Consider the following 55318-nt stretch of genomic DNA (forward strand, 5'->3'; position numbering starts at 1 on the left):
ATGGAGATGACCAGCACTCCGTGCGATTCCGGCCGTGCTCCTTGGCCTGGTAGAGCGCCGCATCGGCGGCCTTCATCAGGGCATCAATCCCGGGCATGCTTGTGAGGGCCTCGGCAACGCCGATGCTCACCGTGAGTGACACCGGCCGATCATCCGCGCCCACCGTCAACGCTTCCGCCCTCTTGCGGATGCGCTCGGCGACGGTTCGGGCGCGCGACAAAGTGGTCTCCGGCAGCAGGACCGCGAACTCCTCGCCTCCGACGCGGCCGACGACGTCGGACTTGCGCTTGCCCCGAATGCATATCCCGGCGACAGCCTTGATGGCTTCGTCGCCGACCGCATGTCCGAAGCGGTCATTGATGCTCTTGAAGTGATCGATATCGACCATCAGCACGGATACCGAACGATAGTAGCGCTGGAACCGGCTCCACTCCGCATCCAGCGTCGTCAGGAAGTGCCTGCGGTTGAACAATCCGGTGAGCGGATCGGTGGTCGCAAGCACCTCCAGCTGCCGTGCGTTGCGTACGAGATCGGTCACGTCGACGAAGGTCAGCATGCGACCGCCGTTTGCCATCGTCGAGCAATGGATCCTGATATGGCGGCCGTCCGGCGTCTGCACGTCGCGCTTGTGGTCGCCCGCCTTGATCTCGGCGATCCGCTTCGCGGGAAAGGCCCTGACTTGCTCCGGGGTCGCGTCCGCCGGAACGGCGCGGCGGTTGCGCGTGAGCAGCGTGATGTATGCCGGATGCCGCGCGACCTCCTCCTCGCTCACCTCCCAGAATTCCCGCATTCGCCGATTGAGGAAGATCGCATTGAGATCGCGGTCGAGCAGGACGACGCCGTCCTCCACGTTCTCGAGCGCACCGGTCAGCAGCTTCAGCTTGTCCAATGCGCGCACGATGTCGGTCACGGGCGTGTAGCTCACCATCCGGCCGCCGTCGGGCAGCGGCGTGCACTGACATCGAACCACATCACCATTGCTGCGCCTGAGATCGATCGGGTTTGGGTCCCCGACGCTCACGAGGCGGACGCGCTCGGCAAGGTAGGCATGAAGCTGCTCAGCCGGCAGCTCATAGGCCATGGTCTTGCAGCCGTGCTGCATCAGATCGGCGAAGGTGGGGTTGCGGTCGGCCACCGCGTCCGGAAGCGCCCACATGCTCCGAAACGCACGATTGATGAACAGGGCTTTCAGCTCTGCGTCCAACAGCAGGATGCCGACGGGGATCTGATCGAGCGCTGCGCGCAGCGCCAGCATGTGCCCGCGCAGAATATCGCCGCTGCGCCGCTCCGGAATGGCGGCCGGCGCGGGAGCGGCAGGCGCGGGCGCCGCAGCGTTGGCCTGCTGCTCTTCAAAAACCAGGCCAAGCTGGCGGTCCGATTGCCACAGCCGTTTGCATGGCTTCACCTGATTGCTGCCGACGAGCAACAGTTGAATGTGATCGGGAATGCCAACGACACTTTCGAGTTCCACGGTGGCGCTCGTCTCCGTGAGCTGGCGGACCGTGCAGTCGAAGGCCGACCGGCCGAAGTTGAAGACGATTTTTCCGGCCAGAAACGTTCGGCCGCGGGAAGCTGACACCTGTCCGGACATGGCGAGAATCCACCTGGAGCAATTGCGAGCCCCCTCACCTCAGCACGTTTGAGTCACCAAGCCATGAACGCTTTCGGGAGGGTTTAATCGGGCGCCGCGCCGATGACGGCGGCTGTGTGCGCCGCAAAACTGCCGGGAAGAATTTAGTTCTACCCTATAATTATGCTGCGCTAGACGCAGTCGGAGTAGTAGCGTCGCAACTCCCTCAGTAACAGTCAGGGAAATTCCCGCCATGTCTGCTCTTCAAGCGAAGCTGGAACGATTTGAGATCCTCGCCGACGAATGCGAGCTGATCGCTAGCAGGACGCTGGATGGGAGCAACCGCGAACTGTACCAGCGGCTGGGCGGGCACTATCGCGAGCTGGCGACCGATATGAGGGCCGTGATCGCGACGATCAACGCTCCGGCAGCGTAAGAAAAAGGGCCGCTCGAAACAACAAGCGGCCCAAGTCTAGGGAGGAAACGCCCTCAAGGAGGGCGGCGATAGCGCAAGGCGCTGTCGCACCATACGCATATGGGTTGAGAGTCCAGCTTCGGGAGCCCAGACTGCGCAAGCCGGGGGTGCGACTATGTGCCTTGAATCTGCGCTTCGCAGCGCATAAGTCCGAGCGCGACCGCCGAAGATTGAGGCGGCTACAATCCCAAATCGCTCCAAGCATCCCACAATTTACGATTTGGGGAGCCGCTTGCGCTTCGCGTTGAGCGCGGACGCAACACGGCTGACCGGCGGACGGCCGAGCAATCCGGCGACCTCGTTCGTCGTGGCCAGCAGCCTGTCCATGTCGATCCCTGTCTTCACGCCCATGCCTTCGAGCATGTAGACGACGTCCTCCGTCGCCACATTGCCGGTGGCGCCGGGGGCGTAGGGGCAGCCGCCGAGACCGCCCGCGGCGGCATCGATGACGCGGACGCCCTCTTCCATGCCGGCATAGAGATTGGCGAGCGCCTGGCCATAGGTGTCGTGGAAGTGCATCGCGAGGTTGCCGACCGGCAACTCAGAACCGACCGCACGCAGCATCTGCTTGGCCTTCAGCGGCGTGCCGACGCCGATGGTGTCGCCGAGCGAGATCTCGTAGCAGCCGAGATCCCACAACGTCACCGCGAGGTCGGCGACCGCCTTCGGCTCGATCTCGCCGTCGAACGGACAACCGAGCACGCAGGAGATATAGCCGCGCACCTTGACGCCGTCGGCCTTGGCGCGGGCCAGCACCGGCTTGAAGCGCTCGATCGATTCCGCGACCGAGCAGTTGATGTTGGCGCGGGAGAAGCCTTCGGAGGCCGCGGCGAACACCGAGACCACCTGGGCGCCCGCCGCGCGCGCGGCGTCATAGCCCTTTTCGTTCGGCACCAACACATGGAATTCGGCGTCCTTGACCTTATCCTTGATTTGGCTGACGCCGCGCAGCACCTGGTCGGAGCTTGCCATCTGCGGGATCGCCTTCGGCGATACGAAGGCGCCGACCTCGACCGTATTGAGCCCGGCCGCCACCAGCGCCTCGACGAAGGCGATGCGCGCCTCGACGCTGACCGGCGTCTTTTCGTTCTGCAGGCCGTCGCGGGGCCCCATCTCGATGATCTTGATCTGATCGCTCATGACGCGGCCGCAGGTTCGACTTCGGCAAGCTCGACGCCCTCGCCGACGATGTCGCCGACCTTGCATTTGAGCTTCTTCAGCACGCCGGCATAGGGCGCGCGCAGGGTCTGCTCCATCTTCATCACCTCCAGGGTGAGGATCGGCGCGCCCTTCTCCAAGGTCGCGCCCTCTTCGGCCAGCAGCGCGACCACGGTGCCCGGCAAGGGAGCCACGATCTTGTCCTCGCCGACCTGCTCCTCGCTCTCGCCGCCGAACGGATCGACCCAATGCAGGTCGAAGCGGCCGTTGCGGGTGCGCAAGTAAAGCTCGTGGCCTTCGACGACCGAAGCAATGCGCGACTTGAGGCCGTTGAGCGTCAGGTCGAAGCCGTCATCGCCGGCTGACGAGATCGCAAAGACGAGTTCGCGGCCGCCGACGGAGAGCGTCGACGGTCCATTGCCATAGTGCAGCGTGATGGTCTGGGCCGGCTCATGGCCCTGCCGGAACGAAAACACCCGCTGACGGCGGCCGACCGGCATCCAGCCGAAGGCCTGCCAGGGCGAGTTGGCCTCGCGCCGCGCCGCCTTCTGCTCGTCGTTGACGATCGCGGCCACCGCCGCGCACAGCTCGAACTCGCCGGCCGTGCCCGTGCCCGATGTCAGGTTCTTCAGCTCGCGCTCGATGAAGCCGGTATCGATCGCATTGGCTCGCGTATCCTTGTGCGTCACCAATGCCGACAGGAACGGGATATTGGTGACGATGCCGCGGACATCGGTTTCCTCAAGCCCGCGATTGAGCTTCTCGATCGCGCCCTCGCGCGTCGGCGCCCAGGCGATCACCTTGGCGAGCATCGCGTCATAGTACGGCGAGACGTTATCGCCGCTGCGATAGCCGGCATCGATGCGCAGGCCGTCGCCTTCCTGTGGCGTGCGCCAGGTCTTGATGCGGCCGACCGAGGGCATGAAGTTCTTCTGGGGATTTTCGGCGTAAACGCGTGCCTCGATGGCATGCCCGTTCAGCTTGATCTCGTCCTGCTTCAGCGGCAGCGCCTCGCCGAAGGCGACGCGCAGCTGCCATTCGACGAGATCGACGCCGGTGATCAGCTCGGTGACGGGATGCTCGACCTGCAGGCGGGTGTTCATCTCGATGAAGAACACGTCCTTGCCGTCGGAGACGAACTCGATGGTGCCGGCGCCGATATAGTTGACCGCGCCGGCGGCCTTGCGGGCGGCCTCGCAAACCGTCTCGCGTTGCGCGGCGTTCAGCGTCGGCGACGGCGCCTCCTCGATCACCTTCTGGTGGCGGCGCTGCAGCGTGCATTCGCGCTCCCACAGCGAGAGCAGATTGCCGTGGCTGTCGCCGATGATCTGCACCTCGATGTGGCGCGGGTTCTGCACGTATTTCTCGATCAGCATGCGGTCGTCGCCGAACGCCGCCTTGGCCTCGCGCTTGGCGCTGGTGATCGCGGCCGTGAGCTCAGCCGCCGAATTGACCACGCGCATGCCGCGGCCGCCGCCGCCGGCGGACGCCTTCACCAGCACGGGGAAGCCGATCCGGTTGGCGGCCTCCGCCAGCGTCGCCTCGTCCTGGGCCTCGCCGTGATAGCCGGGCACCAAGGGCACGCCGGCCTTCTCCATCAGCGCCTTCGAGCCCGACTTCGAGCCCATCGCCGTCATCATCTCGGCGGTCGGGCCGACGAACACCAAACCTGCTTCAAGACAGGCCTGCGCGAACTCCGCATTTTCAGACAGGAAGCCGTAGCCGGGATGCACGGCCTCGGCGCCGGTCTCCTTGGCGGCGGCGATGACGCGCTCGATGTTGAGATAGCTGTCGCGGGCCCGGGCCGGACCGAGCAGCACGGCCTCGTCGGCAAGCGCGACATGCATCGCGTCGCGGTCGGCCTCGGAATAGACAGCGACGGTGCGCAGCCCCATGGCGCGCGCCGAGCGGATGACGCGGCAGGCGATCTCGCCGCGGTTGGCGATCAGAAGCGTGCGGAAACGCCGGGTGAGTTTTGAGCGGTCCATGGTCAGTTCCTGGGTCACATCCTGAACAGGCCGAACTTCGTCGGCTCGATCGGCGCGTTGGCCGCCGCCGACAGGCCGAGCCCGAGCACGAGGCGGGTGTCGGCGGGATCGATCACGCCGTCATCCCACAGCCGCGCCGTCGCGTAGTAGGGATTGCCCTGCTTCTCGTATTGGGCGCGGATCGGCTCGCGGAACTTGTCTTCCTCTTCCGCCGACCAGCTCTCGCCCTTGGCCTCGATGCCGTCGCGGCGCACTTGACTGAGCACCATCGACGCCTGCTCGCCGCCCATCACCGAGATGCGCGCGTTGGGCCACAGCCAGAGGAAGCGCGGGCTGTAGGCGCGGCCGCACATCCCGTAATTGCCGGCGCCGTAGGAGCCGCCGATCACGACGGTGAATTTCGGCACGCCGGCGGTGGCAACCGCCGTCACCAGCTTGGCGCCGTCGCGCGCGATGCCGCCGGCCTCGTATTTCTTGCCGACCATGAAGCCAGTGATGTTCTGCAGGAACACCAGGGGAATGCCGCGCTGGCAGCACAGCTCGATGAAATGCGCGCCCTTCAGCGAGCTCTCGCTGAACAGGATGCCGTTATTGGCGATGATGCCGACCGGATAGCCAAAGATATGGGCGAAGCCGCAGATCAGCGTGGTGCCGTAGAGCTTTTTGAACTCGTCGAATTCGGAGCCGTCGACGATCCGCGCGATGATGTCGTGCACGTCGAACGGTTTTCTGCCGTCGGCGGAGACCACGCCATAGATCTCCTCGGCCGGAAACAGCGGCTCCTGCGCAGGGCGCATGTTGAGCTGTGCCTTCGCCGGCTGCTTCAGCGTGCCGACGATGCGGCGCGCGATCCCGATCGCGTGAGCGTCGTTCTGCGCGTAATGATCGGTGACGCCCGACTGCCGGGAGTGGACATCGGCGCCGCCGAGCTCTTCGGCGGTGACGACCTCGCCGGTCGCGGCCTTCACCAGCGGCGGACCACCGAGGAAGATCGTGCCCTGATTGCGCACGATGATGCTCTCGTCGGACATCGCCGGCACATAGGCGCCGCCCGCGGTGCAGGAGCCCATCACGATCGCGATTTGCGGGATGCCCTGCGACGACATCTGGGCCTGGTTGTAGAAGATGCGGCCGAAGTGCCGCTCGTCGGGAAATATCTCGTCCTGCAGCGGCAGGAAGGCGCCGCCGGAATCCACCATGTAGACGCAGGGCAGATTGTTCTGCCGCGCGATGTCCTGGGCGCGCAGATGCTTCTTCACCGTCATCGGGTAATAGGTGCCGCCCTTGATGGTGGCGTCGTTGGCGACGATGATGCACTCGCGCCCTGCGATGCGCCCGACGCCGGTGATGACGCTGGCGGAATGCACGTCACCGCTATAAAGCCCGTTGGCGGCGAGCGGCGACAGCTCGAGGAACGCCGTACCGGGGTCGACCAAAAGATCGACGCGATCGCGCGCCAGCATCTTGCCGCGCGAGGTGTGCCGCTTGCGCGAGGTCTCGCCGCCGCCGCCGGCCACCTGGTTGAGCTTTCCGCGGAGCTCCGCGACCAGGCCGCGCATCACCTCGGCGTTGCGGGCGAATTCAGAAGATGTGGGATCGATCGTCGAATGAAGCGGCATCGGTGTTGCACGTTTCGTTGGAGTATCGGTGGGGTTCAAGGTCAATCATCGTGCCGGGGTGAGCACAACTGCCACCGTCGATGCGGTGACAGCCCACCCCGCCCCTCTCCCCGCAAGCGCGGGACGAGGGAGAAGACATCAGGCCGTCTTGGCGAACAGCTCGCGGCCGATCAGCATGCGGCGGATCTCGCTCGTGCCGGCGCCGATCTCGTAGAGCTTTGCGTCGCGCAGCAAGCGGCCGGTCGGATAGTCGTTGATGTAGCCGTTGCCGCCGAGCAGCTGGATCGCATCCAGCGCGCACTGGGTGGCCTTCTCGGCGGCATAGAGGATGGCGCCGGCGGCATCCTCGCGCGTGGTCTCGCCGCGGTCGCAGGCTTTCGCCACGGCGTAAACATAGGCGCGCGAGGCGTTCATCGTGGTGTACATGTCGGCGACCTTGCCCTGCACCAGCTGGAACGAGCCGATCGGCTCGCCGAACTGCTTGCGCTCGTGGACGTAAGGCAGCACCACGTCCATGCAGGCCTGCATGATGCCGATCGGCCCCGCCGCCAGCACCGCGCGCTCATAGTCGAGACCACTCATCAGCACATTGACGCCGCGGCCGACCTCGGAGAGCACGTTCTCCTCCGGCACCTCGCAATCCTCGAACACCAACTCGCAGGTGTCGGAGCCGCGCATGCCGAGCTTGTCGAGCTTCTGCGCGGTCGAAAATCCCTTCATGCCCTTTTCGATGATGAAGGCGGTGATGCCGCGCGGGCCGGCGTTCGGATCGGTCTTGGCGTAGACCACCAGCGTATCGGCGACCGGACCGTTGGTGATCCACATCTTGTTGCCGTTCAGCACGAAGCGGTCGCCCTTCCTGTCGGCGCGGGTCTTCATCGAAACCACGTCCGAGCCCGCCGACGGCTCCGACATCGCGAGCGAGCCGACATGCTCGCCCGAGATCAGCTTCGGCAGATATTTGCGCTTCTGCGCCTCGTTGCCGTTGCGGCGGATCTGGTTGACGCAGAGGTTGGAATGCGCGCCGTAGGACAGGCCGACCGCGGCCGACGCCCGCGAGATCTCCTCGACCGCGATGCAGTGCTCGAGATAGCCGAGGCCCGAGCCGCCATACTCCTCCTCGACGGTGATGCCGTGCAGGCCGAGCGCGCCGATCCTCGGCCAGAGGTCGCGCGGAAACTGGTTGCTGCGGTCGATCTCGGCGGCGCGCGGCGCGATCTCGTTGGTCGAGAAATCATGCACCGTCTCGCGGATCGCATCCGCGGTCTCGCCAAGGTCGAAATTGAAGATTGCCGCCTGGTTCGAGGCCATGATCCCTCCCGTGAGATTCATCTTGCAATTAAACGATCATACGTTTTTTTCTTGGCTTCGCAAGCAATCGTGCTATGGTTTGGGCATGAAATCGGCAGTTCATTGAATTCACTGGGATTTCATGCGATATACATACGGTCGTTCGCTTGTTTCCTGGCTCTCCCTAGCAAGCCAACACCCTCCGAGGCCCCGATGGCACGCACGATCGGCTCACACGGTCCCACCACGCTGGAGGCGATCCGCAAGGCCGGCGTGCGCCTGATCTTCGAGCACGGTTACGAGGCCATGAGCCTGCGCCAGCTTGCCGCCGAGGTCGGCATCCAGGCCGGCTCACTCTACAACCATATCGCAACCAAGCAGGACCTGCTGTTCGATCTGGTGCAGGACCATATCAACGATTTGCTGCGCGAGCTTGATCTTGCGCTCGAGGGCAAGGCCGATCCGGTCGAGAAGCTGCGCGCCTTTGTCGCGTTCCACGTCACCTATCACATGACCCGCAAGCGCGAGGTCTTCATCGCCAATTCCGAGCTGCGCAGCCTCGATGCGAAGAACTACGACGCCGTTGTGGCGCTGCGCGGCGCCTATGAGCAGCGGCTGGCGCAGATCCTCACCGACGGGGCGTCGGACGGCGTGTTCGAGGTCGTCGACATCCAGGTCGCGACCTTCGCGATCCTGGCGCTGCTCACCGGGCTCTGCACCTGGTACCGCCCCGGCGGCCGTCTGACCCGCGACGCCATCATCGCGGCGCATGAGAAGCTGGTGCTGTCGGGCGTCGCGCCGCAGGCCGCGATCGGCCAAGCGAGCCACGGCAGCGACAGCTGGCGCGCCGCCGTGGCGGGCTCGTGACCGTGACCGAGCGCCCACAGCTCGATAACATCGATCTGCGGATCCTGTCCGAGTTGCAGCGGGACGGCCGGATCAGGATCAACGAGCTCGCCGAGCGGGTCGGCATCACTGCCCCGCCTTGCCTGCGCCGGGTTCGCGCCCTGCGCAGCCGCGGCGTGATCCAGGCGATCCGCGCGACGCTGGACGAACGGCTGCTCGGCTATGAGGTGACGACCTTCGTGCTGATCCAGCTCGACAGCCAGACCCTGAGCGCGATCGAGGCGTTCGAGGCTGATGTGGCGGCCGTGCCGCGCTTCCTGCAATGCTGGCGGATCTCGGGCGATGCCGACTTCATGCTCCGATGCGTCGCGCCCAGCGTCGACGACATGCGCCAGCAGCTGCTGCAATTCGCCGGCCTGCCCAATGTGCGCAAGATCAGAAGCTTTCCGGTGCTCGGCGTCTCCAAGGATGCGCCGCTGCCGATCCCGGGCGCCCTCGCCGCGCCCGTGGCGACATAATCGCCGTCTCTCACCCTGAGAGTCTGTGAATTGATAGAACAGCCGTCATTGCGAGGAGCGATAGCGACGAAGCAATCCATGTTTCCGCTTGCGGCGCGATGGATTGCTTCGCTGAAGCTCGCAATGACGTGGATAGGACAACGTACCTAGCCTTGTCACCGTAATCCCTGAGAGGCCCGCGCAGCGGGCGACTCCAGGATGAGGGGATGCGAATTCCGCCCGGCTCTAATGCGTCCACGGCTCCCAGCGGCGGAACGCGAAATTGTCGGCATAGGCGATCTGGCGGTGCGCCGAATCCTTCGGCTCGATCACCTGGTAGGCGATGCCCTTGCGCTCGCAATAGGCGACCGCCTCTTCCTTGGTCTCGAACTGCAGCGTCAGCTGCTGCTTCATGTCGGTGGACGAGGTCCAGCCCATCAAGGGCTCCACGGAGCGCGGCTGCTCCGGCTCGTAGTCCAGTTGCCACTCTTTGGTCTTGGCACGTCCCGATTGCATCGCGTTTTTGGCGGGCTTAAAAATGCGTGCGGTCATGGATGGTCGGCCCCGTGGGATGTGCGACATGGAAGCGATTTGAAGGAAACCGCCGGGATAGTATAGAGACACCTATCAACGATCTGATCGGTGATTCCTCGGATCTCGGAGGCAGCCTTCGCCGGACCGGTATAGTCATTCTACCGCGCTGTGACAATCTGGCCCCGGGAGGCTTCCCTTAGCAGTCCCTGGGCCCGCGGCGCGATCTTCTCGACAAGCATCACCTCGAGGAAGCGGCGCCCCATGGAAATCCACGCTACCCTGCCCGAAAAAGGACGTGACCTCCGGCTCGACCTGTTCCGCGGGGTCGCGAACTGGGCGATCTATCTCGATCACATCCCCGACAATGTCGTGAACTGGATCACGACGCGGAATTACGGCTTCAGCGACGCCGCGGACCTGTTCGTCTTCATCTCCGGCTACACCGCCTCCTTCGTCTACGCCCGCATGATGCTGGAACGCGGCTTCATCGTCGGCGCCACCCGGCTGACCAAGCGGGTCTGGCAGCTCTACGTCGCCCACATCATCCTGTTCGTGATCTACATCGCCTCGATCAGCTATCTGGCGCTGCGCTTCGGCGATTCCGAGATCATCAACGAGTTCAACGTCGCCGGCCTCGTCGACAACGCCACCGAGACGCTGCGCCAGGGCCTGTTCCTGAAATTCAAGCCGGTCAATCTCGACGTGCTGCCGCTCTATATCGTGCTGATGGGCCTGTTCCCGCCGGTGCTGTGGTTCATGCTGCGGCGGCCGAACTGGACCATGGCGGCCTCGCTCGTGCTGTGGCTGGTGTCGCGCCACCAGGGCTGGAACCTGCCGGCCTACCCGGCCGGCAGCTGGTACTTCAATCCGTTCGCCTGGCAGGTGCTGTTCGTGTTCGGCTCGTGGTGCGCGATGGGCGGCGCGCGCAACAACATGGGCATCATCAACTCGCGCTACACGTTGTGGTTCTGCATCGCCTATATGATTTTCGCGCTGATCATGACGATGGCCGGACGCTTCCCGGACTTCGGCGCCATGTTCCCGGACTGGCTCTATTCGGCCTTCAACCCGAACGACAAGACCAACCTTGCACCGTATCGCTTCCTGCACTTCGTGGTGATCACGGTGCTGGTGATCCGCTTCATCCCGAAGGACTGGGCGGCGCTGGAGTGGAAGGTGTTCGATCCCTTGATCGTCTGCGGCCAGCAGTCACTGGCGGTGTTCTGCGTCGGCGTGTTCCTGTCCTTTGTCGGACATTTCGAGCTCTCGATGAGCTCGGGCTCGCTGTTCGCGCAGATCTTCGTCAGCATCTCCGGCATCGCGATCATGACGATCGTGGCCTATTACATCTCGTGGTCGAAGCGGCAGGACAAGCCGGTCAAGCCGCCGGCGGCAAAGCCCGCGGCACCGGCGACACCCGCGTAAATAAGTTTCAGCCGCCGCCGCGACTGGGGTCCTGCGTGGTCGAGGAGACGATGGTGGCGACGTCGCCGAACGTCGTCATGACAGGCGTGACCACCTTGTGCATGGCGGTCTTCGACACCAAGGTGTCGTGCATCACGAGGTGGTCGATCCCGGTGGTGAGGAAGCAGCTGACCGCGTCCTGCGGCGTCTCGATGATCGGCTCGCCCTTGACGTTGAACGAGGTATTGATCAGGACCGGCACGCCGGTCAGCGCCTCGAACTCCTTCAGCAGGCGGTAGAGCATCGGGTTGTTCTCTTCCCGCACGCTCTGCACCCGCGCCGAACCGTCGACATGCACGATCGCCGGAATCCTGTCGCGCCATTCCGGCCGCACCGGCTTTGCGATCAGCATGTAGGGCGAGTCCTCCTCGCCTTCGAAGATCTCCTTCATGCGCTCGGCCAGCACGATCGGCGCAAACGGCCGGAAGGCCTGGCGGTGCTTGACCCGGCTGTTGAGGATGTCCTTCATCTCGGCCTTGCGCGGATCGGCGATCAGGCTGCGGTTGCCGAGCGCGCGCGGACCGAATTCGGAACGGTCCTGAAACCAGCCGATCACGCGCTGGTCGGCGAGCAGCTTAGCGGTGTCGCGGCAGATATTGTCGCTGCGCTTCGCGTCGATCTGGATGCGCACCAGGAAGCTTTGCAGCGCGGCGGCCACCTCGGCGTCGCTGTAGCGCCGCCCGACATAGGCGTGGTCCATCACGAACGAGCGGCGCTGCTTGAGCACTTCGAGCCAGCCGTAATAAGCGCAGCCGATCGCGATGCCGTCGTCGCCGGCGGCGGGCTGGATCCAGATGTTTTCGAAACCTGACTCGCGCGCGATGCGCCCGTTGGCCACGCAGTTCAGCGCAACGCCGCCGGCGATGCAGAGATTTTTCGCTCCCGTGGTCTCGCGCAGCCAGCGCGCCCGCGCCAGCAGCACGTTCTCGGTGTCGTCCTGCACCCGCCAGGCGATGTCCTCCCAGTGCCGCATCGCCGGGCTCTTGTCCCAACTGCCGCTGTCGAGCACGAAGGGCTGCTGGTTCTCGGCGCCCCAGAATGGCACGTGCAGCTTGCCGTCCTTCATCTCGAGCAGATGGCCGACCTGCTCATGGCGGCCATAGGGCGCAAGCCCCATCAGTTCGCCGCACTTGTTCCAGTCGCCGAACACATAGGTCGAGACCCGGCTGTACAGCGCCCCCAGCCCCGGCATGTTGTAGAACTCGTCCGACAACAGCCCGCGCGCCGGCTCCATCCAGACCTTCTTCAGGCATTCGAGCCTGGTGTCGTCGAACCTGTAGTAGCTCTCGGACTCGCGGGCCAGCGGCGACGCCTCATCCTCGGAGTAGGACTCCATCGCGTCGGCCCGATAATTGCCGACGCCGTCGACGATCATCACGACGCCGTCCTTGAATGGGGACACCGCGAACGCGCTGTAGGCATGCGCGAGGTGGTGCGAGATCGACACCACCTTGTCGGATTTGGAACGAAACAGCGGGTGCTTGATTGCCTCGTTGCGTTCGGCGATCGGCAGGAAGCCCGGCATATCCTGGTGGAGCATCCGCTCCTCCATCTCGAGCACCGGCAGGATGTAGCTGTTGTGCACCACGAGATCGACGTCGTCGAGGGTGATGCCCTCGGCCGACAGGCAGTAGTCGACGACTTCCTTGTAGAAGCCGGAGGCGTGCTTCTCGCGGGTGATGCGCTCCTTGGAGATCGCGTAGGCGATCGCGCCGTCACGCAGCAGGCAGGCGCTGACGTCATGGTCGTAGACGTTGAGACCAAGGACGTAAGTGTGTTGTTTCGGCATGGGCACTCTTTGGAAGGATACAGCAACGCTGAGAGAACAGGATCGTGTCGACTTCAAGTTCTCGCCGGCATTTTCCGACGTTCTCAAATCTCTGCTTCTGCGATGCACAAATCAAATCGGCGCAACGCAAGATGAACAGAATGAACGGCGGATGAACGACAAGATGAGCGCAGCAACGACAGTATCCTTTGCAGGCGGGACTGTAACTTGACCTTACCTGTTGGTCTCAATAGAGTCGTTAAAGCTCGCAAGAACCTTAGTGAAAATATTGTCTTAGCATGCACGAACCGAATGCCGGTGTCGCGCGTCTAAGCGAGACAGCCAGCATCAGTTCAGATGTTTGGAAGTGGACTGGAGATCTTCAGAATGACTAAACGCTACAATATCCTGACTCGTTGCCTAGCAGCAGTCGCTTTGTTGTTCGTCTATGTCGCAAGCACCTCCGCCATCCTGGTCGGCGTCACCACAGCGCCTGCGCAAGCCTGGCGCGGACGCGGCGGTGGCTGGGGCTATCGCGGCGGCGGCTGGGGTCGCGGTCGCGGGTGGGGCTATGGCCGCGGATATGGATATGGCCGTGGCTATGGCTACGGCGGTTACGCCGGTCCCCGTTGCTGGTGGACCCCGCGTGGTGTTCGCGTTTGCCGGTGGTAACAACCGCCCGGTCGACACAAGCGATATTAAAGACATGAAATCAGGTGCGTCGGTCCCGACGCACCTGATTTGCTTTTGGGGGTTGGTTCACCTGCCGGGCTTGGCTCAGCTGCGGCACGCAAGAAAGAGCCCCGGAGACGCCGGGGCTCTAGTCACGGGAGAGAACGCTTCCGAAATCGGGACGCGAGGACGAGCCGGCGGCCCGATCACCCAATGCATCTACTACGTGCATGAAAGCAGATTCGGCTGCCTCAGGCTGTAGCCGTGCCGCAACAACCCGCCGTAATGCACAGCCTGTCCACCGGTTCCCGAAGCTGGCCGAACACAACCCCGGCGCGCCTAGCCGTCGAGGATGGCGACCGCCCTCGTCCAGCCCGCCGACGCGCGCTCGATCTTCACCGGGAAGCACGACACCATGAACCCGGTCGACGGCAGCGGCTCGAGATTGTGCAGCTTCTCGATGTGGCAGTAACCGATGTGCCGCCCGGCCTTGTGGCCTTCCCAGATCAGGCTGGCGTCCCTGGTCTCGGCGTATCTCTTCGCGGTGAAGACGAACGGCGCGTCCCAGCTCCAGCCGTCGATGCCGGTCAGCCGCACGCCGCGCTCGAGCAGATACATCGTCGCCTCGTAGCCCATGCCGCAGCCCGAATTGACGTAGTCGGGCTGGCCATATTTCGCGCCCGCGCTGGTGTTGACGACGACGATCTCGAGCGGCGACAGCGCGTGGCCGATGCGCTTCAGCTCGGCTTCGACATCCTTGGCGGTCGCGACGTAGCCATCAGGCAGATGCCGAAAGTCGAGCTTCACGCCCGGCTGGAAGCACCACTCCAGCGGCACCTCGTCGATGGTCCAGGACCGCTCGCCGCGGTTCATGGTCGGATGGAAATGCCAGGGCGCGTCGAGATGCGTGCCGTTGTGGGTGGAGAGCGAGACCTGCTCGACGGCCCAGCCCTGCCCGTCGGGCAAATCATCGGCCTTCAGACCATCGAAGAACTGCAGCATGCGCGGCAGCCCCTGCTGGTGATCGATATACTGGATGGTCGGATGATTGCCGGGCGGATCGGCCGGAACGTCGTTCTGCAGGGGAACGGAGATATCGATCAGTCTGCGCGCCATGGTTTTCTCGCGGGATTGGACTTGTCGGGTCGAACCACCCTGCCAGCGCGCGCGCTTTATCGGCAAGCCACATCCGCTCGAGATCGCAGCTCACGATGTCGTGGCTTGGACTGCGGCAAGGCGGCGCAACGTTGAACCTATCCCGCGCCCGTACGACCCATTGGCACTGGGGATTTCAGGGCCCAGTATTTCGACGGCGCCGTCCGGACGAGCATATTCCGTCCAGGCGGCGTTGTTGCCTCAGGCGAGACAATCTCGGCCGAAGCCTGGTTACCCGTGCCAGAACGCTGTTCACGCACAGAGAGCCACAGAAACAATCCGTGTGCTCATGTCGCGCGGATTGCTGGTGGTGTTGCCACGGCGATACAGAGATACCCCCACAACGATGCTAACCAACCTGCATCTGAATCAAGACGGGGTTGCGTCGTGTCGGGATTTGATCACTGGAACGGTGCAAATAGAGCTTACTCGTCCGTAGAAGCGCCGCATCTGCGCGATGAGCAGCAGCAGTTCGACCGCTATCACAAATTCGACGACCCCATCTCGCGACCGCCGGAGAGTGGCTCAAGAACCGTGATCCTGGATCGCTACAACCCGCCGGCTCGTTGACCTGGTCAGCGCCCGGGCGGCTGAAGTTGCGAGCAGTGGAGCGCGGGTCTTCGGTCCCGCGCGTGCTATTTCAGGGTGCCAACTGACCGCGATTTGCGGACTAGGTCAGACACGAATGCCGAGCACGCGCCGATCATTGCGTCCGCCTCATCTACCGACGGAGCGTTCTGTTAAGTCTTTGATTTGGATGGTCGGGGCAGCTGGATTCGAACCAACGACCTGCAGTACCCAAAACTGCCGCGCTACCAGGCTGCGCTATACCCCGACATTTCCGAGAAGCCCCGTGGATACACGCTTCAGCCAGCGCCAGCAAGGCACGGATGGGGGCTTCGTGCGGCGAATCCGGGCACCGCTTTCCGTCCGGAAATCGCGTCAAAACCGGATGCTAACGGCCGCCGAACAGCGGATGGGCAACCCGATCGCCGGGCTGGATGCCGTATTTCTGCGCGGTCCCGGCAATCACCTCGAGCACGCCCTTGGCCAGCCCGCGCGACGGAATGATCCTGGTCGAAAGCGGCTCGGTGTTTTCGGCGATCCGCAGGATGCGCCCGTCGGCGCGGATGAAGATCATGTCGAGCGAGATGTAGGTGTTCTTCATCCACATCGACACTTCCTGCTCCGGCGAGAAGTCGAACAGCATGCCTTTGCCGTCCGCGAGCTCCTTCCGGTACATCAGGCCGGTCTCCTTCTCCTGCTCGGTGGTCGCCATTTCGACCGAGAAGACGTGCACGCCCGATTTGGTGACGATCTCGAGCGGCTGGACGCTTGCAGCCTGCGCGGCCGGGACCAGCAGCGCGCCGAACATGATGATGAGCGAGGCCATCAGCCACGGGCGAAGCCGCTCAACAATGCGAACGAAATTCATCGACAAATACTCACACCGGAGACAATTTTCCGGCGGACCCTAACCCGACGATTGCGGCAAATGCCAGAGCCGGGAGGGCTCGCCGGCGGCTCACGTTTCCGTCAGGGAGTCTGTTCTGGCGCTAATGCGACGACAGCGCCGACGGACCGGTCTCCGGGTGGATCTCGGCGGCCATCATGCCCTTGGAACCGGGCCCAAACCGCACCAGCACATACTGGCCGGGGCGCAGTTCGGTCATGCCGAAGCGGCGCAGCGTCTCCATATGCACGAAGATGTCGGGCGTGCCCTCGCCGCAGGTCACGAAGCCGAAGCCGCGCAGCCGGTTGAACCACTTGACCTGCGCGCGCTCGAGCCCGCTGGTTGCGGTCACCGTGACATGAGTGCGCGGCGGCAGCATCTGCGCCGGATGGATCGCCGTCGATTCGTCCATCGAGACGATGCGGAAAGCCTGGTAGCCCTTCGCGCGCTGCACGCATTCGACGACCAGCCGTGCGCCCTCATAGGCGGTCTGATAGCCGTCGCGCCGCAGTACGGTCACATGCAGAAGGATGTCGGGCCAGCCATTGTCGGGGACGATGAAGCCGTATCCCTTCGAGGCGTCGAACCATTTGATGACGCCGGAAACCTCGACGAGGTTGGCCGCGGTGTCGCCGAGACCGGAGAAGGCATCGATCGCCGGATCGCGCGGCGCGCTTCCATACTCGCCTTGACCAATCCTGCTTTGCCCAACTCCGCCCATCGGCGGTCCGCCGAGCTTCTTGGACTCAAATCCGTCCGACCCCATGACCCCGGACCCCACACATCAAATGCAGATCGCCGTCGTTGCGGCGCACCCTGTACACGCTGCTCTCCATGACCAACTCACTCGGACTGATTTTGGACGCGGCGCGAATCTCTCAACCAAAAGATAACACTCCCGCTTGCGGGGCATAGCTAAAAAACGATTCTTGCGGGAACTATGAACAGGCTTGCACAGCCGCGAATCAATCGGGCATCAATTGCCTACGAAAGGACCAAGCGTGTCGCCGATGTCGTGGCGGATCACCAGATCGGCGATGTCGTCCTGATCGGTCGGCTCGTTGTTGATGATCACGAGCCGCGCGCCGCTCTCCTTCGCCATCATCGGAAAGCCTGCGGCGGGCCACACCACAAGCGATGACCCGATCGCCAGAAACAGGTCGCAGTGCCTGGAGAGTTCCGCCGCGCGGCGCATCGCATCCTCAGGCATCGATTGCCCGAACGAGATCGTCGCGGTCTTCACCGGATCGCCGCAGTCCGCGCAGTCGGGCGCGCTGCCCGTCTTGTCGAACTGCTGCTTCACCCACGACAGCTCGTAGTCCTTGCCGCAGCCGATGCAGCGGCCATAGGTCGTGTTGCCGTGCAGCTCGATCACGTCGTCGGCCTTGAAGCCCGATGCCTGATGCAGGTTGTCGATGTTTTGCGTGATAATGCCGGGAACCTTGCCGGCCCGGTAGAGCGACGCAAGCGCGCGATGGCCGCGACCGGGTTTGGCCGCCGCAAAGGTCTGTTCCATCGCAAAGCGGCGCCGCCAGGACTCGTCGCGCGCGTCCTGGCTGGCGACGAACTCGTCGAACGGAATCGGCCGGTTGCGGGTCCACAGCCCGCCGGGCGAGCGGAAATCGGGAATGCCGCACTCGGTGGAGATGCCCGCCCCGGTGAACGGCACGATGGACGACGCCTCGGCAATCATGTTGCCGAGCTGCTCGACGCCGTTGCGCAAGTCTTTTGCGATCACTGAAAACAATCCGGTTGGCCGCAGCGACTATAGCACGGCCAAACCGATTGCGAGTTCAACCGTTGCGCGAGCGATCGGCTGCCATCGAGATGCCTTGATCGATCGGCTGCGACCAGCCGCCTCGGCGCATCCGCTTCGTCGCTCTTCCACCGCCTCAGCATCATCACATTCCTGCACTGGCCGCTCCGCATTGACGCCCAATTCGCTGACGCCAATGCGCCCGGGACAGGACCACGGCCAGGAGGATGGGCATGACCGATCAGGAAGACCGCGTCGCGCGCGAGCGCGAGGAGATCGTCGCACGTGTCGCCAGCTTCAGGGCGACGCAGCAGAAGTTCGAGCGCGATCGCCAGGAATACTACGACAACACGCTCGGCAATGCCTGGAGTGGCTTTCAACGCAAGACCGCTTGACGCAAGGCCGCTTGATGCCCTGCCGGGCGACCGCGCTGGTGGTCCGGGCACCGCGATTGCGCCATGAGGCGCAAGTGAGAAAGCCCGGAGCGGCGTGCTCCGCGCTTATGGCTATTGCCAGTGCCGCTGTGCGATGGTTGCCGCAAACGCAGTTCCGGTTCCCTGGAGCGTTTTCCGATCGGATCGCTCGAAAACGCGCCAGCCATGCGATAGCGCAAAGCTACCATCGGATAGCGCTGGAACAAAAATACAACCTCAGAGATTAGCTTGACGGAGAACGAGGTTGGCGTCGATGCCGGCGTGGATGGAACTGCTGCTTAACGTGATGGGCTTTGCCGGTTTCATCGGCATCGCGATGTATCACAAGCATCCGAACGGGAAGCTGCCGGACTGAGCGCCGGCGGCCCGTCTCCACTTGCCTCTCCCCGGCTTGCCGTCTTCAGTTTGCCTTCCGAGCCTCTCCCGCTGTCCGGACCAGCCGGTCCGACTTCACGAGCACTTTGCCGCTCTCCGGCTGCGGCCGAAGCCAGAAGCTGATCGCGACGAAAGCCGAGCAGAACAGCAGCCCCACCACCATCACGCGCCGGTGGGTCGGTCGATCAGCACTGTGGAACGATGGCATCATGGCTGTCACCCGCAGCCATCCCAATCGCAATCGCAAGTGGTGACAACACCATGCTGCCCTTAACCTAACCAGGTAGGGTTAGCGGTGGCCGGGTAATGCCTCGTCAGGAAAGTTCCGATCAGCCACTGCAGCGGGATTCACAGCGATATCTCCCACTTGTCCGCAGCAAATTCACAGCACCAGTGGGTCCAATTATCCAACAAAATACGGATCTTGCTGCACCCTCGTCCACAGCCTCACGCCGCGTGCGCGCGTCAGGCATCCGCCAGCCGTTTCAGGGTGGCCCGGAAACCCAGGCTGCGGGTTCCAACCAACACGGTCCCGAACACTTCGGCCTCGTCACCGCTGAACGTGCCGGAGAACCCGCTCGTCACTTCCTGTCCGGCGAACAGCGGACGGGTGAACGGGTCGGCGAACGGCGAATGCTGGTTGGTGCTGAGATGTCCCTTCCAGGTGCCCTCGCCGACCGTGTAGGCCCCGATCGACCAGAAATACGGCCCGCCGCCGATCAAGAGACCGTCGCGCAGGATCAGGATGCCGCTGTCGCGGCCCCTCACGCCGTCGGTCATGTGGATGTGGATCGAATAGAGCCCGTTCTTCATCGATCACGCCGCCCGGTCCTGGCGGCCCGCAGTATGGCTCCAATCCGGCCGGCGTGCGAGCAGGCCGATACCGTCCGGCCGTCCGAATCGGCGCAAAACGCAGCTCCCGGACGCTTACAAATCGTTAAGAAAGCCCTGACAAGGTTCGATCCTCCGGAGGGAGAGAGCCATGCTCGTATACCCCGTACCTGTCGAAGTGACGCAAGCCAGAGTGCAGCTCGTCGTCGACCAGACGGCGAAGGAGCAGCCGCGCATCATCAATGAGGATGTGCTGGATGTCTTCGCCGCGAAGAACCAGGCCGACCGGGAAGCGGTCGAGACCATCCTCGACATCAAGGTGTGAGAGCGGCACCAGCCGACAGGAACCTCTCGACTGCGCGCGGGTCATCCTGGTGACGCCAGGAGGCGCCCATGTGCAAGCTCATCGCGGTCACCGTCCTCACCCTGATATGCGGCGCGGCATTTGCCCAGGATACCGGTCCCGCGCCGCAGAGCGGCATGGAACGGCCTGAAAACACCAACGGAGCTACCCAGAGCGGCGCGATGGACACCACGGGCATGGGCGTGAAGCGGGCCAACAAATCCGAGATGAAGGACACGGCAAAGGGCGCGGCGAAAAGGTACGACGCAAAAAAGTAGGTTCCCACGACCAACATCCGGAGAGTTGCGACCTTCAAAAAGCGACCTTCAAAAAAAGTGGCGACCTTCAAAAAAGGAAGGAACGACTCTCTCGTTCCGCCGTTGGTTTGGCGAGCGGTACAACGAGGGAGAAATCCACCGGAAATATCAGCTCAACAAGCCCCGTCAGCTTACTTCGGTAAACTGGCGGGGTTTTGTTTTCTGGAGGCGGTCGGCCAGCTGGCGGACCCAGTCCGCATTGAACAAGCGCAACGGCACATCACGCGTGGTGCCGACAGCTCACCGCCCTGTCGGCTTTGGAAGGCCCCGGCGAATCCCCCTCGCGGGGTCCTTCTTTGAACCTTTTGCACGGCGCGAAGACATAAAGGGCGCTGGGGATTTCAGGGCCCAGCATCCGGCGCAGCGCTGTGGGACGAACATACTCCGTCTACGCGGCGCTGTTGCATTTTACAAATTCAACCTTAAGTTTGGTCTCCAACAGTTGACGGCTCACGCCCTGAGAGATCCCCAGTCCGTCAGCTGGGAAAGCCCCGCATCCAGCCTGCGGGGCTTTCTATTTTGCGGACCCAGGAACCTTCCGCGCGCGGCGACATTGTATGCCCGGTTGCCGGCACGATCTCCCCAAGGCCGGTCGGCATCAGACCTCGCGAGCCCACTCGCGGGGTTTTGCGCTTTAGAGGACGTCCAACCTCGCGCGTCCTTGATTGGCCGTGATCGGCAATCGGTGCGATAGAGGCCGCGCCTCCAAGGCTCGACCACAAGCCCCGTCCCAGAAATTTTGCTGGGCGGGGCTTTCTTGCATCCGCCGCTGCGCAAGCCTGTCACGGCGCGTCCCGTCCATACCTGGCTGCGTGATCGCGCGGCGCAACGGGACCCAGCGCTCGCGAAGGCGTGAGCATGCAAAGGCGAAATGCGGTCGGCAAAACTCGCGCAAACCCCTGCCCCGCGCCGCGTTTTGCTGCTATTTCTTGCCCCGTCTCGCCCGAGCCCAAACAAAATCTCTGAATCTGCAGGAGGATAAAAAAATGCGTTATCTGCACACCATGCTGCGCGTCCGCAATCTCGATGTCGCGATGAAATTCTATCAGGACGCGCTGGGGCTGAAGGAAGTGCGCCGCATCGACAATGAGAAGGGCCGCTTCACGCTGTTGTTTCTCTGCGCGGAGGAAGACCTCCATCTGCTCAAGTCCCTGCCGCAGACCCGCGGCGCGCCGCTGGTCGAGCTGACCTACAATTGGGACGAGGAGAAATACGGCGAGGACCGCCATTTCGGCCATCTCGCCTACGAGGTCGACGACATCTACGCGACCTGCGAGAAGCTGATGAAGATGGGCGTCACCATCAATCGTCCGCCGCGCGACGGCAACATGGCATTCGTGCGTTCGCCCGACCTGCACTCGATCGAGATCCTGCAAAAAGGCGAGCCGAAGGCCCCGGCCGAGCCGTGGGCGTCGATGCCGAACACCGGCCACTGGTAAACACCGCGCCCGCATCCGCGTTCCTGTCGATGTTTCGCCCTAGCTGAACCGCCGGGCGATCGCGAGGAACGCGACACGATCGTTGACGTTGCCTCCTTACAAGCATGCGAGGAGGCAACGATGGGAAGAGGAATTTTGCTTTGGCTGTTGGGTGTGCCGATCCCGGTGATCATCGTGTTGTGGTTGTTGTTCGGTCACTGACGGCGTCTTGATGCATAGCTATCAGCGAGGCTCTGCCGCGATGCGGCGGAGCCTCTTTTTTTGCTCTCGGTACAATTCACCCCGCGCTTTTCCCTGACGCTTCAGCTATGAACGCGCGCAAAGCACAACAGCGGGAAGAATCGCGTGATGGACAGCAAGCCGCAACTGACGATCTGGGGCCGGGCCAACTCGGTCAACGTGCAGAAGGTGCTCTGGTGTCTCGCCGAGCTCGACCTCCCCTATCAGCGCATCGATGCCGGCATGCAGTTCGGCAAGAACGATCAGCCCGACTATCTCGCGATGAATCCGAATGGCCGCGTCCCGACGCTGGTCGACGGCGACTATGTGCTGTGGGAATCCAATTCGGTGATGCGCTATCTCTGCATGGCCTATGGTCAGGGCGCGCCGCTCTATCCGCAAGCGCCGAAGGCGCGCGCCGCCGTCGACCGCTGGCTCGACTGGACGCTGTCGACGCTGCAGCCGGTCGACCGGCCGGTGTTCTGGGGGCTGGTGCGCACGCCGCCGGAGAAGCGCGACATGGTGCAGATCCAGAAGGACGCCGATGCCGAGGGCGTGGTGTGGCGCGTCGTCGAGACGCAGCTTGCACGGCGCCGCTTCATCGAAGGCGACCATTTCACGATCGCCGACATCGCGCTCGGCGCCTTTGCGCGGCGCTGGCTCGGCGTCGAGGGCGTCAGCAAGCCGAAGCTGCCCAATCTCGAACGCTGGTTCGGTGAGATCTCAGGCCGGCCGGCCTTCGTGCGCTTCATCGCGCCGCCGATGTCGTGAGCGCGGGCGGCAAACCGCTCACCGTCCGCGGCCGGACATCCCGCCATCGACGCTGATACCGCCGCCGAGCTTCACGCAGGTGTCGGCGCCCTCGACCTTGACGAAGCCCGGTCCGTACGACGCGCAAGGGTTGCTTCGTGTCGTGGATTTCGACGGCAAGGTTTTGCCGGCGTCGGTGGGCGTCTGGAAATTGCGGCGGTCGCCCTGCTGGGCGAACGCAGCGGCGGGAAGCAGGACGGCGATGATGGCAAAGCAGGTCTTGCGCATCCGCCCTTTTATCCTGCGCCACCGGATGAGGCTAGCTCATGATGCGATCGGGCAGAATTGCGGCATGAGCTTGCTTCTTTCTTGAGCATGATCTGTTCGGAAAACCGGATCCACTTTTTCGGATCAATCTCTACCGCACGAACTTGACGCCGAACGTCCTGCCCTCGCGCCACACCACTTCGCAGGCGCGCCCGGTGCGGGCGTCGCGTGAGAACGCCAGCCGCAGCTTGGCCGGCAGCGTGTTGTTGTCCTGGACCGTGATCTTGGCGCCCGACGAAGACATGTCCTCGACCACGCAGGGCCGCGCGGCGAATCCGCCGTCGAGCGTGATCCAGCCGGATTGCCGCAGCGATTTGCGCGTTTCGCGCTTCCTGGTCCCTGGAGCCATCACATCATCCCGGGCCCAGCCGTATCGCCGTTGGCTTTACAAAGGGTTGCGAAAGAGCGGCGGATTGCAGCGATCTCAGGATTGTTCACATCTGCCAGCGCGGCACGGCGCCGTTGCAAATCTGGATTTCGAAGTCGGTTCGGACTCCGCAAGTGACATCCTGGCTGACTTGGCTGATCTGCTGCATGGCTTGGTACCAAGCGGAGCGCGGCTGCCTAGCTGTGGCCAAGTGCTGCGGTGACGTCGTTGCCGTAAATGCCGCCAGCGTTCGCGCGATAGTCACATCGTCGCTCATCAAGGACGCAGTCTTGGCAACGAACTCAATTGATGAAGCGACCTTGGCCCTCTCCGTTTGGTGGCGAGTCCGCGCGGCTTGGGCCACAGCAAATCTCGAATAGCTAAGCGCCGCACTTGATCGGATTGATCGTGGTGCGTATGCTGTTTTCTTTAATTGAAGGGAGCGGGCGACTGCTGCACATCTCATTTCCATTTGCTGGGGCTCAGTTCGATATTTGCAATACGGTAGTGTGCCACCTTCAAAGGAAAAACAATGGACGGTCTCTCGCCAACCACCATTCGGCAACTTTACGAACACGCTCTCGATGCGCCCGGTCCAAAGACGTGGTGGATCACGCGCCTCGCGATGTACAAAGCGCTCCATCGCGCTCTATCGGAATATGACGGAAACGAAAAAACTTGCCTGTCGATATCCGGATCGAAGGGACTCGGTGTTGAGCTGGGGCTGACCAAAACGAAATACACAGAGGTCAGCTATCCTGATGCCAACTTCATAGATTTGCCATTCGAAAGCGGCACTTTTGACTTCTGTGTCTCGGACCAGGTTCTCGAACACGTCGAGGGAGATCCCCAAAAAGCATTCTCTGAATCAATCAGAGTTGTGAAGCCGGGCGGCTACGTCTGTCACACGACCTGTTTCGTCAATGGCATTCACGCGGCGCCGAAGGACTTTTGGCGCTTCACGCCGGAATCGCTAAGGCTGTTATCTGACAAGGCGAACGCCGAGTCGATCGCTTGTGGGGGATGGGGCAACCGCGAGGTGATCAACTTGATGGCATCCCCGCTTCGGATGAAACCCATCCCGGACGATCCTGCCAATCCAATTTACCAATTGGCATTACGAAATGAGCCGAGCTGGCCTATCGTCGTGTGGATTATTTCCAGGCGAAATTGATCCAGCGATTCTCACAGTCGCACAGCAGCCCGAAAAAGTCTGGCCTAACGTCATGCTGGGAGCAGCGCCAATCGCAATCGTAAGCCCCAATCAAGAAGCAGCTTGCGGCAATTGCTGGCCTCTGACGGCAGAGCAGAGACAAACGCCGCCAGTTTACCAAGACCGTTCCGGCCCCAGGTGCGGCGATCACCGCGCTTGGGGGGCACTTCCCAAAGGTGCTGATAGAACTGTCGTCGCGAGATCGAGTGGATGATGCACCGAAAATGTCCATCGCGGCGCTTAAACGTCTGATTTTGCGGAGTCTTCACTTTGGCCGTGATGGCGCTCCCTAGCGGAATCGAACCGCTCTCTCCACCGTGAAAGGGTGGCGTCCTAACCGATAGACGAAGGGAGCAAAACCCCCGGCAAATCAATACGTTAGACGTGAGATGCGCCGGACTGGCCACAGCCCTCAAGCCGCGACGGGCGAACGTATAGTGGCGATTGGCCGGGCGGGCAAGCGTTCAGAGCGCTTTTCCCGAATTGCAGGTCACGCTGCAGGTCACCTGGAGATCACCTGCAGGACAATCCGGCCTCGATCGAGGTCCAGAAGCCGCAATGCGTCGGCACATGTGCATGTGCCCGCGAACCGCCGACGTGAATCAGGATTGCGGCGGCAAGCGCGACGACGACGACGGGAACAATGAATCTTCGGATCGACATGGGCGTGCGCATCGACCGACATCGTGGCCTAACTAAGGCCTGCGAGCCGGCTGGATGTCCGGCAACAGCGCTCAGCGCCAGCTGCTAGTGATTGCTGGCAACATCCTGACGATTATTCGGCTGCGCCGCCACAGGCGTCCGCTTGATGCAGGTGCTGCAGATTACGAGCTTGCGCGCCAGCCGCTCGTCGGCGTCCGCTTCCGACAGTTGCGCAGGTGATGTGTCCGCTACTGCGGGCGACGCGTTGCGCGCATGGCGCCGCGGCTGCGGGAGATTGGGGTCCTGTCCGGCACCGTCCCAGGCCAGCGGACCTGTCCCCGGCGGCGGCGTGGTCATGCTGTATTGCTGCGAAACCTGCGCGCAGGCGCCGAGCGCGATCGGAAAAAACAGCACAGCGGCCTTGCGAGCCCAGTTCCGGAATGCAGACATGATCACACTCTCACGCTATTCGTACTGCGACCTAAGAGCAGAACCGCTAAGAAATCGTTTGCCCTGATTGTTCCGTCGCACCCAACCACGACGGCATCAAGACGGGATTGAGGCGCCAAGGAGCAAATCGAGGCGCAAATCAAGACGCAAAATCAAGACGGCAATCCGGAGTCCAATCATGCCAGGCATCAACGGTCGCTTCGACGGCAAGCGCGTGCTCGCCGATCTTAACGCGCTGCGCGCGATCGGCGCCTACAAGACCGGCGTGCACAAGCCGACATTCTCCGAACCGCATCTGCGCTCGCTCGACTGGCTCGCGGCGCGTTTGCCCGAGGCCAATCTCACCGCAACGATCGACGGCATCGGCAATGTGCTCGGCTCCAGCGCAAAGGCGGGACCAAAGCTGCTCGCCGGCTCGCATCTGGAGAGCCAGAACCATGCGGGCTGGCTCGATGGGCCGCTCGGCGTGATCTACGCGCTGGAGGCGGCGCGCGTCATCAATACGGATCCGGACGCGACCGGCGCGGTCGAGGTCGCCGCGTGGTGCGACGAGGAAGGACATTTCGGCAGTTTCCTCGGCAGCCGGTCGTTTGTCGGCGCGGTGACCGAAGTCGACATCGATGCAGCCCGCGACCGCTCCAGCGATCGCACCATGCGCGATGCATTGCTCGACGCAGGCTTCGCCGGCCGCCCGCGCCTCAACGCCGAGGCCGGCCGCCACATCGGTTATCTCGAAGCGCATATCGAGCAAGGCGACACGCTGGAAAGCAGCGGGCTCAAGATCGGCGTCGTCACCTCGATCGTCGGCATCTGGCAGTATCGCATCACGTTCACCGGCGAGCAGAACCATGCCGGCACCACGCGGATGGCGGTGCGCAGGGACGCCGGCCTGGCGCTGGCGCGGTTCTGCGTCGCGGTCGACGACAGCTTCCCTGCCCTGTCGGGACCGCGCACGGTTTGGACCACCGGCCGCATCACGCTTGACCCGGGCGCGCCGAGCATCATTCCAGGCGGCGCCGATATGCTGTTCCAGATCCGCGACGACAATCCCGAGGTGATCGCTCGCCTCGAACAACAGCTGCATCGCCTGGCGTCCGAGGCCACCGCTCAGGGCCGTTGCGGCGTGAAGGTTGAGCGCATCCGCACCGGGGTGCCCGCGATGATGACGCCCGCATTCCAGGATGCGATCGAAGCCGCGAGCGCAGCCTGCGCCGGCGGCAAATCGATCCGCATGCCGAGCGGCGCCGGCCATGACGCCCAGGTCCTCGCCACCATCATGCCGGCGGCGATGCTGTTCGTGCCGTCGATCGGCGGCATCAGCCATCACTGGAGCGAGAACACCGACGACGCCGATATCGTCACGGGGGCCGAGGTGTTTGTCGAAACCTGCCGGCGCCTGCTCGCAAGTTAGAGCACCTTCAGGTCGGACCGCCCCGGTTGCCGGATTTCAGCGAAGCCAGCGCGTGCGAGCTCTGCACGGTGCCTCGCCTCGCGGTGAAGAAGACGTACAGCAAGCAGATGTCGATCAGGATCGTGCCGGCCATGACGCTGTAGGCCCACGGGCTTTCCATCAGCTTCACTTCGATCAACACGCGCGACAGGCCGAATCCCACGACCCACGCATCAAAGCTCATGCAGATCCGGCGAAACGTCTCGGCGTCCAGCCGCCGGATCAGCCAGGCACCGAGCGGTATGCCGAGGACAACGCAGGGAACGAGCACGAACAAGAGGCTCCGGCTCTCGTCGATGAACAGACCGAGCTTGTAGTACGCGATTGCAGTCAGGCTGGACTCCGCCACCCGAACCAGTGCGAGACCGGCCCGAAACTCATCTTTGACGAGGCCCTGATTGTTGAAAAGGATCGCCAGCGGAGGGCCCGAAATGGTCGTGACCGAGTACAAGACCCCGAGCATCGTTCCAAAAGGCAAACCGACCAGCCATTTCGACTGGATCGGCCTCCGCCAACCGGCCGCCTGCAGCAGAATGAGCGGCAGAATGATCGAGTAGGTGGCGAACTTGGTCCAGCCGGGCTGAAGCGACGTCAGCGCAAAGGCTCCGACCGCGATGCCGGGCAGCATACCGATGAGAATAGGCAGCACGCGCCGCCACACGGCCGGAACACCGCTCAGGTTGATGCACAGAACATACAGATTGACGAAGACTTCGACGAGGACCACCGCGGGATTGAGGACGCGGTTGGTGTAGAAGACGAGTGCGACCGGCACCGTGAGCGAGGAAAACCCGTAACCAAGCGCGCCATTCACAAACGCCGCAAACAGCGCGATCACGGCAAGAACGATCACAGCAGAATCAATCGAAAGCATCTCTGGCTTTTACCGGATCAGTCGCCTTGCCCACGGCATTATAGCCCAACGAAGGGAACGCGGTGCCGAAAGCTGATTGGACCCACAGGTCGCGATCCCATCCATCGCAGGGGTACCAAAGCTCCTGCGCCGGGAAACACCATGGGCCTGCCTCCCGTCAGGAACCTGTCCGGGAGCCGCCCTCCCCCTTGAGCTGATCGAGGCCCGCAACGGCACCTTTCCAACCCGCTTTCGTAAGGCACCGTGGCATATTGGTCACGAGAACGGCATCAGACCGATTTGCAATCCGCTGAACTTGCTGCCATTTCTTCGGCACGCATCGCTTTGGTGCCATCAAAGGGGCCCGTCCGGCTCATGTTGTTGCTTGAGTCGCTTCCAACCGTTATCGGCGCCGCCGCCATTGCCCCCGCATTGCTGGTGTTGTGGCTCGTCATCGCCGCCGACGAGCGCCCCGGACCGCCGGTGCAGGTGTGGCTCGCCTTCGTGCTCGGCGCGGCCAGCATCTCGCTGCTCGGCCTGGCGCGAATTCCGTTCAATGCGCTGCTCGCCATTCCCGACAATCCCTGGGCGACGCAGGCGATGCGTGCAGCTTTCGGGGTCGCGGCACCGGAGGAGATCGTCAAGGTGCTCGTCATCGTCGTCATCTCGACGCGGCGCCGCGCCTTCGCCGATCCGATGGATACGGTGGTCTATGGCGCGGCCGCCGGACTTGGATTTGCCGCCTATGAGAACCTCGCCTATCTGGTCCAGCACAAGGACATGTGGCGTGCGCTCGCGGCGTTGCGCAGCGTGCTCACGGTGCCGTTCCACGGCGCGCTCGGTATCATCGCCGGCGCCTATCTTGCGATCGCGCGCTCCGGCGGCGCGCTCGGCGCCTACCGGGGTCACCGCGACTGGGCGCGCATGACGAACTGGGCGCTGGTGCTGGTCGCGCCGGTCGCGCTGCACGCGGCGTTCGATTTTCCGCTGCTCGCGCTCCAGCGCATCCCCGACCTCGGCTCGACCACGCGGCTGCTGCTCGGCTCGGCCAGCGTGCTGATCGGCTTCTCCTCGATCGGCTTTGCGATCCGCCTGGTGCGACGCCTCGGCAAGCATCATGCGCCGCGCACCGATGTTGCGCGCGAGCGGCTCAGCCAGTTGCGGCGGATGTGGGCGCTGCTGCTGATCGGCGGCGGCGCCGGCTTTGCCGGCGTCTCCTTCCTGCTCACCTCGCTGCATCATTGGTACGTCAATCCCGAGCGCAATGCATCGTTCATCCTGGTCCCGATCGGCTTCACCTCGATCCTGATCGGACTGGCGCTGCTGATCGCGACCACCGCGGTCTACTTCCTCGGCCGCAACCGGATGCGGACCGCCTCGGAGGGCTTTCCGTCCGCACCCGGTCAAAGCTAGCGCCCCGGCCGGCACCGCTCCCCTTGCAAAACAACCTCGGCAGGTTCAGGGAAAGACACAGACCAGGCGCGAGAGGACGATGGGGCACAACTACAAGAATTATCGGGCGGATATCGATGGCCTGCGGGCCGTTGCCGTCTCGTTGGTCGTGCTCGGCCACGCGTTCCCGCAATACGTTCCCGGGGGTTTCGTCGGGGTCGACATCTTCTTCGTCATTTCCGGCTACCTGATCACCGGGATCATCTATGGCGACATTCAGAACGGGAGCTTCAGCCTTGCGACGTTCTATGCGCGTCGCATTCGCAGGATTTTTCCCGCCCTGATCGTCGTCTTGATCGCCGCCTTCATCGCCGGATGGCAGCTTCTGATGCCGAGCGAGTTGGTGGCCCTTGGAAAGGAGATTGCGGCAGGCGCGGGTTTCTCGGCAAACCTGCTGTTCTATTCGGAGGGTGGCTATTTCGATGCGGCCGCGCAAACGAAGCCGCTGCTCCATCTCTGGTCGCTCGGCATCGAGGAACAGTTCTATCTTGTCTGGCCTTTGCTGCTGTGGGCGCTGATGCGATGGCGGATCGCCGCTGCCGCTCCCCTTGCCCTGATCTTCATCGCATCGCTTGTCGCAAATATCCTGGTCGTTCGAACCAACCCTGAAGCCGCATTCTACCAGCCGTTCACGCGGGCGTGGGAGCTCGCAGCCGGAGCATTGGTGGCCGTCTGCCTGCCCAACGGATTCTCCGCGGCGCGCGATCTTCTCGGATGGTCCGCGCTCGCAGTGATCGCGGCGATAACCGCGTTCTATTCGCCCTCCATGACCTACCCCGGGATCGCAGCGGTGGCGCCGGTCGCCGCAGCAGCTGCCCTCATCATGTCAGGTCGCAATCGATTTCTCTCGACCCGTACCGCGGTCGCGATCGGGCTGATCAGCTATCCGCTCTACCTCTGGCATTGGCCGATCCTGGTTTTTGCGGCGAGCTTCAAGGGTCGTCCCCTGACTTTGGCCGAGAACGGGCTGGCCGTTGGGGCCAGCTTCATTCTGGCCTGGGCAACCTATCGCTACGTCGAGCGCCCAATCAGGTTCGGGCAGTGGCGGGTGGCGCCGGTCCTTGCGGCATCGATGGTGGCCGTTGCATCGGTGGGAGCGTTGGCGATCGTCGACGGCTTTGCCTTTCGGCTTCCGGCGATCGTTCGCGAAGCTGGCGCCATGACCGTATCCAGGGACTTCCTGAGATACGGCGAATGCCATATCTCCGCTTCCGCCGATCCCGCGTTTGATCCGAGTTGCGTCGACGCCAGCAAGCGCCCGCTTGTTTTCGTATGGGGCGATTCGACCGCCGGCATGCTTGCCGCCGGGCTGCGGCAAGTCCAGGGCGATCAATTCGGGTTAGCCCAGTTCACCGTCAATTCCTGCCCGCCGCTCTTCACCACGCAGGCCGAGACCATTCCGTTTTGTGTTCAAACCAACCGCCACATCGTTGCTGCGGTTGCCCGCTCGCACCCCGATGTCGTGCTCCTGCACCTGGTGTGGAGCAGAGAACCCACCGCCGACGATCTCCGCCCGACGATTGCCGCCCTCAGACAGGCCGGCGCCGTTCGTGTCATCCTGGTCGGCCCTGTCCCGGTCTGGACCGACACGGTGCCCCATCTGACGGTGCAATATTTCCTGCGCCATCATGCATTGATCCCGGAACGCAGCCACGACGTGCAATCGACCAAGCAGACTGACAACAGGGTTGGGCAGATCGCCGCCGATCTCGGGATCGAATATCTGTCGCCCTATGACGAGCTGTGCAACGCGGACGGATGTCTGACGAGGGTCGGGACCAGCGCAAACGACCTGGTATCGGCCGACTTCCTGCATCTGTCGCCGCGCGCCTCGCGATATCTGGCGGCCAAGCTTGTGCCAAGGATTCTGGCTGTCGAAAACCGCCATGCGGAAAGATGAGCGCACAGCTATTGCTGCCGCGACTGACGGGCTGACCATTTATAACGGGTTAGGATAGACTGCACACGCGCAGATCCGGAGAGCCGCGATGACCCTGTCCAACGACCTCGACAAGCTGCGATCGGAGATGCAGGCCGCGGTGAAGGCGCACTGGAAGGCGTTCCTGTTCGAAGGCATTCTGCTCGTGATCCTCGGCATCGCCGCGATGATCGTGCCGACATTCGCGAGCCTCGCCGTCACCATCTTCCTCGGCTGGATGTTCCTGATCTCAGGCATCGGCGGGCTGATCGTGACGTTCTGGGCGCGCAACATGCCGGGCTTCTGGTGGTCGCTGATTTCGGCCGCGCTCGCCGTGCTGGCCGGCATGGTGCTGCTCGCCCGTCCGATGCAGGGCGTGCTGACGCTGACCATCGTGGTCGGCGCCTATTTCGTCGCCGAGGGCGTCGCCACCATCATGTACGCGCTGGAGCACCGCCGCGAATTGTCGGGACGCTGGTCGTGGCTGCTGATCGCCGGCCTGATGGACGTCGTGATCGCCTTCTTCATCATCGCCGGCTTGCCGGAATCCGCAGGATGGGCGATCGGCCTCCTCGTCGGCCTCAATCTGATGTTCGGCGGTGCGACCCTGATCGGCATGGCGTTGGCGGCGCGCAACACCTGACGCCGAACCGCGGGGGGGCTTGCTTTTGGGGGGTGACAGCCCCAAATCCCTGCGCTATAGAGCCGCCCCATGATCACATCCGCCACCAGCTATTTTTGGTACTTTAGCTACGACAGCTCGCTGGCGGCAGGAGGATCGCGCTCAATCTGAAGAATTGCAGCAAACGTCCAAAACAAGCCGCCAGACCTGGCGGCTTTTTTGTGTGCCGGCAGGTCCCGAACTCCAAAGGAGCCAGCCGTGTTGAGTACGACAGACGATCTTCGCATCAAGGAATTGAAAGAGCTCAGTACGCCCGAAGAGGTGATGCGGGAGGTCCCGCGCACCCTGACGGCGACCCGGGTCGTGATGGGCGCCCGCAACGCCGTCCACGCGATCCTGAACGGCACCGATGACCGCCTGCTGGTCGTCGTCGGCCCCTGCTCCATCCACGATCCCGCGGCGGCCGTCGACTACGCCGAGCGCCTCGCCAGCCTGCGCGAACAGCTCGCCGACCGCCTCGAGATCGTGATGCGGGTCTATTTCGAGAAGCCCCGCACCACCGTCGGCTGGAAGGGGCTGATCAACGATCCCGATCTCGACGGCAGCTTCGACATCAACAAGGGCCTGCGGCTCGCCCGCAACGTGCTTTCGGCGGTGAACAATCTCGGCCTGCCGGCCGGCACCGAATTCCTCGACATGACGACGCCGCAGTACATCGCCGATCTGGTCTCCTGGGCCGCGATCGGCGCGCGCACCACCGAGAGCCAGATCCATCGCGAGCTGGCTTCCGGGCTGTCCTGCCCGGTCGGCTTCAAGAACAGCACCGACGGCGGCGTGCGGATCGCGGCGGACGCGGTGAAGTCGGCCTCGCACCCGCATCACTTCATGGCGGTCACCAAGGGCGGCCGTTCGGCGATCGCCGCCACCAGCGGCAACGAAGACTGCCACGTCATCCTGCGTGGCGGCCGGGCGCCGAATTATGATGCCGCGAGCGTCGATGCTGCCGCCGCCGAACTCGGCCGCGCCGGTGTCGCAGCGCGGCTGATGATCGACACCAGCCACGCCAACAGCAGCAAGAAGCCGGAGAACCAGCCGGCGGTTGCCGCCGACATCGCGCGCCAGGTCGCAGGCGGCGAACAGCGCATCATCGGCGTGATGATCGAGAGCAATCTTGTTGCGGGACGCCAGGACGTCGTGCCGGGCAAGGCGCTGACCTACGGCCAGAGCATCACGGATGGCTGCATCGACCTCGGGACGACGGCTGACGTGCTGAAGCAGCTGGCCGATGCCGTCGACGCAAGGCGCAGCGTGCGGCGTGACGGCCTGCAGGAGCGTTCGGCCTGACGCGGCCGAACGGATTGAGCGTTGCCGGCGGGGCGTACATCGCGCTCCGCCGGTCTCTTCCGTGGCTTAGCAGCCGCGGCAGATGCTCTTGATCTTCTTGTCGAGCGCCGCGTCTTCCTTGTTGGCCTGACTGTTCGGATCGCTGATGTTCTTCTCGCTGCCAACGTCGCCGCGGCGCGGCTGACGATGTCCGATCGGCGCCTCCGGGACCGTCCCGCCCTTCTGCATGGAGGACGATCCGCCCTGCTGCTGCGCCCATGCCTGGGACATGCCAAGCTGGGGCGCTCCGGCCGCAACCATCATCAGAGCCATCAACAAAACTGTCTTCCGCATCTCGCGTCTCCGCTTCTCAACCCTATCGCGCCCGTTCCGGGACCTCGACGGTAGCACAGTTGCGTCGCCCCTGCGCTGCGCAATCCTGTACCTTCCGTATATCGGCCATCGTGCCAAGGAGCCAGATTCCCGCGGCGACCAGCACCACAAAGAAGCCGAACATCACAGCATTTTCGATGCTGCGGTTGCCCTCGTCCTCGGGCGGCTCCTGCCGTCCGTCCCTGGCCCCGCTCATCGCCGCCGCCTCAGGATTGCGGCGGGTAAAGATGAACGTCGCCGCAATAATCGACGATACGGTAGCGCCGTTCCACCGGATCTTCACGTTCGCGGGAAGCCGGCTGCGACAAATAGCTCGGGCCGATCGGCGCCTTGCCGTGGCCGCCGGGGATGTCGAGCACATAATCCGGCTGACATAGTCCGGACACACGCCCGCGCAACGCCCGCATCAGTTCCTGCCCGGCTTCGATCGTGGTGCGCAAATGCGCTGTGCCGGGCGCAAGGTCGCCGTGATGCAGATAATAGGGCTTGATCCGGCACTCGACGAAGCCGCGCATCAGCGCCTCTAGCGTCGCAGCATCGTCATTGACGCCGCGCAGCAGGACGGACTGGCTCACCAAGGGAATGCCGGCGTCGGCAAGGCGCGCGCATGCCGTGCGGGCATTGTTGCTCAGCTCACGCGGATGGTTGGCGTGGATCGCAATCCAGGTCGTCGCGCCTTCGACCCGCAATGCCGCGACCATCTCGGGATTGATACGGCCCGGATCGGCGATCGGAACACGGGTGTGGAGGCGAACGATCTTCACATGATCGATGTCGGCGAGATCGGCCATGATCTCGGTCAGCCTGCGCGGCGACAGCATCAAGGGATCGCCGCCGGTCAGGATGACTTCCCAGATCTCCGGATGGCTGCGGATGTAATCCAGCGCCGCGCGGTAGGCGTCATCGGACAAGGCCGAGGCCTTTCCCGGCCCGACCATTTCGCGCCGGAAACAGAACCGGCAATACACCGCGCAGACATGGACGAGCTTGAACAACACCCGATCGGGATAGCGATGCACGATTCCGGCGACCGGCGAATGCGCGTCGTCGCCGATCGGATCGGCGTTCTCGCCCGGCTGCTCGACGAGTTCGTCGGCGCGCGGGATGAATTGCCGCGCGATCGGGTCGGCGGGATCAGCCGGGTCAATCAGCGCGGCGAGGTCCGGCGTCACCGCGACCGCGTAGCGCGCAGCCACCCGCTCAAGCTCGGCAAGTGCTGCGACCGGCGCGAGCCCGGCATCGACCAGCTCGCGCGGCTGTCGCAGCGTCGCCGCCAGTTTTGGATCGATCCTGTTCATGTCTCTCCCGCAGGCGGTGTCCAGACCACCTGATCAATTCGTGGCGCGCCGCTCGCGAGCATCACCAGCCGGTCGAAGCCGAGCGCGACGCCGCTGGCCTCCGGCATCTGGCCGACCGCGGCAAGGAAATCGTCGTCGAGCGGATAGCGCTCGCCATAACGGCGGGCCTTCTCGTCCATCGCTGCGGTGAAACGATGGCGCTGCTCGGCCGCATCGGTCAGCTCGCCAAAACCGTTGGCGAGCTCGACGCCGCAGGCATAGACCTCGAAACGCTCGGCGACATCAGGATCGCCGGCCTTGGTGCGCGCCAGCGCGGCCTCTGGCGAGGGATATTCGAACAGCACCGTCAGACGGCCCTGCCCCAGTTGGGGCTCGACATGCTCGACCAGCACCTTGCTGAAGATATCGGACCAGGTGTCGTCATCTGCAACCCGCACCCGCGCTGCTGCAGCCGCCGCAAGCGCCTCGCGATCGCCCGCGCCGCCCGTGATCGTCGCCAACAGATCGATGCCGGCGAAGCGCTCGAAAGCTGCCGCGACCGTCAGCAATTCCGGATCGGCAAAGGGATCGGCCATCCTGCCACGGAATGAAAACCGCCCGATCCCGGTCGCCTGCGCCGCATGGGCGATCACGACGATCGTGTCGGCCATGATGGCGTCATAGCCGGCATTGGCGCGGTACCATTCGAGCATGGTGAATTCGGGCAGATGCAGGTCGCCGCGCTCGCGGTCGCGGAACACCCGCGCGAACTCGTAAATCTTCGGCTCGCCGGCCGCGAGCAGCTTCTTGCAGGCGAACTCCGGCGAGGTGCGCAGATAGCGCGGCGCATGCGAGCCATCGGTCTGCCTGAGCTCAGTGCGGGGCGCGTGCAGATGGGTCTCGTTGCCCGGCGAGATCTGCAGGATCGCGGTCTCGACCTCGGCAAATCCCTGCTCCTCGAACCAGGCGCGCAGCGCTCGCGTGATCGCCGTCCGCGCCTGCAGGAACGGCCTGCGGTCGGCATAGCGCTGCGGCATCCACCAGGGCGACGGCCGGTCATGAGCTGTCATCGCCAGAGCATCCTCATGGATTCAACATCAACGAGCCGCCATCCGCACTCAAAAGTCTTGCACAACCGATTGATTCCACACAAGTTCATAACCCCGCACAGCCCCGGCCTTCGCGGAACGCGGAGAGGCTGGTCCCTTCTTGTCGAAAGACGCGCACCTTGTCCATGTGCGCGCCTGGCTGAACCTGAACGACCGCTCGACATCCAAGGAGAGGAACGCCTTTCCCCTGGGTCGAGGACTGGCGTTGCCTCTACTGAGGACCGGCACATTCTCGGTTCCGGCGAGCTTCGCCGAGCACAACCGGACTGCACTGAAAACGCCCGATCCGGCCCAAAAATAGGGCCGATCGACGCGGCCGGGACGGTTCGCAACCTTGCGAATTCGGCCGCAAAAGACTGGCATCTCAGGGACAAATCAGTATGTTGCAGCCCGAAATCGCCGCCATGGCCGAGGGGCTGCCGATCCGGTTGGCGCCCTTAGGCTCTCAAATTCAGGAAAACACCTTTGAAAGTCATCGCCAGTTCCATCCGCAAGGGCAACGTCATCGAGCAGGACGGCAAGCTCTATGTGGTCCTTTCCGCCGAGAACATTCATCCCGGCAAGGGCACCCCGGTCAGCCAGATCGAAATGCGCCGCATCGGCGACGGCGTGAAGGTCTCGGAGCGCTACAAGACCACCGACCAGGTCGAGAAGGCCACCGTCGAGGACCACAACTACAACTACCTCTATGAAGATGGCGACGGCTTCCACTTCATGAACAACGACAACTACGACCAGGTCCAGGTCTCCAAGGAAATCGTGGGCTCGTCTGCGCCGTATCTGCAGGAGAACATGACCGTGAAGCTCTCGATGCACGAGGGCAATCCGGTCGCGATCCAGCTGCCGCAGCGCGTGACGCTGGAAGTGGTCGAGACCGAGCCCGTGACCAAGGGCCAGACCGCCTCCTCGTCCTACAAGCCGGCCATGCTCTCCAACGGCCTGCGCACCGGCGTGCCGCCGCACATCACCACGGGCACCCGCATCGTGGTCATGACCGAGGACGGTTCCTACGTCGAACGCGCCAAGGACTGAGCGCTTGAGGCGCGGTGGGATTTGAAATGAATCGTCACCGCGCCTCAACTTGTTGGTTAAGCATCAACTTTACCGAAAACCGCTACACACTTTTCCGGAACTTGCTTTAGTCTCTCGGGCGAACAGACATGAGCCCGGGGAGTGCAGTGAACAGGAAGGTGGTCAGCTTCGTCAGTTGCTGGCTGGCAGCCCTGCTCGCGCCTCTTCACGGCGCTCATGCCGACGAATTCCGAACGCCATCGATCTCGGCCATGCGGGTCGAATGGCGTGCCGTGCTCGACCAGTTGCGGCAGGAGATCGGCAGCCGCCCGGCCGTCTCCGCCGGCTTCACTTTCGCCGGACAACGCCGCGTTCCCGCCACCGATCCGCGGGCGACGCCTGCGCTGGTGCAGTTGGACGCGGTGACGGCGCCGCTGTTTCCCGGCATCGCGCAGAGCCCGATCCCGGTGCTGCTGCCGTTCGATCCCGCCAGCTATCTCGACGCGCGGCAAAACGGTGCGCCGGACAGCCTGTCGATCGCGCGCTACCAGGCCGACTTCCGCGCGGTCGATTTCTTCCATGCCGGTGCGTCGGGCTACGATGCCGTGTTCTCGCTCGACCCCGGCGCCGGCGACGGCATGCCGCCGCGAACATTTGCGAAGCCGGTCGAGGTGCAGATTTCCGGCTCGATCCTGGTCTACGACCTCGCCGACCGGCTCGGCGGCAAGGGCGAGCCGGTCAAGACGCTGGCCGCGCAGTTTCCGGACCTGCGCCGCTTCATTCGCGAGGGCTATGTCCGCTACGCCTTCACCCGCTTCGGGATTCCCTATGTCGTGTCGATCCAGTGCCTCGACAGCGCGCCGCGGCCGAAGCGGCTGGCCTGCCGCGAGGCCTATCCGGTCGTCGAGCGCTTTCTGAAGGCTTTGCGCATCGCCGGCGGCCAGCCTTCACCGCCGCGCAGCGACGTCGACATCGCCGAGCGGCCCGCCGCGCAATCCACCGACTTCACCTACCACCCGAGCGGCGACATCGTCGCAGGCAGCGGCGGCCGCAGGCAACAAGGTGGTCACGCCGACTTCACCGTCTATTCGCAGATCCGCTTTCCGCTCGAGAGGGCGCCGGCCTTCGCGCACTCGCAATCCTTCGCCAGGCGCAAGCCCGGCGCGGCCGTCGACGCGTATCCCTGGCAGGACAATTTCTGCGAGGCGCGCAGCTTCGAGGTCGGCCAATGCGCCAGCGGCTACGGCCATCAGGGCCAGGACATTCGCCCCGGCGCATGTCCTGTCGACAGCAAGGATGGTTGCGATCCCAAACAGCAGGCGGTCGTTGCGGTGCGCGACAGCATCGTGATCCGCTCGCCGCAACAGCAGGCCGCGACATTGCAGGTCAACACCCGCACCGAGCACGTCCGCTTCCGCTACATGCACATGAACCCGTCAGTGATGGATGCCGACGGCCTGCTCAACGGACGCCGCGTCAGCGAGGGCGAGAAGATCGGCGTGGTCTCGAACTATCTCGACCACCCCAACGGCACGTCGCGGCATCTGCATTTCGACGTCCAGGTGTTCACGCGCGACGGCTGGCTGTGGGTCAATCCCTACACCACGCTGGTGTCGGCCTATGAGCGGCTGATCCGCGGCCGCGGCCGCGAGATCGGACCGGAGCCCGGACCTGCGGCCGCCGTGGCCCATGCCCTGCCTGACGACGTCCTGCATCGCATCGACACCCAGGAGGGTGGCGGCAATTAGAGTGTTGTCGAGCGAACGGGACACCGGTTCGGGGCGCACTGCCAAAATATCGAAAACAACCCCATGCAAAGTGGCCGGCGGCTGCCGTCGTTCGACACGACAACTTGACACGTCGGGCAAATCGGCGGCATTATTCCATTATTCCGAAATTGTGCAAACGCCCACCGCAGGTTCCATTCGGAATCGTATCGATGCGCGCCATGTCGCGGCGACAATTGCCAGCTTGAATGATCATGATGGAAGCAGCAAACCGCGGGAACCTGTCCCGCTTCGACCATCGGACGCAAGTCTCTATCAGATGCCCGTTCAGGCTGGACCATAACCAAGCATGCTCTCGACCTTCAGCTGGTTCTTTCTCTCGGTGAAGGGCCGCATCAGCCGGCAGGAATTCGGCCTGGGATTTTTCGGCCTCGTGCTGGTCGACATGCTCGTCATTCGCGTCGGCGTGAGGCTCGACCTTGGCCCACGATATTACGACAACAGCCCGCCCGCCGACGAATTGTCCGTGCTGCGCTTGCTGCTCATGCTGTCATTGTGGCCGTTCGCCGCGATCCTGGTGAAGCGGCTGCACGACCTCAACGTCTCGGGCTGGTGGGCGCTGACGATCCTCGCCATTCCCCACCTCGCCGCCGCGCTGCACGTCAAATACTGGATCCCCTATCTGGCGCTCGTCGCAACGCTGAGCGTGCTGCCGGGATCGAAGGGTGACAACCGGTTCGGCCGCGATCCGCTGGCGCGTGCCGGCATCTAGCGCCTTGCGCCGCGGTTGCGATCAATCGATCTCAATCGCCGCCAACGTCTCCTTGACCCGCCTCTGAGCGTCCGCAGGGAGCGGCAATATCGGACGTGGAGGCTCGGCCGCACAGATCCCTCTGAGATTGGCAAGTGCGTAGACGACGCGCAGACTGGAATATGTCCTGAACAGATCCCAAAGCGGCTGCAGACGCGCGTTGAGCTCTCGCGCCCGGGCCGCATCGCCGCTCGTCGCGGCGCGAACGATGTCCACGCAGATCTTCGGGAAGATTCCTGCGACAACGCTGTACCAGGTATCTGCGCCCGCCAGCAGCGCCTCGGTGCAATTCCAGTCGGCGCTGTAACCCAACGCAACGCCGTCCGGAACGACAGCCCGCAATTCCCTGAGATGGCCCGCCACCGTCGAAGCATCCAGCGCCGGACTTTTTACCGCGACGATTCCGTCCACACGCCCCAACCGGCCGATGAGCGCCGGCGTGAATTGAAAATGAGTCGTTCCGGGATTGTCATAGATGCAGATCGGCAATCCGCTCTCTCGGGCCACGGTTTGAAAATGCTCAAAGACCTCGTCATCGGTCAGCGGCGTATAGGAAACCGCCGCCAGCAGGCCTGCCGTCGCGCCCGCATCACGCGCATCCTGGGCCAGCCGCACCGCATCGTCGGTGCGCAGTGCGCCGATGCCAACCAGTACTGGTGTATTGCCGTCTGCCAAGGCGGTGGCCGCCTGCACGGCGCGCCGCCGCTCATCGCGGCTGAAATACGGATATGAGCCGGTACTTCCGAGCAGCCCGACCGAATCCACCTTCGCCGCAATCAAGGGGTCGAGCAAGGCGCGGAGCGCACCCACATCGACCCGTCCATCCCGGTTCGAAGGCGTTATCGGGAAGGCAGAGAGCCCCTTCAGACTGATCATCGATTCGTCCCTCGTCGGCGGCTGTCGCCATAAGCTGCCGCGCAATCAATCGACCCGCCGCGTCGCGCGCAAGGTCCAGTTTCACGCGAACTGGGCACCAAACTGGTCCAGCGCTTCCCGCCGGTCGTTATTCGAGCATCGTGGTCAGCTGCGCGCCCTCGTCGGCCACAAACACCGCGATCAGCTCCGCCGGCTCCGTGGTGCTCGCATTGGCCGAAACCATGTGGGTCGACCCCGGCGGCTCGAAAAAGGACTGGCCGACTTTGAAGGTCTCGACCGGCCCGCCGCCGAGCTGGGAGCGGATTTCACCCTTGGTGATGTAGGCCGTCACCGAACCGGAATGGCGGTGCGGCGGTGTGAAGCCGCCGGGACCATAGAACACGCGCACCACCGTGACGCGCTTGCCCGCCACATTGGGCAGCGCGTGCGAGGTGATGACCTCGACCTTGTCGAGCGGCGACGCCGCATTGGCGCTGGCGCACAGCGGCGCGATGACAGAGGAGATCGCGTCCATCGGGGTCGGCAGTGCCTTGCCGATCACGAAGGCGGAGGCCAGTCCCGCGATCACGGCCAGCGCGACCGGCCGCGGCGGCCGCGCGAATGGAAGAGATGGAGTCATTGCCATCGAGGTCATTGTTTTCTCCCTGTCAGTCGCCGTTTGATTGGTCTCGACGTTACGAAGCCGCCGCGTCCGCACGCTGCCGGCGCGGCGGCGGCGTCCAGCGATAGGCCGCGCCGAACCGGTTCCAGACATTGATCGATGCGATCGCCGAGGTCAGGTAAGTCAGCTCCTGCTCGGAGAATTCGGCGGCGGCCTGCGCATAGACCTCGTCGCTGACGCCGTTCGGCAGGGTCGTCAACGCTTCGGTCCAGGCAAGCGCGGCGCGCTCGCGCGGCGTGAACTGCGGCGCCTCGCGCCACACCACGACGAGGTTCAGCTTGTCGGTGGGCACGCCGAGGCTCTCGCCCTGCAGGATGTGATACTGCACGCAGAAGGCACAGCCGTTGATCTGCGAGGCGCGCAGCTTGACGAGTTCGAGCAACTGCTTGTCGAGGCCGGCCTTCGCGGCGAACTGGCCGAGTGCGCGCACCGCGGCGAAGACGTCGGGCGCGAGCTTCTCGAAGTCGGTGTATTCATTGCGGGCATGTGACATTGGCCTGGCCTCATGTTATCAGTGTACTGAGATATTATCAGAGCTCTGATATCACCGGCAAGATGCGGATATCGGCAAAGGCGACAGCAGGCGACATGGCGGCAATGCAGAAACGAGGCAAATCCGGCACCGCCGAGCGGCGTCCGGCCGGAAAAGCCGCCGGCCGAAGGGCCGCAGCGAATGTGGGATCGACCGCCGCCGACGTCCTGCTCGCCCCTTCCGTTCCGGCGCCGGGCGAAGGCAAGCGCGGCGAGCAGGGCTACCTCGCCTATCTGCTGCGCCAGGCCCACGCGGCCTCGCGGCTGTCGATGGAGCGTCAGTTGGGACGGCTCGGCGTCACCTCGCCGCAATTCGTCGTGCTGACGATGCTGAAAGCCTATCCGGGGCTCTCAGGCGCCGATCTGGCTCGCGTCGCGCTGCTGACGCCGCAGACCGTGAGCGTGATCATCCGCAACCTGGAGCGCGACGGCGCCATCAGCAAGACGCCGCACCCCGTCCACGGCCGCGTGTTGCAATGGACCCTGACCAGCCATGGAACCGCGCTGCTGGAGAAATGCCGGCAGATCGCCCAGGCCCAGGAACGCCGGCTCGCCGCCGGCCTCGATGCCAGGTCGGAACAGGTGGTGCGCCGGTGGCTGTCAAAAATCGCCATAGATTTGCAGGATAGTTAGAGCATGACCCGGAAAAGTGGGAACCGGTTTTCCCTCGCGACAAACGCGGAACGCGTTTGCGCGGAGGTCATGCTCAAAACAATGGCTCCTGCGGCGGTGTGGCTTTTGGCTCACCCGATCGGCGCCGCTACACTGGCCCGATGAAACAGCCTGATTCTCCGAAATCCCCTGCCCGCCGCGCCGTCCTGAAGGCCGGGCTCGCGGCCGGCGTGGTGCTCGTCAATCCGCTCGGCGCGCTCGCCGCCGCCCCTCCGGGCTTCGACCAGTGGCGCGACAATTTTCGCGCCCGCGCGCTGGCAAAAGGCATTTCGGAGGCGACCTGGACTCGCTGCATGGGGCGGGTCGAGCCCGACATGAGCGTGTTCAGGCAGATGCGCAACCAGCCTGAATTCCACGAGCAGATCTGGCAGTACATCAATCGCCGCGTCTCCGACTGGCGGGTCATTCACGGCAAGGAGGCGTTGAAGAAGAACGAGGCGCTGTTCGGCCGGATCGAACGCGACTTCGGTGTCGAGCGCGGCACGCTGCTCGCGCTGTGGGGCGTCGAGTCCGCCTATGGCGATCCGCTGGTGCAGCAGAACCACATGACGCCGGTGTTTCCCTCGCTGGCGGCGCTCGCCTGGAACGAGCCGCGCCGCAAGGCCTATTGGGAGACCGAACTGATCAACGCGATGAAGATCGTGCAGCGCGGCTGGAGCACGCCTGAGGAGATGAACGGCTCCTGGGCCGGCGCGATGGGTCATTCGCAGTGGATGCCGGAAGTCTGGCTCAATGTCGGCTTCGACTATGACGGCGACGGCAAGGTCTCGCCGTTCGGCCGGCCCGACGACGCGCTGGGCTCGACCGCGAAATATCTCGTCAACCGCGGCAAGTGGCACCGCGGCGAGCATTGGGGCTACGAGGTCCGCGCGCCCGGCGGCCGCGCCAGCGGCAGCCGCACCTATGCGGCCTGGGCCAGCGCCGGCGTCGTCAGAGCCGACGGCCAGCCGTTTCCGCAGCCGAGCGCATCGGCGCAACTGTGGATCCCGGTCGCGGGTGGCCCGGCCTTCCTGCTTGGTCCGAACTTCAATTCGGTGAAGAGCTACAACCCGTCGATGAACTACGCGCTGGCGATCTGCCATCTCGGCGATCGCTGCATCGGCGGGCCGCCCTTCATCCAACCCTTCCCGGGCTCGGAGCGCGCGCTGACACTCGCCGAAGTGCAGGAGATGCAGACGCGGCTGACCAAGGCCGGCTTCGACACCGGCGGCACCGACGGCCGCGTCGGCAACGACACCATGAAGGCGATCAAGGATTTTCAGATCAAGATGGGCCTGTTGCCCGCCGACGGCTACGGCGGGCTCAAGGTGCTGGCGCGGTTGCGGCAAGGCGGCTAGCTCGCAGCACATACTCCGTGTCGTCCCTGCCTAGTGCGCAATTGCGCACGAAAGCAGGGACCCATAACCACAGATGATGATTGTTGCACACCGCTGGAATGACAAGTCCCGTTCACAACATCGGCCGCGGAGTATGGGTCCCTGCTTTCGCAGGGACGACGGCGGTTGGGATGCAAATGCGCCGCTCAACTCCTCGCAGCTGCGTAGCCCGGGTGAGCGAAAGCGATACCCGGGGCGGTTATCCCGCATGTCGCTCCGCTCATGCGGGCTACGACAGTTCGCTCCTACCGGCTCGCAGGCTGCCGCACGACGCCGCCGGCATTCATGCCGCCGTCGATCACGAGCTCAGTGCCGGTGACGTAGCGCGATGCGTCCGAAGCGAGATAGAGCACGCCTTGCGCGATCTCGATCGCCTGGCCGGCGCGTCCGAGTGGCGTGGCGAACCGGGCCCGCTCCTCCGGATCGATCGGCGCGTTCTGGCCGGCGCCGGTCGCGCCGGTCGGGATCTTGCCCCAGATCGGCGTGTCGATGATGCCGGGATGCACCGAGTTCACGCGGATGCCGTCGTTTACCTGCGCGCACTCCATCGCGATCGACTTGGCAAACAAGCGGACCGCGCCCTTGGTCGCGCTGTAGCCGGAGAGCGTCGCCGCACCGCGCAGGCCAGCCAGCGACGACATCATGATGATGGAGCCGCCGCCAGTTTTACGCATCAGCGGCAGGGAATGCTTCACGGACAGGAACACGCCGTCGATGTTGATGGCGGTCTGGCGGCGCCAGTCCGCGAGCGACATCTCGACAATCGAAGGCGCCCCGATGCCGATGCCGGCATTGGAGACCATGATGTCCAGGCGGCCATAGCGCTTGGCGATTTCAGCGACGACCTCGATCCAGCGCTCCTCGCTGGTGACGTCCTGCGGCAGAAAGCTCACCTTGCGGCCGGCCTTGGTAAGACGCGCAGCGAGTTCGGGTCCCCTCAACTCATCGATATCAGTCGCAACAACGGTCGCGCCTTCCTGCGCGAGCAATTCAACGATGGCCTCGCCAATGCCTGATGCGCCGCCGGTCACCAGCGCGACCTTGCCTTCAACCTGTCCTGACATGTCCTCTCCCAACGTTTCTTATCGGATCACCGTCGGGCCCTGATCCGGCACCGCGACGTCGAGGACACGGAATTGCACACGTTCGGTGCCTTGCCAACGGTCGACCGCAAGAGAGCCCGCCACGTGCAATTGTTGCCCGCGATTTTGCGTCAAGGCGCTGCCGAGCTTCTGTCCGACGGAACGGAACGCGATACCGTTGACGATGGAGCCGTCGCCGGACTTGAAGCGCAGCCGCAAATGCGCCTGCCCGACCTCGTCGGCATAGACCAGCTGATGCGACGGCAGCGCGATCACCGGTTCCGGATTGGCGCTGCCGAACGGGCCCGCGCGATTGAGCGTCGCGGCGAACTCCGGCGTCACCGCGCGCGCGGTCACGGCGCCGTCGATGAACAGCTCGTTCTCGTGACGCGAATTGGCGACGTCGGCCGCCAGCGCGCTCTCCATGTAGGCGCGGAATTCGGCGAGCTTCTCCTTGCGCAGCGTGACGCCGGCCGCCATCGCGTGGCCGCCGCCCTTCATCAGGAGGCCGTCATGCACCGCCTGCCGCACCGCCTTGCCGAGATCGACGCCGCCGATCGAGCGGCCCGATCCGGTACCGATGCCGCCGGGCTCCAGCGCGATCGCAAACGCGGGACGCGCGAACTTCTCCTTCAGCCGCGCGGCGACCAGCCCGACCACGCCGGGATGCCAGCCTTCCGCCGCTGTGACGATGACGGCGCCCTTGTCCTCGAGCCCGAGCGAAGCCAGCGCCTCGGCCTCGGCCTGTGCCTCGGCCGCCTGCTCGATGACGCGCCGTTCGGCATTGAGGCGATCGAGCTCGGCCGCGATCCGCGCAGCTTCGGAGACGTCGCCTTCGAGCAACAACCGCACGCCGAGATCGGCGCGCCCGATACGCCCGCCGGCATTGATGCGCGGTCCCAGCATGAAGCCGAGATGCCAGGCCTCCGGCGGGCCGTTGAGGCGCGCGACATCCATCAGCGCGGTGTGGCCGACATGGTCGCGGCGGCGCATCGCGATCAGGCCCTTGGCAACGAAGGCCCGGTTGAGCCCGATCAGCGGCGCGACGTCGGCCACGGTGCCGAGCGCGACGTGATGCAGCACGCTGAGCAGGTCCGGCTCCGGCATCTCGCCGGTCCAGAAGCCGCGCTGGCGCAGTTCGCGATTCACCGCGACCAAGGTCACCAGCACGAGGCCGACCGCCGCGAGATGGCCGAGCCCCGAGAGATCGTCGGGCCGGTTCGGATTCACCAGTGCGTCGACCTCGGGCAACACATCGCCGGTCTGATGATGATCGATCACGACGACCGACATCCCGAGCTTCCTGGCTTCCGCCAGCGGCTCGATGCTGGTGGTGCCGCAATCGACCGTGACGAGCAGCGTCGCGCCCTTTGCCGCCAGCGCGCGCACGGCGTCGACGTTCGGCCCGTAGCCTTCGAAAATGCGGTCGGGAATGTGGATCAGCGGGTCGAGCCCGCAATGGCGCAGATGCCAGGTCAGGAGCGCGGCCGAGGTCGCGCCGTCGACGTCATAGTCGCCGAAGATCGCAACCTTCTCGCCGCGATCAGCGGCATCCGCAATGCGCTTGGCTGCATGCTCCATCTCGGTGACCGTGTGAGGATCCGGCATCAGCTTGCGGATGGTCGGATCGAGGAAGTCGGCGACCTCGTCGATCGCGACGTCGCGCCCCGCCAGAACGCGCGCCAGCATTTCCGGCAGGTTGTGACGCTGCACGATCGCGAGCGCCCGCGCCGCCCCGCGCGCATCCAGCCGGTCGCGCCAGAGCTTTCCGGTCAGCGACCGCGTCACGCCGAGGAACGCCTGTGGCGCCTCGACGGGCAGTGCGGATGCGTGCAGCGTCATGATCCTTTCCCAATCAGGCAGGAATCGTAACGCTTCGATGATTTGTGGACCAGTTCTAGCAGCCCATCCGGCCGGCGATTTCCCCGAAATCCTTGGCCACGATGTCCCATTCGCCGGTAGCCTCGAAATCGTACTTCTGCAGCGGGCCGTATTCGGTCGGACGCGCGACGAAGGCGGTCTTCAGGCCGAGCTTCTGCGCGTGCTTCAGGTCGTAATTGTGGGCGGCAACCATCATCACCTGCTCCGGCGGCAGGCAGAGCAGCTTCGCGGCGCCGAGATAGGTTTCAGGGTCGGGCTTGTAGTGCTCGAACAGCTCGGCCGACATCACGAGGTCCCAGGGCAGGCCTGCGAACTTCGCCATATTGGTGAGCAGCGCGACGTTGCCGTTGGAGAGCGGCGAGATGATGTATTTGGTCTTCAGCCGGGTCAGGCCGGCGACGCTGTCGGGCCACGCGTGCAGGCGATGCCAGCCCAGCGTCAGATGCTGCAGGTCGGCCTCGGTCAGCCCCTTGACGTCGAACTGCGCGACGAGTTTTTCCAGCGAGCGGCGGTGCAATACGTCCAGGATGACGTAGCCGTTCTGCGGGTTCTTGCGCACCTCGTCCATCGAGGCCGCATAGACCGCGCGCCAGCCATCGACCAGCGCGGTCCAATCGGCCTTGATGCCGCGCGTCTCGCCCCATCTGGTGAAGTCGTTGATCAGGCTGGTGCGCCAGTCGACCACGGTCCCGAACACGTCGAATACCAGCGCCTTGACTCCGGACAGATCGGACATGCGCGTCTCCCTTTGTTGTTGTTTTTGGCCCGTCGTTCCGGGGCGATGCGAAGCATCGAACCCGGAACCTCGAGATTCCCCGATGCGCAATTGCGCATCTGTGGTTCGCGCTTCGCGCGCCCCGGAATGACGGTCGTTGTAGGCTCGTCCTCAGTCGAGGTGGAATTTCTCGAGCTGCCGATGCTCGGCCTTGATGTAGCGCACGGTGCCGGTGACCGAGCGCATCACGACGGTCTCGGTCTCGATCACGTCCTTCTTGAACTTCACACCGGTCAGCAGCGAGCCGGTGGTGACGCCGGTGGCGGCGAACAGACAGTCGCCCTTGGCCATGTCCTCGATGCCGTAGATCATCTTCGGATCGGTGACGCCCATCTTGTGGGCGCGCTCGCGCTTCTCCTCGGTGTCGAGGATCAGGCGGCACTGCATCTGGCCGCCGATGCAGCGCAGCGCCACCGCCGCGAGCACGCCCTCGGGCGCGCCGCCGGTACCGATATACATGTCGACGCCGGTCTCATCGGGCTTGGCACAGTGAATGACGCCGGCGACGTCGCCGTCGGTGATCAGCTGCACGGCAGCGCCGGTCGAACGCACGCTGTTGATGATGTCGGCATGGCGCGGACGGTCGAGCACCAGCACGTTGATCGCGCTGGGGTCGACGCCCTTGGCCTTGGCGAGCCGGCGGACGTTGTCGGCCGGCGGTGCGTCGAGCTCGATCACATTCTTGGCGTAACCCGGACCGATCGCGATCTTCTGCATGTAGACGTCGGGCGCGTGCAGCAGCGTGCCGCCATCGGCCATCGCCATCGTGGCGATCGAGCCCGGCATGTTCTTGGCGCACAGCGTGGTGCCTTCGAGCGGGTCGACCGCGATGTCGACCTTGGGGCCGGCGTTGAGGCCGACCTTCTCGCCGATGAACAGCATCGGCGCCTCGTCGCGCTCGCCCTCGCCGATCACGATGGTGCCCTCGATCGGCAGCTTGTTGAGCTCGCGCCGCATCGCATCGACCGCGGCCTTGTCGGCGGCCTTCTCCTGGCCGTGGCCGCGCAGCCGCGCGGCCGACACCGCCGCGCGCTCCGTCACGCGCACGATTTCGAGCGTCAGGATGCGCTCGAGCAGCATCTGCGGCGGAACGGAAATATGGGTCGACATCGGCGTACTCCTTAAGCCTCGGGGACAGGCCAGCCTGCCCGCATCAATCGTCTCACGCCCGACCCGTTCAGGCCATGCGCTAGTTTTTCTCGATCCGGATCACCTGCGGCCGGCCGCTGATGACCTTATCGCGCTGCACTGCGGCCAACGCGCGATGCACGGCATCCTCGCTGGTCGCATAGGTAATCAGAATGACCGGGACCGGTGAAGGTTTTTTGGCCGCACCGTTCACATCGACGCCATCCGGATGCCGTTGCACGATGGATTCCAGAGATATCTTCTGTTCCGCCAGGCGGGTGGCGATTGTTGCGGCAGTGCCTGCAAGATCGCGCGCCATCAGGCGGATATAATAGCCACCCTCATGGCGTTCCATCGGCGCCTTGGTGGTGTCGCGCAACCGATCCACCGGGCGTCCGAACGGCTTGGCACGGATGCCGCGGGCGACGTCGGCGATGTCGGCGACCACGGCCGAAGCCGTCGCGCCGCCGCCGGCGCCGGGTCCCACCAGCGTGATCGGCGGAATCCCCTCGCCGTCGATCGCGACCGCATTGGTGACGCCCATCACCTGCGCAATCGAGGATGATTTCGGCACCATGGTCGGATGCACGCGCTGCTCAATGCCCTTTGCCGTGCGCACCGCGACACCGAGCAGCTTGACGCGGTAACCGAGTTCCGCGGCGGCCTTGAGGTCTTCCGGCGTGATCGAGGAGATGCCTTCGACATAGACCGCGCTTTCCGCGACCTTGGTTCCGAAGGCGAGGCTCGCCAGGATTGCGAGCTTCTGCGCGGTGTCGTGACCATCGACGTCGAACGACGGGTTGGCTTCGGCATAGCCGAGACGCTGGGCGTCCTTCAGACACTCCTCGAACGACAGGCCCTCCTGCTCCATCCGGGTCAGGATGTAATTGCAGGTGCCGTTGAGGATGCCGTAGACGCGGTTGACGCTGGTGCCGGCGAGGCCCTCGCGCAGCGTCTTGATGACCGGGATCGCCGCACCGACCGCCGCCTCGAAATTCAGCGCGCCGCCGTGCTTCTCGGCAGCCGCGGCGAGACGCAGTCCATGCTTGGCGATCAGCGCCTTGTTGGCGGTGACGACCGACTTGCCGGCTTTCAGCGCGGTCTCGATCGCGGACAGCGCGGGATCGCCGGCGCCGCCCATCAATTCGACGAAGCAGTCGATATTGGGATCTTCGGCGAGCGCCTCGGGGCTCTTCGCCCAGGCGATGCCGCGCAGGTCGAGGCCGCGCTTCTTGGCTTTCGAGCGCGCCGTGACCGCGACGACGCGAACGCCGCGGCCGCTGCGCTCGGCCAGCGCCCGTCCTTGCGTTTCGATGAGGCGGACGACATCGGCACCGACGGTGCCGAGCCCCGCTATGCCCACGTTCAGGGGTGCGACCATGGATTTAAGGGACCTGGAGATTAAGCAACCTGGAAGGATTAGCGTCGGTTGGCGAGAGGAACGACGTTGTGCAACGTTTCGATGCCGCTTTCAAGGAAGCGGCGCACGCCGCGCGCGGCCTGCCGGATGCGCTGCTCGTTCTCCACCATCGCGATGCGGACATAGCCCTCGCCATGCTCGCCGAACGCCACGCCGGGCGACACCACGACGCCGGATTTCTCCACCATCAGGGTCGCGAACTGCATGCTGCCGACCGCCTCGAACGCCTTGGGCAGCGGCGCCCAGGCGAACATCGAGGCCTGCGGCGGCGGAATGTCCCAGCCGGCGCGGCCAAATGACTCGACCAGCGCATCGCGGCGCTTGCGGTAGGTGTCGCGCATCTCGCGGATGCAGTCGTCGGGACCGTTCAGCGCCGCGGTCGCCGCCACCTGGACCGGCGTGAAGGCACCGTAATCGAGATAGGATTTGACCCGCGCCAGCGCCGCGATGATCCGCTCATTGCCGACCGCAAAGCCCATGCGCCAGCCCGCCATCGAGAACGTCTTCGACATCGAGGTGAACTCGACGGTGACGTCGATCGCGCCGGGCACCTGCAGCACCGATGGCGGCGGATTGTTCTCGTCGAAATAAACTTCGGCGTAGGCGAGATCGGACAGGATGAAGATGTCGTGCTTCTTCGCGAACGCGACGAGGTCCTTGTAGAAGTCGAGGTCCGCGACATAGGCGGTCGGGTTCGACGGGTAGCAGACGATCAGCGCGATCGGCTTCGGGATCGAATGGATGATCGCCCGCTCGACCGCCTCGAAGAACTGCGGCGTCGGCTCCGACGGCACCGAACGGATCACGCCGCCCGCCATCAGGAAGCCGAACGCATGGATCGGGTAGCTCGGATTGGGGCACAGCACGACGTCGCCGGGCGCCGTGATCGCCTGTGCGACGTTGGCAAAGCCCTCCTTCGAGCCGAGCGTCGCAACCACCTGGGTGTCGGGGTTGAGCTTGACGCCGAAGCGGCGCGCATAATAGGCGGCCTGGGCCTTGCGCAGGCCGTTGATGCCGCGCGAGGCCGAGTAGCGGTCGGTCCGCGGCTTGCCCAGCGTCTCCTTGAGCTTCTCGATCACATGCGGCGGGGTCGGCAGGTCCGGGTTCCCCATGCCCATGTCGATGATGTCGGCCCCGGCGTTGCGCGCGGCCGCCTTGGCCTGGTTGACCTTCTCAAAGACGTAAGGCGGCAGACGGCGAATGCGGTAAAAATCTTCCATGGGACCCTTGCTCCGACAACCGCGATGCCAGAATCGACCCCCTTGGTCCAGTTTGCGGAAGCCGGCTCGGCCTCTGACAGAAATCGCACTGAATCAATGACTTAGAGCGAATTCAGGCGCACGATCTGGGGGCTGCGGCCGGATCTGCGGTTGAACTGGGTTTCTTTTAGCACGGACACCGGGCGGCGCCAGCGCTGATCGGCCGTTTGTCGGGCGCTACTTCCCGCTTTGGGCGGCCGTCGAGGCCTGGCGCGCGCGCGCGGCAATCAGCTCCTGCTCGATCTTGGCCTGGTCCGCCGGCTTGATCGTCGGATCGGCACGGTCGGGCGGAAGATCATGGACCGGCAGGTAGCCGCCGGCGTCCTTCTCCCGCGCCGGCGCATCGGCCGGCATTGTCATATCGGCGATCGTGCTCGAGCACCCGCTCAGCGCCACCAACGACGCGAGCAGCACTGCGGCCGCGAGCCCCCTGTTCATTCGATCGATCGGCATGCGCCGAATTGTCCCCAACAAGCTAGCGCGCACGTCGCACGTTGCCGACACGGGTCGCACTGGTACGAGCCTTGCAGCGTCCCCGCTGCGTTAATTCCGACTTTAGCGTTTCAAACCATTGTCGCCCGAAACGCTTAAAGCGGGAACACCAAAAGCGACCCCTGAGGCTTCAATATGACGGAACAAAGATTTTTTCTCGCACCGCAACAGAGCGAAATGCTGGATTTTGACTGATTTGCGTTGCCGCACCGCGCGATGACGCCCTCCAAACGACGCGATATTGTACCTCAGATGAGCAACGTTAGTACCGACACCCAGACCGCCCCGAAATTCAACGCCGAAGCCTTCGCGATGAACATCGCGCGGGCCATGGAGAGCAGCGGCCAGGCGCTGGCAGCCTATCTCAAGCCGCGCCAGACGGGAGAAGTCCGCGACAAGCCGCCGAATGAGCTCGGTGAGGTGATCAAGACCTTCAGCGTGATCGCCGAATACTGGCTGTCCGACAAGGAGCGCGCCTCGTCGCTGCAGATGCAGCTCGGCAAGGACTACCTCGACCTCTGGGGCTCGGCGGTACGCCGCATGGCCGGCGAGGCCGATGCCAGGCCGGCGATCGCCCCGGCCCCGCGCGACAAGCGCTTCCAGGATCCGGAATGGAAGTCGAACCAGTTCTTCGACTTCATCCTGCAGCTCTATCTGCTGACCTCAAAATGGGCGCAGCAGCTGGTCCATGACGCCGACGGGATCGATCCGCACACGCGCAAGAAGGCCGAATTCTACGTCCAGCAGATCACCAACGCGCTGGCACCGTCGAACTTCGTGCTGACCAATCCGGAGGTGCTGCGCGCCACCGTCGAGACCAACGGCGACAATCTGGTGCGCGGCATGAAGATGCTGGCCGAGGATATCGAGGCCGGCCACGGCACGCTGCGGATCCGCCAGTCCGACTCGAGCAATCTCGAAGTCGGCGTCAACATGGCGACGACGCCGGGCAAGGTGATCTTCCAGAACGAGCTGATGCAGCTGATCCAGTATTCGCCGGCGACCGAGAACGTGCTGCGCACGCCGCTGCTGATCGTGCCGCCCTGGATCAACAAGTTCTACATCCTCGATCTGCGCCCCGAGAAATCCTACATCAAATGGTGCGTTGACCAGGGCGTCACGGTGTTCGTGATCTCCTGGGTCAATCCGGACAAGGAGCTCGGCAAGAAGACCTGGGCCGACTACATGACCGAAGGCCCGCTCACGGCGATGGACGTGATCGAGAAGGTCACCGGCGAGATGAAGGTGCACACCGCCGGCTATTGCGTCGGCGGCACCCTGCTCGCCTCGACGCTCGCCTATCTCGCCGAGAAGCGCCGCCAGCGTGTGACGTCGGCGACGTTCTTTGCCGCGCAGGTCGACTTCACCCATGCCGGCGATCTCCTGGTGTTCGTCGACGAGGACCAGATCTCGGCGCTCGAACGCGACATGCAGGAATCCGGCGTGCTCGAGGGCAGCAAGATGGCGATGGCCTTCAACATGCTGCGCTCGAACGACCTGATCTGGTCGTATGTCGTGAACAATTATCTGAAGGGCCAGACGCCCTCCTCGTTCGACCTGCTGCACTGGAATTCGGATGCGACGCGGATGCCGTCGTCGAACCACTCCTACTACCTGCGCAACTGCTATCTGGAGAACCGGCTGTCGACCGGCACCATGGTGCTGGACAACACGCTGCTCGATCTGTCGAAGGTGAAGGTGCCGGTCTACAACCTCGCCGCCCGCGAGGATCACATCGCGCCGGCGGAATCGGTGCTCTACGGTTCGCAGTTCTTCGGCGGCCCGGTGAGATATGTGCTGTCCGGCTCCGGCCATATCGCCGGCGTGGTCAATCCGCCCGCGTCGAAGAAGTACCAGTACTGGACCAACGACAACATCAAGGACATGAAGCTCGCCGACTGGCTGAAGGCCGCCGAGGAGCACAAGGGTTCGTGGTGGCCCGACTGGCGCGGCTGGCTGGAAAGCCATGATCCGGAGACGGTCCCGGCGCGCATGGTCGGCTCCAACGGCACGCAGGTGCTCGAGGACGCCCCGGGCAGCTATGTCCGCGTCCGCGCGTAGCGCGTCTTCGCGTAGCGCCAAGTCTCCCGCTCAGCTATAAACAGACGGTCCCGACGGTCGGGAATCGAATTCACGTGAGGGGGAGACGATGACGCGCGAACTGTTCTGGCTGTCGCTGACGGTGATCCTGACCGGGCTCTTGTGGATTCCCTACATCATCAACCGCTGCCAGGTGCGCGGCCTCTCCGGCGCCATGGGCAACCCCTCGCGCAACGACAAACCGCACGCGGAATGGGCCAACCGGCTGATGTTCGCCCATGACAACGCGGTCGAGAACCTCGTGATCTTCGCGCCGCTGGTCCTGATCCTCAACGCGGCCGACTATTCCACCAAATGGACCGTGCTCGCCTGCGCCGTCTATTTCTGGGCCCGCGTCGCCCACCTGATCGTGTACACGCTCGGCCTGCCGGTATTCCGCACCCTGGCCTTCACGGTCGGCTTCCTCGCCCAGGCGGTGCTGGCGCTCGCGATCTTCAAGATCGTCTGATCCAAATGTTCCCGCCGGTTGCCGCGACAGCCGCGCCGGCGCGGCATCAACTACCCGCTCTTGCCACCACGATATGCAGCATCGTCGCGGGCGCCTCGTCAAAGCTCTTGATCTCGCTGGTGTCGGACGAGACTTGCGTCCACGCCCCTGACGCGGCGTAGGTCGCAGCGAGCCAGTCCGCCGCGGGATAATTGTAGTAGCGGCCGATGCTGTCGCGGCCATCGCCATGGCCGATCTTGTAGCTCGCGTAGAAAACGCCACCGGGTTTCAGCGCCCGATGGATGCGGCCGATGATGCCGGCCAATTCGTCGCGCGGCACGTGCAGCAGGCAGGCGCTGGCCCAGACGCCGTCATAGGCTTCGCGGTCCTCGAGCTCATCGAACAGCATCACCTCGACGGGATGTTTGATGCGGCGCGCCGCGACCTCGGCCATCTCGGGCGACCCGTCGGTCGCACGCAGCACAAAGCCTTCGGCGAGCATGACCGCGGCATGATTGCCCGCGCCGCAGCCGAGTTCGAGAATCGCGCCGCCCGGCGGCAGCAGCTTCAGAAAGCCGATCAGCCGGGTGGACGGGGCTTTCGCCCACCCGGCATAGGCCTCGGCATTGCGCCGGTAGAATTGCAGCGTGGCGTCGTCCACGATCCGCTTCGCCGTCAGCTGTCGGCCAGCCCGAGCATCAGCCGCATGTTCTGGACCGCGGCACCCGAGGCGCCCTTGC

Annotated in this window: 56 protein-coding genes and 2 tRNA genes (1 of these 58 cut by a window edge); 22 read left to right on the top strand and 36 right to left on the bottom strand. The window is 64.1% G+C overall.

Features of this window, described 5'->3' with window-relative positions:
- On the bottom strand, positions 1–1591 hold a 1591-nt coding region (locus PMN64_RS13715), incomplete at its 3' end, for a diguanylate cyclase (RefSeq protein ID WP_411781063.1).
- A gap of 232 nt (positions 1592–1823) precedes the next feature.
- On the opposite strand from PMN64_RS13715, the gene PMN64_RS13720 reads away from it, so the two are divergent.
- Entirely contained in the window at positions 1824–2006 is a 183-nt protein-coding gene (locus PMN64_RS13720) for a hypothetical protein (protein ID WP_016846867.1), read from the top strand.
- A 252-nt stretch (positions 2007–2258) separates the two neighbouring features.
- Here the strand turns inward: PMN64_RS13720 and PMN64_RS13725 are convergent, their stop codons facing one another.
- The 4 genes from PMN64_RS13725 to PMN64_RS13740 form a co-directional block, all read right to left on the bottom strand.
- Positions 2259–3185 (bottom strand): hydroxymethylglutaryl-CoA lyase, encoded by a 927-nt coding sequence (locus PMN64_RS13725; RefSeq protein ID WP_411781064.1) that lies wholly within the window; start codon positions 3183–3185, stop codon positions 2259–2261.
- Positions 3182–5191: an acetyl/propionyl/methylcrotonyl-CoA carboxylase subunit alpha gene (locus PMN64_RS13730; RefSeq protein ID WP_411781065.1), complete on the bottom strand. Its 2010-nt coding sequence runs from the start codon at positions 5189–5191 to the stop codon at positions 3182–3184. The genes PMN64_RS13725 and PMN64_RS13730 overlap by 4 nt, the downstream gene beginning before the upstream one ends.
- 14 nt (positions 5192–5205) lie before the next feature.
- Complete coding sequence (locus PMN64_RS13735) at positions 5206–6810, bottom strand: carboxyl transferase domain-containing protein (RefSeq protein ID WP_411781066.1); 1605 nt, start codon at positions 6808–6810, stop codon at positions 5206–5208.
- Between the two features lie 138 nt (positions 6811–6948).
- The gene (locus PMN64_RS13740) at positions 6949–8121 is read right to left on the bottom strand and encodes an isovaleryl-CoA dehydrogenase (protein WP_028342091.1); all 1173 of its coding nucleotides are present in this window, start codon (positions 8119–8121) and stop codon (positions 6949–6951) included.
- A 192-nt stretch (positions 8122–8313) separates the two neighbouring features.
- Between PMN64_RS13740 and PMN64_RS13745 the strand changes: the two genes are divergently transcribed.
- Positions 8314–8967: a TetR/AcrR family transcriptional regulator gene (locus PMN64_RS13745; RefSeq protein ID WP_411781067.1), complete on the top strand. Its 654-nt coding sequence runs from the start codon at positions 8314–8316 to the stop codon at positions 8965–8967.
- Positions 8968–8969: 2 nt separating this feature from the next.
- Positions 8970–9464, top strand: a complete 495-nt coding sequence (locus PMN64_RS13750) for an Lrp/AsnC family transcriptional regulator (RefSeq protein ID WP_411781068.1) — start codon at positions 8970–8972, stop codon at positions 9462–9464.
- 225 nt (positions 9465–9689) lie between these two features.
- On the opposite strand, the gene PMN64_RS13755 is transcribed toward PMN64_RS13750, so the two are convergent.
- Positions 9690–9995: an ETC complex I subunit gene (locus PMN64_RS13755; RefSeq protein WP_016846428.1), complete on the bottom strand. Its 306-nt coding sequence runs from the start codon at positions 9993–9995 to the stop codon at positions 9690–9692.
- A gap of 243 nt (positions 9996–10238) precedes the next feature.
- Here PMN64_RS13755 and PMN64_RS13760 point away from each other — a divergent pair, with 243 nt between their 5' ends.
- Positions 10239–11402: an OpgC domain-containing protein gene (locus tag PMN64_RS13760; protein WP_028342094.1), complete on the top strand. Its 1164-nt coding sequence runs from the start codon at positions 10239–10241 to the stop codon at positions 11400–11402.
- 7 nt (positions 11403–11409) lie between these two features.
- On the opposite strand, the gene PMN64_RS13765 is transcribed toward PMN64_RS13760, so the two are convergent.
- The 6 genes from PMN64_RS13765 to PMN64_RS13790 form a co-directional block, all read right to left on the bottom strand.
- On the bottom strand, positions 11410–13230 hold the full coding sequence (locus tag PMN64_RS13765; RefSeq protein ID WP_411781069.1) for a carbamoyltransferase: 1821 nt from the start codon (positions 13228–13230) through the stop codon (positions 11410–11412).
- A 990-nt stretch (positions 13231–14220) separates the two neighbouring features.
- Positions 14221–14997 carry a cyclase family protein gene (locus PMN64_RS13770; RefSeq protein ID WP_411781070.1) on the bottom strand — a complete coding sequence of 259 codons (777 nt, stop codon included), beginning with the start codon at positions 14995–14997 and terminating at the stop codon, positions 14221–14223.
- A 797-nt stretch (positions 14998–15794) separates the two neighbouring features.
- Positions 15795–15871 (bottom strand) — tRNA-Pro (locus PMN64_RS13775).
- Positions 15872–15991: 120 nt separating this feature from the next.
- Positions 15992–16471, bottom strand: a complete 480-nt coding sequence (locus tag PMN64_RS13780) for a DUF192 domain-containing protein (protein WP_028342097.1) — start codon at positions 16469–16471, stop codon at positions 15992–15994.
- A 121-nt stretch (positions 16472–16592) separates the two neighbouring features.
- Complete coding sequence (locus PMN64_RS13785) at positions 16593–17255, bottom strand: cold-shock protein (protein WP_018271501.1); 663 nt, start codon at positions 17253–17255, stop codon at positions 16593–16595.
- 210 nt (positions 17256–17465) lie between these two features.
- Complete coding sequence (locus PMN64_RS13790) at positions 17466–18227, bottom strand: SIR2 family NAD-dependent protein deacylase (RefSeq protein ID WP_028342098.1); 762 nt, start codon at positions 18225–18227, stop codon at positions 17466–17468.
- A 251-nt stretch (positions 18228–18478) separates the two neighbouring features.
- On the opposite strand from PMN64_RS13790, the gene PMN64_RS13795 reads away from it, so the two are divergent.
- Positions 18479–18640, top strand: a complete 162-nt coding sequence (locus PMN64_RS13795) for a hypothetical protein (RefSeq protein WP_162832435.1) — start codon at positions 18479–18481, stop codon at positions 18638–18640.
- 439 nt (positions 18641–19079) lie between these two features.
- On the opposite strand, the gene PMN64_RS13800 is transcribed toward PMN64_RS13795, so the two are convergent.
- A complete protein-coding gene (locus PMN64_RS13800) occupies positions 19080–19265 on the bottom strand; it encodes a hypothetical protein (protein ID WP_035632016.1) in 186 nt (61 codons plus the stop codon).
- Between the two features lie 254 nt (positions 19266–19519).
- Positions 19520–19867: a GrlR family regulatory protein gene (locus PMN64_RS13805; RefSeq protein WP_028342100.1), complete on the bottom strand. Its 348-nt coding sequence runs from the start codon at positions 19865–19867 to the stop codon at positions 19520–19522.
- Positions 19868–20036: 169 nt separating this feature from the next.
- On the opposite strand from PMN64_RS13805, the gene PMN64_RS13810 reads away from it, so the two are divergent.
- The 4 genes from PMN64_RS13810 to PMN64_RS13825 all read left to right on the top strand — a co-directional run bounded on the left by PMN64_RS13810 (position 20037) and on the right by PMN64_RS13825 (position 22974).
- Positions 20037–20210 carry a hypothetical protein gene (locus tag PMN64_RS13810; protein ID WP_018271496.1) on the top strand — a complete coding sequence of 58 codons (174 nt, stop codon included), beginning with the start codon at positions 20037–20039 and terminating at the stop codon, positions 20208–20210.
- Between the two features lie 68 nt (positions 20211–20278).
- Positions 20279–20506: a hypothetical protein gene (locus PMN64_RS13815; protein WP_028342101.1), complete on the top strand. Its 228-nt coding sequence runs from the start codon at positions 20279–20281 to the stop codon at positions 20504–20506.
- 1025 nt (positions 20507–21531) lie between these two features.
- A complete protein-coding gene (locus PMN64_RS13820) occupies positions 21532–21984 on the top strand; it encodes a VOC family protein (RefSeq protein WP_028342102.1) in 453 nt (150 codons plus the stop codon).
- A 348-nt stretch (positions 21985–22332) separates the two neighbouring features.
- Entirely contained in the window at positions 22333–22974 is a 642-nt protein-coding gene (locus tag PMN64_RS13825) for a glutathione S-transferase family protein (RefSeq protein ID WP_411781095.1), read from the top strand.
- 18 nt (positions 22975–22992) lie between these two features.
- On the opposite strand, the gene PMN64_RS13830 is transcribed toward PMN64_RS13825, so the two are convergent.
- Positions 22993–23241, bottom strand: coding sequence for a hypothetical protein (locus PMN64_RS13830; RefSeq protein ID WP_411781071.1), 249 nt, complete (start codon positions 23239–23241; stop codon positions 22993–22995).
- A gap of 130 nt (positions 23242–23371) precedes the next feature.
- Complete coding sequence (locus tag PMN64_RS13835) at positions 23372–23629, bottom strand: PilZ domain-containing protein (RefSeq protein ID WP_018271493.1); 258 nt, start codon at positions 23627–23629, stop codon at positions 23372–23374.
- 550 nt (positions 23630–24179) lie between these two features.
- On the opposite strand from PMN64_RS13835, the gene PMN64_RS13840 reads away from it, so the two are divergent.
- Positions 24180–24821 carry a methyltransferase domain-containing protein gene (locus PMN64_RS13840; RefSeq protein ID WP_411781072.1) on the top strand — a complete coding sequence of 214 codons (642 nt, stop codon included), beginning with the start codon at positions 24180–24182 and terminating at the stop codon, positions 24819–24821.
- Positions 24822–25140: 319 nt separating this feature from the next.
- Here the strand turns inward: PMN64_RS13840 and PMN64_RS13845 are convergent.
- The 3 genes from PMN64_RS13845 to PMN64_RS13855 form a co-directional block, all read right to left on the bottom strand.
- Positions 25141–25215 (bottom strand) — tRNA-Glu (locus PMN64_RS13845).
- A 158-nt stretch (positions 25216–25373) separates the two neighbouring features.
- Positions 25374–25523, bottom strand: coding sequence for a hypothetical protein (locus PMN64_RS13850; protein WP_016844593.1), 150 nt, complete (start codon positions 25521–25523; stop codon positions 25374–25376).
- 84 nt (positions 25524–25607) lie between these two features.
- Positions 25608–25952, bottom strand: coding sequence for a hypothetical protein (locus PMN64_RS13855; RefSeq protein WP_411781073.1), 345 nt, complete (start codon positions 25950–25952; stop codon positions 25608–25610).
- A gap of 178 nt (positions 25953–26130) precedes the next feature.
- On the opposite strand from PMN64_RS13855, the gene PMN64_RS13860 reads away from it, so the two are divergent.
- Complete coding sequence (locus PMN64_RS13860) at positions 26131–27363, top strand: Zn-dependent hydrolase (RefSeq protein ID WP_411781074.1); 1233 nt, start codon at positions 26131–26133, stop codon at positions 27361–27363.
- Between the two features lie 7 nt (positions 27364–27370).
- Here the strand turns inward: PMN64_RS13860 and PMN64_RS13865 are convergent, their stop codons facing one another.
- Positions 27371–28255 carry a sulfite exporter TauE/SafE family protein gene (locus PMN64_RS13865; RefSeq protein ID WP_411781075.1) on the bottom strand — a complete coding sequence of 295 codons (885 nt, stop codon included), beginning with the start codon at positions 28253–28255 and terminating at the stop codon, positions 27371–27373.
- Between the two features lie 375 nt (positions 28256–28630).
- On the opposite strand from PMN64_RS13865, the gene PMN64_RS13870 reads away from it, so the two are divergent.
- The 4 genes from PMN64_RS13870 (at position 28631) to PMN64_RS13885 (ending at position 33591) form a co-directional block, all read left to right on the top strand.
- Positions 28631–29668 carry a PrsW family glutamic-type intramembrane protease gene (locus PMN64_RS13870; RefSeq protein ID WP_411781076.1) on the top strand — a complete coding sequence of 346 codons (1038 nt, stop codon included), beginning with the start codon at positions 28631–28633 and terminating at the stop codon, positions 29666–29668.
- Positions 29669–29747: 79 nt separating this feature from the next.
- A complete protein-coding gene (locus PMN64_RS13875) occupies positions 29748–31607 on the top strand; it encodes an acyltransferase family protein (protein ID WP_411781077.1) in 1860 nt (619 codons plus the stop codon).
- Positions 31608–31695: 88 nt separating this feature from the next.
- Positions 31696–32268, top strand: a complete 573-nt coding sequence (locus PMN64_RS13880; RefSeq protein WP_038386803.1) for an HdeD family acid-resistance protein — start codon at positions 31696–31698, stop codon at positions 32266–32268.
- Positions 32269–32505: 237 nt separating this feature from the next.
- The gene (locus PMN64_RS13885) at positions 32506–33591 is read left to right on the top strand and encodes a 3-deoxy-7-phosphoheptulonate synthase (protein ID WP_411781078.1); all 1086 of its coding nucleotides are present in this window, start codon (positions 32506–32508) and stop codon (positions 33589–33591) included.
- Between the two features lie 66 nt (positions 33592–33657).
- Here PMN64_RS13885 and PMN64_RS13890 read toward each other — a convergent pair whose 3' ends face one another.
- Genes PMN64_RS13890 through epmA form a run of 4 tightly spaced genes read right to left on the bottom strand, consistent with a single transcriptional unit; the run spans position 33658 to position 36310 of the window.
- Positions 33658–33924, bottom strand: coding sequence for a hypothetical protein (locus PMN64_RS13890; protein WP_411781079.1), 267 nt, complete (start codon positions 33922–33924; stop codon positions 33658–33660).
- A 22-nt stretch (positions 33925–33946) separates the two neighbouring features.
- A complete protein-coding gene (locus PMN64_RS13895; RefSeq protein WP_038386801.1) occupies positions 33947–34159 on the bottom strand; it encodes a hypothetical protein in 213 nt (70 codons plus the stop codon).
- 10 nt (positions 34160–34169) lie between these two features.
- Positions 34170–35261, bottom strand: coding sequence for a lysine-2,3-aminomutase-like protein (locus PMN64_RS13900; RefSeq protein ID WP_411781080.1), 1092 nt, complete (start codon positions 35259–35261; stop codon positions 34170–34172).
- Complete coding sequence (epmA, locus tag PMN64_RS13905) at positions 35258–36310, bottom strand: EF-P lysine aminoacylase EpmA (RefSeq protein WP_411781081.1); 1053 nt, start codon at positions 36308–36310, stop codon at positions 35258–35260. Before epmA ends, PMN64_RS13900 begins: the two co-directional genes overlap by 4 nt.
- 504 nt (positions 36311–36814) lie before the next feature.
- Here epmA and efp point away from each other — a divergent pair.
- From efp to PMN64_RS13920, 3 genes are all read left to right on the top strand, one after another.
- On the top strand, positions 36815–37381 hold the full coding sequence (efp, locus tag PMN64_RS13910) for an elongation factor P (RefSeq protein WP_016844580.1): 567 nt from the start codon (positions 36815–36817) through the stop codon (positions 37379–37381).
- 128 nt (positions 37382–37509) lie between these two features.
- Positions 37510–39108: a M23 family peptidase gene (locus PMN64_RS13915; RefSeq protein WP_411781082.1), complete on the top strand. Its 1599-nt coding sequence runs from the start codon at positions 37510–37512 to the stop codon at positions 39106–39108.
- A gap of 328 nt (positions 39109–39436) precedes the next feature.
- On the top strand, positions 39437–39859 hold the full coding sequence (locus PMN64_RS13920; RefSeq protein WP_411781083.1) for a DUF805 domain-containing protein: 423 nt from the start codon (positions 39437–39439) through the stop codon (positions 39857–39859).
- Between the two features lie 21 nt (positions 39860–39880).
- Here the strand turns inward: PMN64_RS13920 and PMN64_RS13925 are convergent, their stop codons facing one another.
- The 3 genes from PMN64_RS13925 to PMN64_RS13935 all read right to left on the bottom strand — a co-directional run bounded on the left by PMN64_RS13925 (position 39881) and on the right by PMN64_RS13935 (position 41928).
- Positions 39881–40774, bottom strand: coding sequence for a dihydrodipicolinate synthase family protein (locus PMN64_RS13925; RefSeq protein ID WP_411781084.1), 894 nt, complete (start codon positions 40772–40774; stop codon positions 39881–39883).
- Between the two features lie 127 nt (positions 40775–40901).
- Positions 40902–41408, bottom strand: coding sequence for a cupin domain-containing protein (locus tag PMN64_RS13930; RefSeq protein WP_304500125.1), 507 nt, complete (start codon positions 41406–41408; stop codon positions 40902–40904).
- A gap of 40 nt (positions 41409–41448) precedes the next feature.
- Positions 41449–41928 carry a carboxymuconolactone decarboxylase family protein gene (locus tag PMN64_RS13935; protein ID WP_411781085.1) on the bottom strand — a complete coding sequence of 160 codons (480 nt, stop codon included), beginning with the start codon at positions 41926–41928 and terminating at the stop codon, positions 41449–41451.
- Between the two features lie 95 nt (positions 41929–42023).
- Here PMN64_RS13935 and PMN64_RS13940 point away from each other — a divergent pair, with 95 nt between their 5' ends.
- Both PMN64_RS13940 and PMN64_RS13945 read left to right on the top strand, forming a co-directional pair.
- A complete protein-coding gene (locus PMN64_RS13940; protein ID WP_411781086.1) occupies positions 42024–42599 on the top strand; it encodes a MarR family winged helix-turn-helix transcriptional regulator in 576 nt (191 codons plus the stop codon).
- Between the two features lie 140 nt (positions 42600–42739).
- A complete protein-coding gene (locus tag PMN64_RS13945) occupies positions 42740–43975 on the top strand; it encodes a lytic murein transglycosylase (protein WP_411781087.1) in 1236 nt (411 codons plus the stop codon).
- A gap of 284 nt (positions 43976–44259) precedes the next feature.
- Here PMN64_RS13945 and PMN64_RS13950 read toward each other — a convergent pair whose 3' ends face one another.
- The 7 genes from PMN64_RS13950 to PMN64_RS13980 all read right to left on the bottom strand — a co-directional run bounded on the left by PMN64_RS13950 (position 44260) and on the right by PMN64_RS13980 (position 52012).
- Positions 44260–45078 carry an SDR family NAD(P)-dependent oxidoreductase gene (locus PMN64_RS13950; RefSeq protein ID WP_411781088.1) on the bottom strand — a complete coding sequence of 273 codons (819 nt, stop codon included), beginning with the start codon at positions 45076–45078 and terminating at the stop codon, positions 44260–44262.
- 18 nt (positions 45079–45096) lie between these two features.
- A complete protein-coding gene (gene recJ / locus PMN64_RS13955; protein ID WP_411781089.1) occupies positions 45097–46938 on the bottom strand; it encodes a single-stranded-DNA-specific exonuclease RecJ in 1842 nt (613 codons plus the stop codon).
- A 55-nt stretch (positions 46939–46993) separates the two neighbouring features.
- Positions 46994–47713, bottom strand: a complete 720-nt coding sequence (locus PMN64_RS13960) for a haloacid dehalogenase type II (protein WP_411781090.1) — start codon at positions 47711–47713, stop codon at positions 46994–46996.
- A 150-nt stretch (positions 47714–47863) separates the two neighbouring features.
- Positions 47864–48862: a class II fructose-bisphosphatase gene (gene glpX / locus PMN64_RS13965; RefSeq protein ID WP_028332190.1), complete on the bottom strand. Its 999-nt coding sequence runs from the start codon at positions 48860–48862 to the stop codon at positions 47864–47866.
- Positions 48863–48941: 79 nt separating this feature from the next.
- A complete protein-coding gene (locus tag PMN64_RS13970; protein ID WP_411781091.1) occupies positions 48942–50261 on the bottom strand; it encodes a homoserine dehydrogenase in 1320 nt (439 codons plus the stop codon).
- Positions 50262–50299: 38 nt separating this feature from the next.
- A complete protein-coding gene (locus PMN64_RS13975) occupies positions 50300–51520 on the bottom strand; it encodes an LL-diaminopimelate aminotransferase (RefSeq protein WP_016842955.1) in 1221 nt (406 codons plus the stop codon).
- A gap of 216 nt (positions 51521–51736) precedes the next feature.
- Positions 51737–52012, bottom strand: coding sequence for a hypothetical protein (locus PMN64_RS13980; protein WP_016842954.1), 276 nt, complete (start codon positions 52010–52012; stop codon positions 51737–51739).
- Positions 52013–52303: 291 nt separating this feature from the next.
- Between PMN64_RS13980 and PMN64_RS13985 the strand changes: the two genes are divergently transcribed.
- Entirely contained in the window at positions 52304–54112 is a 1809-nt protein-coding gene (locus PMN64_RS13985; RefSeq protein WP_411781092.1) for a PHA/PHB synthase family protein, read from the top strand.
- An 88-nt stretch (positions 54113–54200) separates the two neighbouring features.
- On the top strand, positions 54201–54599 hold the full coding sequence (locus PMN64_RS13990) for an MAPEG family protein (protein ID WP_038386775.1): 399 nt from the start codon (positions 54201–54203) through the stop codon (positions 54597–54599).
- A gap of 46 nt (positions 54600–54645) precedes the next feature.
- Here the strand turns inward: PMN64_RS13990 and PMN64_RS13995 are convergent, their stop codons facing one another.
- Positions 54646–55239 carry a class I SAM-dependent methyltransferase gene (locus PMN64_RS13995; protein ID WP_411781093.1) on the bottom strand — a complete coding sequence of 198 codons (594 nt, stop codon included), beginning with the start codon at positions 55237–55239 and terminating at the stop codon, positions 54646–54648.
- A gap of 14 nt (positions 55240–55253) precedes the next feature.
- A protein-coding gene (gene argC, locus PMN64_RS14000) for an N-acetyl-gamma-glutamyl-phosphate reductase (RefSeq protein ID WP_411781094.1) crosses the window boundary here: on the bottom strand, positions 55254–55318 show its final stretch. Its footprint extends 916 nt past the window's final position; only the last 65 of its 981 coding nucleotides appear in the window; its start codon lies beyond the right edge, outside the window; it ends in the stop codon at positions 55254–55256.

The sequence above is a fragment of the Bradyrhizobium sp. UFLA01-814 genome (genome assembly GCF_046718885.1).
Taxonomy (GTDB): domain Bacteria; phylum Pseudomonadota; class Alphaproteobacteria; order Rhizobiales; family Xanthobacteraceae; genus Bradyrhizobium; species Bradyrhizobium elkanii.

Excerpts from the sequence above, each read along its gene's own strand:
- PMN64_RS13925 (WP_411781084.1), bottom strand. The coding sequence starts at position 40,774 with ATGATCAGTCTGAAGGGGCTCTCTGCCTTCCCGATAACGCCTTCGAAC.
- PMN64_RS13825 (WP_411781095.1), top strand. The coding sequence starts at position 22,333 with ATGGACAGCAAGCCGCAACTGACGATCTGGGGCCGGGCCAACTCGGTC.
- PMN64_RS13850 (WP_016844593.1), bottom strand. The coding sequence starts at position 25,523 with ATGTCGATCCGAAGATTCATTGTTCCCGTCGTCGTCGTCGCGCTTGCC.
- PMN64_RS13810 (WP_018271496.1), top strand. The coding sequence starts at position 20,037 with ATGCTCGTATACCCCGTACCTGTCGAAGTGACGCAAGCCAGAGTGCAG.
- glpX (WP_028332190.1), bottom strand. The coding sequence starts at position 48,862 with ATGTCGACCCATATTTCCGTTCCGCCGCAGATGCTGCTCGAGCGCATC.
- PMN64_RS13970 (WP_411781091.1), bottom strand. The coding sequence starts at position 50,261 with ATGGTCGCACCCCTGAACGTGGGCATAGCGGGGCTCGGCACCGTCGGT.
- PMN64_RS13945 (WP_411781087.1), top strand. The coding sequence starts at position 42,740 with ATGAAACAGCCTGATTCTCCGAAATCCCCTGCCCGCCGCGCCGTCCTG.
- PMN64_RS13985 (WP_411781092.1), top strand. The coding sequence starts at position 52,304 with ATGAGCAACGTTAGTACCGACACCCAGACCGCCCCGAAATTCAACGCC.
- PMN64_RS13890 (WP_411781079.1), bottom strand. The coding sequence starts at position 33,924 with ATGCGGAAGACAGTTTTGTTGATGGCTCTGATGATGGTTGCGGCCGGA.
- PMN64_RS13900 (WP_411781080.1), bottom strand. The coding sequence starts at position 35,261 with ATGAACAGGATCGATCCAAAACTGGCGGCGACGCTGCGACAGCCGCGC.
- PMN64_RS13765 (WP_411781069.1), bottom strand. The coding sequence starts at position 13,230 with ATGCCGAAACAACACACTTACGTCCTTGGTCTCAACGTCTACGACCAT.
- PMN64_RS13930 (WP_304500125.1), bottom strand. The coding sequence starts at position 41,408 with ATGACCTCGATGGCAATGACTCCATCTCTTCCATTCGCGCGGCCGCCG.
- PMN64_RS13820 (WP_028342102.1), top strand. The coding sequence starts at position 21,532 with ATGCGTTATCTGCACACCATGCTGCGCGTCCGCAATCTCGATGTCGCG.
- PMN64_RS13840 (WP_411781072.1), top strand. The coding sequence starts at position 24,180 with ATGGACGGTCTCTCGCCAACCACCATTCGGCAACTTTACGAACACGCT.
- PMN64_RS13855 (WP_411781073.1), bottom strand. The coding sequence starts at position 25,952 with ATGTCTGCATTCCGGAACTGGGCTCGCAAGGCCGCTGTGCTGTTTTTT.
- PMN64_RS13895 (WP_038386801.1), bottom strand. The coding sequence starts at position 34,159 with ATGAGCGGGGCCAGGGACGGACGGCAGGAGCCGCCCGAGGACGAGGGC.
- PMN64_RS13740 (WP_028342091.1), bottom strand. The coding sequence starts at position 8,121 with ATGGCCTCGAACCAGGCGGCAATCTTCAATTTCGACCTTGGCGAGACC.
- PMN64_RS13755 (WP_016846428.1), bottom strand. The coding sequence starts at position 9,995 with ATGACCGCACGCATTTTTAAGCCCGCCAAAAACGCGATGCAATCGGGA.
- PMN64_RS13725 (WP_411781064.1), bottom strand. The coding sequence starts at position 3,185 with ATGAGCGATCAGATCAAGATCATCGAGATGGGGCCCCGCGACGGCCTG.
- PMN64_RS13870 (WP_411781076.1), top strand. The coding sequence starts at position 28,631 with ATGTTGTTGCTTGAGTCGCTTCCAACCGTTATCGGCGCCGCCGCCATT.
- PMN64_RS13980 (WP_016842954.1), bottom strand. The coding sequence starts at position 52,012 with ATGCCGATCGATCGAATGAACAGGGGGCTCGCGGCCGCAGTGCTGCTC.
- PMN64_RS13760 (WP_028342094.1), top strand. The coding sequence starts at position 10,239 with ATGGAAATCCACGCTACCCTGCCCGAAAAAGGACGTGACCTCCGGCTC.
- PMN64_RS13735 (WP_411781066.1), bottom strand. The coding sequence starts at position 6,810 with ATGCCGCTTCATTCGACGATCGATCCCACATCTTCTGAATTCGCCCGC.
- PMN64_RS13730 (WP_411781065.1), bottom strand. The coding sequence starts at position 5,191 with ATGGACCGCTCAAAACTCACCCGGCGTTTCCGCACGCTTCTGATCGCC.
- PMN64_RS13990 (WP_038386775.1), top strand. The coding sequence starts at position 54,201 with ATGACGCGCGAACTGTTCTGGCTGTCGCTGACGGTGATCCTGACCGGG.
- recJ (WP_411781089.1), bottom strand. The coding sequence starts at position 46,938 with ATGACGCTGCACGCATCCGCACTGCCCGTCGAGGCGCCACAGGCGTTC.
- PMN64_RS13795 (WP_162832435.1), top strand. The coding sequence starts at position 18,479 with ATGACCGATCAGGAAGACCGCGTCGCGCGCGAGCGCGAGGAGATCGTC.
- PMN64_RS13770 (WP_411781070.1), bottom strand. The coding sequence starts at position 14,997 with ATGGCGCGCAGACTGATCGATATCTCCGTTCCCCTGCAGAACGACGTT.
- PMN64_RS13960 (WP_411781090.1), bottom strand. The coding sequence starts at position 47,713 with ATGTCCGATCTGTCCGGAGTCAAGGCGCTGGTATTCGACGTGTTCGGG.
- PMN64_RS13745 (WP_411781067.1), top strand. The coding sequence starts at position 8,314 with ATGGCACGCACGATCGGCTCACACGGTCCCACCACGCTGGAGGCGATC.
- PMN64_RS13800 (WP_035632016.1), bottom strand. The coding sequence starts at position 19,265 with ATGATGCCATCGTTCCACAGTGCTGATCGACCGACCCACCGGCGCGTG.
- PMN64_RS13780 (WP_028342097.1), bottom strand. The coding sequence starts at position 16,471 with ATGAATTTCGTTCGCATTGTTGAGCGGCTTCGCCCGTGGCTGATGGCC.
- PMN64_RS13805 (WP_028342100.1), bottom strand. The coding sequence starts at position 19,867 with ATGAAGAACGGGCTCTATTCGATCCACATCCACATGACCGACGGCGTG.
- PMN64_RS13830 (WP_411781071.1), bottom strand. The coding sequence starts at position 23,241 with ATGCGCAAGACCTGCTTTGCCATCATCGCCGTCCTGCTTCCCGCCGCT.
- PMN64_RS13935 (WP_411781085.1), bottom strand. The coding sequence starts at position 41,928 with ATGTCACATGCCCGCAATGAATACACCGACTTCGAGAAGCTCGCGCCC.
- PMN64_RS13835 (WP_018271493.1), bottom strand. The coding sequence starts at position 23,629 with ATGGCTCCAGGGACCAGGAAGCGCGAAACGCGCAAATCGCTGCGGCAA.
- PMN64_RS13880 (WP_038386803.1), top strand. The coding sequence starts at position 31,696 with ATGACCCTGTCCAACGACCTCGACAAGCTGCGATCGGAGATGCAGGCC.
- PMN64_RS13940 (WP_411781086.1), top strand. The coding sequence starts at position 42,024 with ATGGCGGCAATGCAGAAACGAGGCAAATCCGGCACCGCCGAGCGGCGT.
- PMN64_RS13915 (WP_411781082.1), top strand. The coding sequence starts at position 37,510 with ATGAGCCCGGGGAGTGCAGTGAACAGGAAGGTGGTCAGCTTCGTCAGT.
- PMN64_RS13975 (WP_016842955.1), bottom strand. The coding sequence starts at position 51,520 with ATGGAAGATTTTTACCGCATTCGCCGTCTGCCGCCTTACGTCTTTGAG.
- PMN64_RS13875 (WP_411781077.1), top strand. The coding sequence starts at position 29,748 with ATGGGGCACAACTACAAGAATTATCGGGCGGATATCGATGGCCTGCGG.
- PMN64_RS13815 (WP_028342101.1), top strand. The coding sequence starts at position 20,279 with ATGTGCAAGCTCATCGCGGTCACCGTCCTCACCCTGATATGCGGCGCG.
- PMN64_RS13920 (WP_411781083.1), top strand. The coding sequence starts at position 39,437 with ATGCTCTCGACCTTCAGCTGGTTCTTTCTCTCGGTGAAGGGCCGCATC.
- PMN64_RS13950 (WP_411781088.1), bottom strand. The coding sequence starts at position 45,078 with ATGTCAGGACAGGTTGAAGGCAAGGTCGCGCTGGTGACCGGCGGCGCA.
- PMN64_RS13860 (WP_411781074.1), top strand. The coding sequence starts at position 26,131 with ATGCCAGGCATCAACGGTCGCTTCGACGGCAAGCGCGTGCTCGCCGAT.
- PMN64_RS13720 (WP_016846867.1), top strand. The coding sequence starts at position 1,824 with ATGTCTGCTCTTCAAGCGAAGCTGGAACGATTTGAGATCCTCGCCGAC.
- epmA (WP_411781081.1), bottom strand. The coding sequence starts at position 36,310 with ATGACAGCTCATGACCGGCCGTCGCCCTGGTGGATGCCGCAGCGCTAT.
- PMN64_RS13785 (WP_018271501.1), bottom strand. The coding sequence starts at position 17,255 with ATGGGGTCGGACGGATTTGAGTCCAAGAAGCTCGGCGGACCGCCGATG.